The following is a 57,671-nucleotide window of genomic DNA, read 5'->3' as shown; positions in this document are numbered from 1 at the left end:
ACCCACCCTATTAAAGGGTGGTCAGCCGCCTTCGGGCGGCTGTGTGTTGAAACACTCACCTATGAAAACAGGCTGCATCAATGCCTTTCAGCCGCCTTCGGGCGGCTGTGTGTTGAAACAATGTGAATAAAATTGATTTGACAAATGACGATGCTCAGCCGCCTTCGGGCGGCTGTGTGTTGAAACTGTTACCCTGTCCAAGTTGTCCAACTGCCGAATTTCAGCCGCCTTCGGGCGGCTGTGTGTTGAAACTAGGGCAAGTGCGGTGTTTGAAGATATATTTGGGTTCAGCCGCCTTCGGGCGGCTGTGTGTTGAAACTGACCATCTCGTTTTTAAAAATATAAGACCTTATTCAGCCGCCTTCGGGCGGCTGTGTGTTGAAACCCGCTAGATTGGGTGCGCCTTGAGCTACAACTGCTCAGCCGCCTTCGGGCGGCTGTGTGTTGAAACGTGTTGTTAAGCCATTAGCAGCCAACCTATTGTCAGCCGCCTTCGGGCGGCTGTGTGTTGAAACCATCTTGCTTACCTTTCTTGCTTAGGGATTCTCTTCAGCCGCCTTCGGGCGGCTGTGTGTTGAAACATCGCCTGACACCATCATCAGGATAAATTGCCCCGTCAGCCGCCTTCGGGCGGCTGTGTGTTGAAACAAATTGACATAAACGAACTATCTGAAAACCAAGTCAGCCGCCTTCGGGCGGCTGTGTGTTGAAACGCGCAGCAAATGGCAGTACATGATTTCACCGTCTCAGCCGCCTTCGGGCGGCTGTGTGTTGAAACTGTAGCACCATTACGGCGTTCACGTTGCTGGCGTTCAGCCGCCTTCGGGCGGCTGTGTGTTGAAACAGCTTTAGTTAAGCCAACAGTGTTAATGCTTTTGTTCAGCCGCCTTCGGGCGGCTGTGTGTTGAAACTATACAAGATTGAATGTCAGAATAAATCTTAGCATTCAGCCGCCTTCGGGCGGCTGTGTGTTGAAACGCCTACAGTATCAAAACCTTACAAATCGCCGAACTCAGCCGCCTTCGGGCGGCTGTGTGTTGAAACATATCTTGGATAATCGGTTGTAATATTGTTGCCTGTCAGCCGCCTTCGGGCGGCTGTGTGTTGAAACTAGAGCTATGTTTGCTGGTGGATGCTATTATACGAATCAGCCGCCTTCGGGCGGCTGTGTGTTGAAACATTTTTACCCAAAGCTTGACTTATATCCGTCCTTTCAGCCGCCTTCGGGCGGCTGTGTATAGAAACTTAAATGATCTAGCAGCAAAATGAAACCTACTTGGAGTTAGCATCGTTACCCAAGCTTTTTTTGTGGCAGGGTGATCATTTTCTATTCAGTTTATTTTTGATTATTTTTAGTTTTTTCATTTGTGGTATCATTTGAATGATAACTTTCATAATGAAAGGATATGAGAATGAATAACGTAATAGGAACTATAATTTTAGGTGGCCTCGGAATCTTGGTTATTGCATATGTACTAATTTCTGGAGCAATAGCACAGAAAAAAAGAAACATACGTTAACCTTTTGTGAGAACCTGCACTATATGTGTAGGTTTTCCAAACAGTATCGATAATCCTAAAAACAATACCATTTTATTGAATAAGGATTACTTGTTCAGTTATCAGCCGCATTCGGATAGCTGTATATAATAAAAGCAATCCGGCCTACTTCTACTCATCTCACTCCTGTTCTTCCAAAGCCTGTTTTAAATAGCTATGCCGAAACTTAAAGCCTTGTTCCAATAGATTCTTAGGCATCACCTTTTGTCCATCAAGCAATAAAGTCGACATTTCACCCAATATCAGTTTTAGTATAAAGGCCGGTACGCCCATAAATGTGGGTCGATGCAAATAGCTGCCTAATGTTTTGGTAAACTCCTGATTGCTCACCGGATTTGGAGCGGTTAGGTTATATAGACTTACCATGCTGCCGGCTTCGGGTTTGTTTTGCGTCTGCTGCGTTTGTTTGGCCAAATGTTGTTCAATAATAAATCCTGTGGCGTTTACCCAATCCTCTTGGCTAATCCAGCTCATTATTTGTTTACCATTGCCTAGTTTACCGCCGAGCCCGAATTTAAACGGGGTTAGCAACCGGGCAAGCATACCGCCTTTGGGGTGTATCACCACGCCGGTGCGCAAGATAACCACTTCAATGCCTGAAGCGGTGGCAAGTTCGGCTTCTTTTTCCCATGCTTCGCATAAATCATGGGCGAAATCGCCGACAAAACCGCTATTCTCATCTAATGTTTTTTCACCTTGAACACCATACCATCCAATGGCAGAACCGCTCACGAGCAGCTTGGGCGGTGTTTGGGTACGCGCAATAAATGCTAAAACGGCTTGTGTGGGGCGGATTCGGCTGTCGAACAGGGCTTTTTTCCGTGCTGCGCTCCAACGCTTATCGGCAATGCCCGCTCCGGCAAGGTTGATAATCACATCAAAGGTTTCTTCGGTGGTTTTGAAGTCTTCATAAGTCATTAAATCGATATAATCGGGATGAAACTGCCCGCTATCTCGGGTTAACCATGTGATGCGGGTAGCAGAATTTTGATTATTGTCCGACAAGTTTTTTAACCGTCGGCTTAAAGACCGGCCTAAAAACCCCGAACCGCCTGTGATTAAGATATTCATCACCCATTCCTTTTAAAGAGATTAAACTTCTAACCGACTAAATATTTATTTTCAATATTTCAGCAGGCAAATCTTAACAATAAATATTGATTTTGAATATAGCAAACTATTATTTAATAATATTGTTTTCAGACGGCCTGATTTATTTAATGAATATAATGCCCTTTTCTATACAATAAAATCAATAAATCTATATTTGCACCCCGAAAATGCCGACATTATCGTGTATTCGCTAAAGCCAAACAAACGTGCGGATATGCAATCCGCCCCTATATAAGGCCGTCTGAAAATAAAGTTATCATGGATATTCGGATAATTCGCCCTTTATTTCATTATTCAAAATACTCTAAGCATAAAGAAACAGGCAGATGATTTCTTATCTGCCTGTTATTTTATTGACTTCGTCATTCAAGTTTTTAATTTTCCCGGGCTGCTTTCGGTGCGGCAGGTTCAGCCTCGCTCACCAACTCTTTCAACGGCATCGGTGTACCATACCGCACGCGCGGCCACACATAGCTCAAATAAGCCGGCACATCACGAAGTCCGCTGCCGAATCTATACGGCCTTACCGGATTCCAATTATTGCCATCATATTCGGCCATCACAAAACGGAAGGATAAAGAATTGCCCAAACCCATGCGCAAATCGCTAACTACCAACTGATTATCTTCTTGGTTCACACGAATCCAACCGTCGCTAAACCAATTTAAACGTTTAAAAAGCACTTCATCGCGTATAGGCTCTGCCAAATCCAACCCTTGCGGCAGCCGCACATATTCCGGCGGACGATTATCAAACCAACCGCTAACAGCCTCTATATAATTGCCGTCATCTGTTTGCGCCAACACCCTGAAAGTTAGGGTATTAAACGGCATCGGCGTTGCCATAATCCGTTGGACAGTCATTCCCTCGCTTTCCAAAAACGCTTTAACCCGTTGCTCATGATGATATTGCCCATAGCCGCCCCATACCAGATAAGCCGTACTCCAAGCCAGCGCCAATACCAACGCCCGATGCGTACTCGTTTTTATTCCGCGCCACAATACAGCAATAACCGCCAATAAAAGCGGCACGGTATAGACCGGATCGACAATAAAAACGGCCGACCATTGTTGCGGCGTAGGCATAAACGGCCATAATAATTGCGTGCCGTATGCCGTACAGGCATCTAACAAGGGATGAGTTATCAAACTTGCCGTTATCGTATAAAACAAGCGCGACGAACTATACGGCGAATCGGGCCAACGTTTTTTAATTATCCAAGTCATCACGGCGGCAAGCAGTACCAATACCATTAAACTATGGGAAAAACTACGATGATAAGTCATGGAAGAAATCGGATCATCGTAATGGATAAACACATCCAAATCAGGTAGCGTACCAAGCAATGCGCCATAAAAAATCGCCTTACGCCCCTGATACTTGCCCAAGCCAGCCCCCTGCACCGCCGCCCCCAATACGGCCTGAGTTAAAGAGTCCATATTCAATTATTCTCCGGTTGTAACATTCAACTATTTTATAACTTAATCAAGCCATATTGTTATAGATTATCTATAGTTTATAGCTCTAAATGGCTTTATCAAACCCAATGTTTAACATAAAATCAAACAAGTTTATAACATATAAACAAAAAATCCCGAAAGTCATAAAATGATGACTCGCTAATATATAGCGCCCATTAAAATACGTTGAGATTAGCGGCCACAAAAACGCTTTAATAATGAAGATATTATGAATATAGGTATAACCCAAACGGCTGTGTTATACTTTTTTCAGACCCTTAACGCTACTTTAGCGAATTAAAGCTTTCAAGGCTTTGATTGGTGCAAGTTTCACAAGGGGCTTCAGCCGCCTTTGCGCGGCTGCGTGTTGAAACAAAAATTACGGGCGCGTGGGCATTAGCGGGGTCAATCAGCCGCCTTTGCGCGGCTGCGTGTTGAAACGCCCTGACTATATCCTCTTACAATGAAACTAAAGTCAGCCGCCTTTGCGCGGCTGCGTGTTGAAACGCAATTTCAGCAGATGCAGTAGTGCCAATATCGGCTCAGCCGCCTTTGCGCGGCTGCGTGTTGAAACTTCTGCTGCTCTTCCCGTCGCGTCAAATCTTCGTTCAGCCGCCTTTGCGCGGCTGCGTGTTGAAACCGTCCACTCACTTACAGGCTTAAGCGTACCATCATCAGCCGCCTTTGCGCGGCTGCGTGTTGAAACATCATCAAGCCACTCCACACGGTCTACCTTATACTCAGCCGCCTTTGCGCGGCTGCGTGTTGAAACTTTATGTCAATCCAAAAACAAAAGTTTTAAAAATTCAGCCGCCTTTGCGCGGCTGCGTGTTGAAACCAACGCTCAAATGTTTATGGCTCGCTGCACTCTATCAGCCGCCTTTGCGCGGCTGCGTGTTGAAACAACTAGCCCTGCCATTTGCTCGCGCATTGTTCCAATCAGCCGCCTTTGCGCGGCTGCGTGTTGAAACGACTTGTTCGGTGGAGAGTTAGAGGCTGCCGTTGTCAGCCGCCTTTGCGCGGCTGCGTGTTGAAACACTGCCGATTTCAATCACTTCTGCGGCTTGTCCACTCAGCCGCCTTTGCGCGGCTGCGTGTTGAAACCGAAAAGTTGGCCGAAGTGGAAAAAAGAGCTTGCTCAGCCGCCTTTGCGCGGCTGCGTGTTGAAACCGAGTGCATATTGCCTGTCCTGTTTGTGGTAGTGGTCAGCCGCCTTTGCGCGGCTGTGTGTTGAAACTTAAAGAAATTGTCCATAGTCATGTATCTGAATTTTCTTCAGACGGCTATGTAACAAAATCTAATGAATTTACCTTTACAACTACTAGACACAAAAAAGACAGAAACGGAAATTACATAGAAACAACCGATAGCAATTGCTAGACAAAAGAAATAAACAGATTGTACTTTCAACCGCTACCTATGCTATATTCAAAAATATTTAACCGCATCAAACGTATTACAGCGAATTAGCCAATAAGGAAGCAAAAGAATGGATTGGGGTATTATTTTATATAAATGTATTATTTGGCTGTTGTTCGTCGCCGTGTTTTTCGCAGGGCTTTACGCCCTGATTGCTATTCCAATGTTAATAATTACTACAGTTTTAGGTCTATTTTGGAGCATCTTGCGGTTATTACTGCCATTCTTACCAAAGTTCTCAGACATGATGAAAGAAAACTCAACAAGCCGCAGCAAAAAAAGCAGCATTTGGGATTATGGTAAGACGGAAGCTGAAAAACATAGCGAACTAATTGAACATATCCGCATACAACAAATAAACCAAGATAGAAACAGACGGTAACCACACTCTACCTAATTCTTAAAAGCTCATACTCAACTTTCAATAAAACCATCAACGGTTTTATGCTCATGGACATACTTAAGCATCTCATCAATTACTTGTTTGGTGGATACCCGTCCAACCAATATTGCCTCATCAACTTTTCTGTTTTGCTCGGTTCTTTCAAATCCCTCAAGGGCAAAAATGCCATCAGTTTACTGTATGACTAATTGTATTTCTCTTCTTTCATCTTCGGCCATCATCTCTATCTGCTGTTGCCATTCTTCCAGTAGTGTGGCCGTCTGAAAACAATGGAAACTATTCATGCCTATACACCTCTGAATAAGCACCAGCTAAAATAGCTCAAATGATTTTAAGTGAAATTAATTTATCATGAAACCAGTTAAAAAATTTAACCGCATAGAATATGCTATTAATATAAAAAATATATTCTTTGTCTTTGCATTATTTGGGTTTGGGTATGCACAGGCAAACGGCATAGATGGTACATATCAGCGCATCGGCCAGACCCATTTTGAGGCACAACATGGTATGAGTTCGGCTTTGGTTATTACCAACAAAGGTAAAATAGTGCGCCTAAAAAATGCTTGGGGGGATACACCGCTAAAGCTAACCCGTAAAAATGGCAAAAACATTATCCAACAAAATGGTTTTGATCTATACCAATTGGACGTTACAGGTAAAACAGCGACTTTAACCGACATTGATAATATTGATCAGGTATATCGGTTTGAAAGAGAAAGGCGTTAAGTAAGCATGAGAACATTAACCTTGGCTTTAATATTATTGGTTAGCGGATTTAGCGTGGCTGCATCGAACGATAAAACAAATGCTATTGTCCAAAATTTTGCTCATACCAAAGGGCTTCAATATGTTCCGGCATTATCTCGACAGGGAAACGAAACGGTTTTGAATTATCAACCAGCCGGCAAATGTTCAGGCGCGTCTTGTTCGGGGCTATTGGTAACTTATAAGCGTGTTACAGAACAATCCGAATGTATTGATACAGTAGGATTGTTTGGTGATTTGCCTCTATCAGTCAATAATCGGCCTGCCTTATTTACAATGCCTAGCGTATCCGACAACTCAAGCCAGATGCGTGATTATCTAACTGTTTTGGATGGGAATATTTGTTATTCGCTTACTTACGGCAAAAAAGGAAACGGCTTTAATGATATGGTGGCTCTGGCTAAAAAACTTTTAAGGGGTAAATAATCAGAACCTCAAAAGCCATGAGATGCCTCATGCACTCTCAGCCGCCTACGTCAAATGCTGCTTATTCACATGTTTATCACGAATACAACTTTTACATCAGCATCAGAATCATATTTACTCGACTACATTGAATATAACCATTATTTATAATGTATCTAATTCGGGCAGATAAACATCAAAGCGGGTACTTTTGCCGGTGTATTGATAAGCGGGGGATTCGCCGTTGAGAAACTGCCCTAAACGGGGGCGTTTGACCACAATCCGCTTTTTCGCGGTTTTTCTTGCGGCGGCAAGCAGGCCGGCTTCGTTTTGCGGCGTATCAATCAAATCATGAAAATAAGCCATTTCTTTTTTTACGGCGGCAGACTTTTGCCGTTCGGGGTACATGGGGTCGAGATAAACCACATCGGGGCGGCCGTGTTCGGCGGCCAATTGCGGCAGCAGCATACCGGTATCGCCGAAATATAAATGAATGCGCGCGGCAATGGCGGCAATTTCCCCATCTGATTCTGCGGCTCGCCTCAGGCCGTCTGAAAGCAGGCAGGCGACAGCGGGATTTTGCTCAATCACTTTTATTTCCAAACCGAGTGATGCCAATACGAAAGCATCCCGCCCTAGCCCGCCGGTGCCATCCCATACGGTGGGTCGGGTAGTGTGGTTCACGGCTTTGGCGATTAATTCGCCGCCGCCTTTGGTACGCCGGTATTGCGCCGCACCGCCTACGAAATCAACACGCACCCGGCCTTTTTCGCCGACACGGCAAAGGGAAAGGCCGTCTGAATCGGCTTGCAAATAGCTGCCTTGTTCGGGCGGCTCGGTGGATTCGGCCATGCCGAAACGGCGGATAATATCGCGGACGGGTTGTTCGGCGGATTCGGTAAGATAAACTATGGTCATGTTTTCAGACGGCCTCATCAATACGATAAGAATCGTTAAAGGGCAAAAGTGTTTGAATGATAAAAATATTATATGCAATTAGACAGCTATTTAAAAAAGGCCGTCTGAAAGATAAAGTTTCAGACGGCCTTTTCCATTAAACCGACACCTCATACCTAATAGGCTCATATCAGTAGATAGGCCGTCTGAAACCTTACGGCCTACGCCCTATCGGATTAATGAATATCCAAGCGTTCCATGCGATAGCGCATAGAACGGAAACTGATACCGAGCAGTTTGGCGGCCTGCGTGCGGTTATAGCGGGTTTGTTTTAAAGCCTGTTCAATGATTTCGCGCTCGATTTTATCCAGATAATCCTGAATCTGCATTTGCCCGGGCACAAATTCGGGCAACAAGCCGCCGGGACTTAATCCGACCGGCGGAGCTTCGATAATTTCATCGAAAGCATCTTTTTTCTCACGCTCGGCCGTTTGGCTGGGAAACAAACCGGTGTTGATTTGCAGGTCGTCTAACTGGATAACCTGCCCTACCGTAAGGGCGACGGCGCGTTCGAGAATGTTTTCCAATTCGCGGAAATTGCCGGGATAACTGTAATGCAATAAGGCTTCTTGCGCTTTGGGGCTGAGTTTGTAGCTTTCGCTGCTGGTGCGGTGTTTATAAAGCAGATGCACAATCAGCCCGCCCAAATCTTCGCGCATTTCACGCAAAGGCGGCATATTTAAAGACACTACATTCAGGCGGTAGTATAAATCCTGACGGAATGCACCGCTTTCCACCAAAGCTTCCAAATTTTTATGGGTGGCGCAAACAATGCGGACATCCACATAAGTTTCGCGCGCATCACCGATACGGCGCACGGCTTTTTCCTGAATGGCGCGCAATAGTTTTACCTGCATGGATAATGGCAAATCGGCCACTTCGTCGAGAAACAGCGTACCGCCGTCGGCATGTTGGAAAAAGCCCGAACGGTCGGTATCGGCGCCGGTAAAGCTGCCTTTTTTATAACCAAAAAATTCGCTTTCCATCAGGTTTTCGGGAATCGCACCGCAGTTAACAGCGATAAAGGGTTTGTCGGCACGTTCGGAAAGCTCGTGAATAGTCCGTGCTGCCTGCTCTTTACCCGTACCCGATTCGCCTGAAATATAAACCGGCACATTGCTTTGCGCCAAACGGCGGATAAGATGGCGCACTTCTACCATTTGCGGCGAAATGCCCAACAAGCGCGGCATATCGTTCTCGCCGCCGATATCGTCGTGTTCGGGCAATAATCGTGCCGTGAGTTCGCCACTGGAAAAACGGTCTTTCAAAGAACGCAGGCTTTCGGGAATACCGGCCGAACGGTTGAGCGGGGAGCCGCTTTTCGGCGCCTGTGTCGGCTGTTTGACAGGATAAGATATAGAAGCGGCGCGAAACGGCATAGCCGGTTTCGGCGGTGGAGGGGCAGGCTCGGCTTTCGGGGGCGGCGGTGTTTCTGTTTTGGCGGCTGCCGCAGGTTCAGACGGCTCGTTAATCTTTACCGCCGACTTTACCAAAGAACGCAGTTGCGACAGAGTAATCGGCTTTTGCAGATAGTCGAACGCACCGGCACGCAAAGCTTCTACCGCCTGATCGGCATTGCCGAAAGCGGTAATCACGGCAACGGGGGTATCCAGTGCCAATTCGTCGATATATTGCACCACCTCCAAGCCGGAGCCGTCGGGCATGCGCATATCGGTTAACACCAACGAATAATCGTTGTTGTCGAGTTTGTCTTTGGCATCGTCAACACCGACCGCCGTCTCTACCCGCAACCCCATTTTCATCAGGGTCATTTCCATCAAATCGCGGATATCGGCTTCATCATCGACCACCAATACGGGGTCTTGCAAGTTATTACTCATCGCTTTCCCTCGGTAAAATCAATTCGAACCCGTTCATCTCGGGATGATAGTGTAACTGACCTAAATTGGCATGGGCAAGCTCGCGGGCGACATACAGCCCCAATCCTGTGCCTTGTTTATCGGTGGTGAAAAACGGCTCGAATAAATGATTGCGTACTTCGGGCGGCACGCCGGTACCATTATCGGCCACCACTATCGAAATATGGATGCGGCCGCTGGGCTTGATTAATACGGTAATCGCGTGTTGGTCTTTACGGCTGTGGCGCCATGCGTTGTTACACAAATTCCACATAATCTGCTGCAAATGCATGGCATCGACCAATACGCTCAGGTTGTTGCCGTCCATATTCATACGCAGGCAGCCGATGGCATCGGGATTGCTTAAGGTAAATTCCTGTTTGAATGCCAACCAAAATTTCATCAGGTTAACCGGCTGGCGGCTGACGCTGTCGCGGCGGTTAATCAGGGAAACATCTTCCAGCATTTTATCAATGCGCTGAATATTGGCATCGATAATATGGTGCAACTTGGCCTTGCTCGGATCATTTTCATCTTCATCGTTCAACAAATCGCTGGCATGGCGGATGGCCGACATCGGATTGCGGATTTCATGGGCAAGGTTGGCGGTGAGCTGCCCCAATGAAGCCAACTTGGTCGCCAATGCTTCGGCGGCTACTTCACGCAACGAGCGTACAAACAGCATCAACAGCTCGGTTTTTTCCTGAATCAACGGCACGGCACGCACATGCATGGAGTGCTGGAAAATATGGATATCGGTTTCAAAGTTTTTATCGGGATGATAACGCCAACGGGTGACCAGCTCATTAAACACGGTTTCCTGTTTATCCACTTCCAAATTCGGAAAATATGTTTTGGCCTGCCGGTTAAACAGCCATACGCGTTGCGAGGCGTCAATCACAATCACCGCTTCCTGAACACGGTTTAGCACCAATTTGTTCAAGCCGCTAACACGGCGGTAGGCTAGCTGGTGCCGGGTAGTGGATTCGGTAGCCGCTTGCAGATAAGAGGCGGAAAAAGCCGTTAGCGCCGCCACCAAAAAACAGGCGCCGGTTAGCAATGAAGCGGTAATCGTGGCGTGGCTGTCCCATTCAAAAGGATTGAAGCGGATTTGGCCGGCAAAAAACATATTCAACACAATCAGCATGGTTGCATAACCGGCATACAACATGGGATAGCGGCCATGACTCAGCAGGCAGGAAGTGGCAATAAAAGGCAATACCAAAATACCGAAGCCAGACCCTATGCCGCCGGAAATATAAGCCAATATCATAATCATACTGATATCGCTGACCGCGCCGGCATTGGGCAAATCGGACGATTGCAACTGCCATTCCGGTTTAAACAGGCTGAATAAGATTAACACCGAATAAACCGCCACCCAGCTGTAAAACTCCAGCGGGGAAAACATATTCTTTTGCGTTTCGCCATCGGTATAGACACCCGAAAGGTGAAACACCAGCAACGACAATACGATGGCTATCCGGGCGATATTAATCAAGCCCGGAATCCGCTCGTTCAGCGCTTCCCAATCCTGTTTGACAAATAATCTGTTTACATTCATGCCACGTCGTTCTATAGCTTTATTATTGTATATGGTTTATCAATGGCCGGCCTTCCGGTTTCCTTATGCTTACCACCGCATTCATTTAGCATGCGGTAATCTCTTTCAATATAATTGCTTTAGTAAAATTGAATATTCTGTGATTATACCTAATCTGCGCCGTATAGGGCTTTCAGACGGCCTGAAATATCCAATAGTTTGCCTTTTCTACCCCGTTTGTTGCTTATATCCTGCATTCTGAGGCGTTCTTTATGCTCCGCCCCGCGTTTACCGACACTTTCCGCAATAAATTCGGGCGAAGTGCTGACGGTAAGATGCTCGAGGCGGGCGCCGTCTGAAAGGCTGATCATTTGCAGGCCGCGCCCTTTTTCGCGGACTTCCAATTCGCCAATCGAAAACGCCAGCAAACGGTGGTCATCGCTTGCCAACAATACTTTGCAGTCGGGATTAATCAGAGATACCGAATACACCGGCACTGGCGGTAGGGTTTTTTCACCCGCTTTTAAGGTCATCACGTTTTTACCGGCTTTGATACGGCTGTTCATATCGCCCAGTTTGGCAATAAAGCCATAGCCGCCACTGTTGCCCAATAGATAATGCTGATCAGGCAGGCCGGTCATCATCGCGGTGACTTCGGCGCCGTTTTGCAATTCGATGAGCGACGACACCGGAACGCCGTCGCCGCGCCCGCCGGGAATTTCGGCCGCATCCAGCGTATAGGTGCGCCCGTGCGAATCGAGTATCACCACCGGCCACACGGTGCGCCCTTCCAATACCTGCTTCAGGCCGTCGCCCTCTTTAAACGTGGTTTGGCTTAAATCGAGATGATGGCCGGCGCGGCTGCGTATCCAACCTTTTTCGGAAAGAATCAGGGTAACCGGTTCGTCGGCGGTGGTTTGGGTGAGTGTGGCCCGTTCGGCGGCTTCGACCAAAGTACGGCGCTCATCGCCATACTGCTTCATATCGGCCTGCATTTCTTTAATGATGAGTTTTTTCTTTTCATTCTCATCACCCAATAAAACTTTCAGACGGCCTTCTTCTTCTTTTAAATCGTTTAATTCTTTTTCAAGCTTGAAGCCTTCCAATCTGGCCAACTGGCGCAGGCGGATTTCCAAAATATCTTCCGCCTGAATATCGGTTAACCCGAATGCCGCCATCAAATCGCTTTTCGGTTCGTCCGACTCGCGAATCACTTTAATCACTTCGTCGATATGCAAAAAGGCAATCATGCGGCCTTCGAGAATATGGATACGCTTCTCGACTTGGCTTAAACGGTATTGCAGGCGGCGGGTAACGGTTTCGGTGCGGAACGACAACCATTCCTGCAAAATGGTTTTCAGGTTTTTTTGTGCCGGACGGTTATCCGTGCCCATCATCACCAGATTCATCGACACATTACCCTCTAACGAGGTTTGCGCCATTAGGGTGTTGATAAAATTTTCGGTGTCGATACGGCTGGATTTCGGCTCGAACACCAAGCGCACGGGCGATTCGCCGTCGCTTTCATCGCGTACTTTTTCCAGCAGCGACAACATTAACGCTTTGGTGTTTTGCTGGTCTTGCGTGAGGTTTTTTTTGCCTGTTTTCGGTTTGGGGTTGGTTTGGTCTTCGATTTCGGCCAAGATTTTTTGGGCGCTGGTGTTCGGCGGCAATTCGGTCACAATCACCCGCCATTGGCCGCGTGCCAGCTTTTCAACTTCATAACGCGCCCGCACGCGCACACTGCCTTTTCCGGTTTCGTAAATATGCTGTAAATCTTCGGCGGAAGTAATAATCTGACCGCCGCCGGCAAAATCGGGGGCGGGAATATACTGCATCAAATCGGCAGTGGTGAGGCTTGGTTTTTTTAACAAGGCAATAGCGGCCTGCGTAACTTCGCTCAGATTATGAGAAGGAATTTCGGTTGCCAAACCCACGGCAATGCCCGATGCGCCGTTCAGCAGCACCATCGGCAGACGGGCGGGCAGGTGTACCGGCTCTTCAAAAGCACCGTCGTAGTTCGGCACGAAATCCACCGTGCCCATATGGATTTCGGAAAGCAGCAAATCGGCAATCGGTGTGAGCCGCGCTTCGGTATAGCGCATAGCCGCCGCGCCGTCGCCGTCGCGCGAGCCGAAGTTGCCGATACCGTCGATTAAGGGATAGCGCAGGGTAAAATCTTGTGCCATCCGCACCATCGCATCATAAGCGGACGCATCGCCGTGGGGGTGGTATTTACCGAGAATCTCACCCACCACCCGCGCAGACTTAACAGGCTTGGCGCCATGCACCAAGCCCATATCGCGCATAGCATAGAGAATCCGCCGCTGCACCGGCTTCTGGCCGTCTGAAACTTCGGGCAGTGCACGGCCTTTCACCACGCTCATCGCATATTCAAGATAAGCACGCTCGGCATATTGGCCGAGCAGCAGATAATCGTCGCCCACAACGGGCAAGGCAGGTTTTTCATCCATATCGCTGTATAAATACTTTATTTAAATATATTAAAGTCGTGTATTGTAAAACAAATTAACCTTATCCGCTTGCGGTATGGCCCGAACGGTTAGCAATTTTTATTAATCCGCATAAAAACCAAACGAAAATTTGTGTTGCCGCAATATTTTTGAACTATCTGCCCAAAGCAAAATCGAAATCAGATATGTTATGGCGAATAAAGCCCTGTATAAAAACAAACACTCAAACCACATTACCACACACCACCTTAATCACAGATCACGCAGGAAAAACTCATGACACGCATCCCCTATTTCACCCATTGCCTCAACGCCAACCAACAAAACCGGCTGCAAAGCCTGCTAACCGATTATTTCGATGCCGATTCATGGCAGATATTATGGCTGAACGGTTTGAACTTAGGCCGTCTGAACAGACAATGGCGCACACGCATCATACAAGACTGGCCGGGGCCGATAGAAATCAAGCCGCAGGGTATCCACCTGCACACCGCCAACTGGCATGAGATGGGCGAAGCCCTGCAAACCATGGCACAAAACTGGCGGCGGCAAGGCTGTTTGCGCGGCTGGCGTGATGAAAAATTCGATGTTCACAATGCCAACGGCGAACCCTTATTCGAGCTGGAGCGTTCCGCTTTCCGCCCGTTGGGTTTGTTAAGCCATGCCGTCCACATCAACGGGTTAACGCAAGACAACGGCGAATGGGTATTTTGGATAGGCCGCCGCGCAGCCCATAAAGCGGTTGATCCCAATAAACTCGACAATATTGTCGGCGGCGGCATTGCCAGCGGCGAAAGCATTCAAGAAGCGATGTTGCGTGAGGCGGAAGAAGAAGCCGGATTGAGCAGAAACTTACTCGAATCATTGTGCTGCCAAAGTGTACGCCACAGCCGCCGCCCCGTATCACGCGGCCTACACAACGAATTTCTACATATTTTCGATGCCGTACTACCGCCCGACACGCAACCGGAAAACCAAGACGGCGAAGTGGCCGGATTCACCAAGATGACCGTTCCCGAATTAACCGATGCCATGTGCAGCGGCTTATTGATGAACGATGCCATGCTGGTCACGTTAGATGCCTTCGCCCGTTACGGCTTATTAGACAAAAACCACAAACTGTTCCAACGTTTGGCCGAGACTACCGTACCCCCGGTTGCTGCCCGCAAGCCGGCCTATGCGCAAACGGTTGCGATGGGGAAATAATTGGGTTATATAATCCGGCGTGTTTAACCACCCAAACCCGCCATGACCTATACAGGACGCTTCGCCCCCAGCCCGACCGGCCTACTCCATATCGGCTCGCTACTGACCGCACTGGCTTCCTATGCCGATGCCAAAGCACACGGCGGCCGCTGGCTGGTGCGCATGGAAGACCTCGACCCGCCGCGCGAAATGGCCGGCGCGGCAGACGATATTCTGCGCACTCTCGAAGCATTCGGCTTTCGATGGGACGGCGAAGTGGTTTACCAAAGCCGCCGCCACCCGCTTTATCAGGCCGCATTAGGCCGTCTGAAAGAACAAGGGCTGGTATATCCGTGTTATTGCAGCCGCAAAGACTGGCAGGCTCGTGCCCATATCGGCATCGACGGCCCTATATACGACGGCCAATGCGGCCGCCCCGACTACAGGCCGTCTGAAAGCGACCTGCGCAAAACCCCCGCATGGCGGCTGCGCGCACAAGACGAAATCATCGGCTTCGACGACCGCATTGTCGGCCATTACGCCCACAACCCCGCCCGCGATATCGGCGATTTTGTTTTATTGCGGGCAGACGGCTTTTGGGCTTACCAACTGGCCGTTGTGGCAGACGATGCCGATCAGGGCATCACCCATATTGTGCGCGGGCAAGATTTGCTGGTATCGACCCCCCGCCAAATCGGCTTGCAGCGCTACCTCGGCATGCCGACCCCGCATTATACCCACCTGCCCTTACTGCTCAACAAACAGCATCAAAAATGGTCGAAACAAACACTCGCCCCCGCGCTTGACCTCAAACAGCGCGAACAACTATTGCGCCAAGTCATGGCCTATCTCAACCTACCACCCGCACCCGAAACCGACAGGCCGTCTGAATTATTAGACTGGGCAGTGCAACATTGGCAAATAGACAATGTGCCGAAAACAGGCATTTGCACCGAGTAAACCCCAAATATCCATTCAAAAACCCGTAGGGGCGGATTGCATATCCGCCCGCTGCTTACACAACCCCAACCCGTGTACACCCATCCCGATATCACCGAAATCAACGCGGTTTTTTCCCCAAACATAATCGAACCGCCGACACGGGCGGATATATAATCCGCCCCTACATGAACGGCATACCAAACAAGATTTAAATGTAATTTAAAACAATATTTTGTATAAAAACAGCAAAAAATACAGCAGTTCCGAATCCGATACAAAACCGTAGGGGCATTTAACCATTTCAAAACCAAAGGCCGTCTGAAACACTTTTCAGACGGCCTTTTATCATTAAAAATCAACGGTTACTTATGCTGCGCCAGCAACCAATCGCGAATGCTGTCAATCGTATAGGCAATCCGCCATGTATTGCGCTGATTGGCGCGGCTGCTTTCCGTTTTTCCGGACGGCACCACCGTGCCTTTTTGCAAAACGGTATAGTAAACATCGGCCTGCTGGTTGCGCATGGCTTCGGATGCGCGGTCGAATTCTTCCGGCGAAGCCAGACCGCTCCACATATCGCGCACCACTCTGGCGCCTTGTTTTGCCCATGCATCGGTTGCTTTATTCATGCCCGCAAACGCTTTTTCATCGCCTTCGGCCGCCACAATCCACATTTTGCCCTGAACCGGCGGCACAACTTGGGTGCCGTTCCACGGGGCGGCGACAATATACGAAGCGGCGAATAAGTCGGGATAGCCGGCATTCATCATAATGGCCATATCGCCGCCTTCGCCCTGTCCGGTCACATAAATGCGGGTGGGGTCGACGTTATATTGGGCTTGCAGCGACTGAATCAGGCGGATAACGGCATCGGCTTCACTCTTGCCCGCATACGGCTGCGCGGCGGAATAATCGAATTGCGGCGCCAACACCAAAACTTCCTGCTTGGCTTGCGATTCGGGCGATGCCCACACCACCGCACCCAAGCCCTGTTGCAGGGTATTTTGCACATCCGCACCGCTCACGGCGGCATCATGCAGGAACAACACCAGCGGATATTGTTTGTCGACACGGTAATCTTCGGGCACAAACAGATTGTATGCAACCGCCGTACCGGTTTGCGGATCGGTAAATTCCGCCTGTTTGAAGCCGTCCACCACCAAGTTTACCGTTTGCGTACTCTGCCGCTCTATGCTGCTGGGGGCAATAACTTGGCCGGAAACATCGCTGATATCGCCGGTTTGGGTCACTTTCAATTCGGGGCGGCGGCGGATAATATCGCGGCCGTCTACGCCGAATGCTACGGCGTCTTCATCGTTATCGGAAAGCTCGACAACCACATAATTACCGTCTTTGCCCTGTCCGTCTTTCGCAGGCCGGTCGTTGCTATACACTTGGGTAATGGTGCGGCGGTTAACGGCAAAATCTTCCGGGCTTAACGAATCATTGAGTACCGGCGCATCATAATGAAGCACTGCGGCGGTGATTTTTTGGCCGTCGCCCGACACTTCGGTAACGGCAGTGATGCTGTCTACCGGATCGGCTATGGTGTTGTCTACCTGATTCTGCGCGGGAAAAAGTGTTTGGCAGCCGGATAGGGCCACAGCACATCCTAGGGCGGTTAAAGCAGTGGTGATTTTTTTCATATAACAGGCTTTCGAAATTCAGGCAGGTTATCCCTGAAAACAATCGTTGTTCGGCAACCGTTTCTGTTTCGCTATCCCGAAACGGCCTCGTATCCATACGGCCGACTCTTCAGACAGACAACCCGTCTGCCGCTATCGGCCGGTCGGCATTACTATACCCAACGGCCAAAGACTTGTGTCTGCCAACATACGGAACGGCTGATTTATGGTATAAGCGTTGATTTATACCGACAGGCGGCAGCTAGAAAATTGAGAAAATCATATCAGGCCGTCTGAAAAGGCAATAAAAAACCGCCCGCAATCATACGGACGGCGTATTCGATATTTAATAAATTTACACTACAATCGCACCCAGCGAATCGGTTGTTTTAAAGGCAGCGAATATGCCTTCGATAACACCGACAACCGTCGGAATAAAAGTCCAACTAAACAGCAAATACAAAATGCCCATCCACACGCGGCCGGCACAAAATTTATGTATGCCCAAACCGCCGAACAGCAGAGCCATTGCCACATATAAGGCTTTATTACAGGTGTGGGGATACATAGCGGCATAAGAAACAGGAACATTCATTTACGTTTTCCTTTTTATCATCAAATATGAGTTACAAATACGGGCTATAAATGGTAGATAGTTACACCAATTAAAAGACGGGTTTCGTAAAGATACGCAAATATACACTGCTTTTCAAGTATTCAACCCTTTCAGACGGCCTCAAGCTATGAAAACCCATACCCTGCTATGAACAAGCCGTTCTGTTAAAATAACGGCACACATCACACAGAGACACATCATGAATATTCAAAACATCCAAACCGCACTCGAGCAGTTGCCCATACCGCAAAGTACGCGCACACTCGGTGGCGAAAAAGCCATCGTTTTATTAGAAGAACGTTCAGACGGCCTCTATATCAAACTGCAATTCGGCTTCCCCGTTAACCATATCCGCCAAGCCTTAGCCGAACAGATTCAGACGGCCTTAAACCCGCTCACAAACGGCGCCCCCCTGCATATCGATATCGGCCTATCCGTTGCCACCCATAAAGTGCAGCCGGGTGTAAACACCATTAAAGGCGTGAAAAACATTATTGCCATTGCATCAGGCAAAGGCGGCGTAGGCAAATCCACCACCACCGCCAACCTTGCCGTGGCGATGGCCAATATGGGCGCGCGCGTCGGCGTGTTGGATGCAGACCTCTACGGCCCCAGCCAACCGACCATGCTCGGCGTTGCCCAAAGCAAGCCCGAACAGAAAGACAAAAAACTGATTCCAATTGTTGCCGAAGGCGGCATACAGGTGATGTCTATCGGCTTTTTGGTCGATACCGAACAGGCTGTTGTCTGGCGCGGCCCGATGTTGAGCCAGGCCTTACAACAATTATTGTTTCAAAGCCAATGGGATGACGTCGATTATCTCTTTATCGACCTGCCGCCCGGCACCGGCGATATTCAACTGACGCTGTCGCAAAAAGTACCCGTTACCGGCTCGGTCGTGGTGACCACACCGCAAGATATCGCCTTAATCGATGCCCGCAAAGCCGTGGATATGTTTCAAAAAGTGAATATCCCGATTTTCGGCGTTTTGGAAAATATGTCGGTGCATATTTGCAGCCAATGCGGCCATGCCGAAGCCATATTCGGCAGCGACGGCGGTAAAAATCTGGCCGAAAAACTCGGCGTACCCCTACTCGGCCAACTGCCTCTAAGCCTGCCCGTACGCGAAGCGATGGATAGCGGCTCGGCCGTGCAAATGCAGGCCGCGCAACCGGCCGTTGCCGAAATCTATACGCAGGCGGCATGGCAGATTGCCCAAGCCATTGCCGATAAAGGCAGGGATTTCAGCGGCCGCTTCCCCAAAATCGTGGTCGAATAAGCTTGCCATAACGCTATATTGAATCAGGCCGTCTGAAATAATCTTTCAGACGGCCTGATTTTTAAAAAATTTACCCACAATAAACCGTAGGGGCGGATTGCATATCCGCCCGCTGTTTGCACTACCCGACCATGTACCCACACCGACATTGCCGAAACCGATACGGTTTTTTTACCACCAAACATTATCGAACCGCCGACACGGGCGGATATATAATCCGCCCCTACATAAACGATATTCCAAATAAAAGGCATTATGACCATCAGGCCGTCTGAAAGATTATTTCAGACGGCCTGATGTTTAAAATGATTAAAATAGGCTATTTGTCTAATCCGAATAGCTTTTCTGCTATCATATATTCACCTAAACCATAAAAACTTGTAATTTTCCAACACTATAAAATTTTTCAGGTTAAAATCACAAACAATACACAAACCCATCCCCATCATAAGGATACTTCGCTATGAATACCGCCAACCGCAATCTCACCCGCATCCGCCACAATACCAAAATCGTGGCCACCCTCGGCCCGGCCAGTAACAATGTGGCTTTACTGGAAGACATGATACGCGTTGGCGGCTTAAATATTGTCCGCTTTAATTTCAGCCACGGCAGCACCGAATTTCATCAGGAAAACGCCCGCATCGTTCGGGAAGCCTCACAACAAGCCGGACGCGAAGTCGCCATTATGGCCGATTTGCAAGGGCCTAAAATCCGGGTCGGCAAACTGGCAGACGGCGGTATCCAACTGGAAGCGGGTGAAAAACTGCTGTTAGACGCCGCGCTGGAAGGCGAAGGCAACCGCGAACGGGTCGGCCTTGATTACCCCGACCTGCCCCAAGACGTTGCCGTCGGCGACACCTTGCTATTAGATGACGGCCTGCTCACTTTGGTTATCGACAGCATAAACGGCAGCGAAATCCACACCACCGTAAAAAACAGCCATTTCCTCAAAAGCAATAAAGGCATCAACAAACGCGGCGGCGGCCTTTCTGCCGGCGCATTAACCGACAAAGATTTTCAGGATTTAAAAACCGCCATCGGCATCGGTTGCGATTATGTGGCCGTCAGCTTTGTGAAATCGGCCGAAGATTTACACACCGCCCGCGCCTTAATCGAGCAGGAAATGCAGGGCAGCAATGCCGTGCGCCCGGGCTTGGTTGCCAAAATCGAACGGGCGGAAGCGATTGCCAACTTAGATGAAATCATTAAAGCGGCCGACGGCATTATGGTGGCGCGCGGCGACTTGGCGGTCGAAGTCGGCAATGCCGCCGTGCCCGCTCTGCAAAAACGTATGATCCGCCGCGCCCGCGAGCTGCGCCGTTTCAGCATCACCGCCACCCAAATGATGGAAAGCATGATTAACAACCCCGTACCGACCCGCGCCGAAGTCAGCGACGTGGCCAATGCGGTGTTAGACGGTACCGATGCGGTGATGTGTTCGGCGGAAACCGCCATCGGTTCTTATCCTTTTGAAACCGTACGCCAAATGGCGGTTATCTGCGCGGCGGCGGAAGCCGAACAAGATTCGCTCAACGGCGTGGAAGAAGAATACAGCGACGAACCCGTCAGCACCTATCTGGCTATTGCCGACGGTGCGGTTCACGTTGCCCGTGCGGTTAACGCCCAAGCCATTGTCGCCCTCACCGAAAGCGGCTCGACGGCTTTTGAAATCAGCCGCCATAGCATCCAACTACCGATTTACGCCCTCACGCCCAGCATCGCCGCCCAACGCCGCATGGCCATGTATCGCGGTGTGCGCCCGCTCAAAATCACCACCAGCACCGACCACGATACCGCCTTAAACGAAGTGGAAAAAATGCTGTTTAACCGCGGCGTATTGAAAAACGGCGACCAATACATTATCACCAGCGGCTCGCGTATGCGTGAAACCGGTTCGACCAATATGCTGCAAGTGTTTACCGTGAATCGTTAAATCATCCGAATAATCAACAAAATAGGCCGTCTGAAAAAACGTTCAGACGGCCTATTGGTTTAACCGCTGCTTAAACGTTTATTTTTTTAATCTGCCGTGCAGTTCCTGTACGCTGTAAACGCCTAAGGTACTCATGCTTTTTACCCCTTCGCTCATGGCTTCGCCACCGGCCACCGTTGTATATTGCGGCACACGTTGGGTCAGCGAAGTGCGGCGGATGCTATGGCTGTCGGTCATAGATTGGGCATCGCTGCCTACCGTATTCACCACCAAGGCAATCTCATCGTTTTTAATCGCATCGACAATATGCGGGCGGCCTTCCAGCACTTTATTGATTACTTCAACCTCAACACCCTGCCCTTTCAAATAGGCAGCCGTGCCGCGGGTCGCTACCACTTCATAGCCCAAGCTGATAAAGTTTTTCGCGGTTTTCACCACCATCGGCTTATCTTCATCGCGCACGGCAATAAATACTTTACCGGTGGCCGGCATACGCTCGCCCGCGCCCAATTGCGCTTTCAGATAAGCTTCGCCGAAAGTTGCCCCCACACCCATCACTTCGCCGGTAGAGCGCATTTCCGGGCCGAGAATAGTATCCACGCCGGGGAATTTGATAAACGGGAACACGGCTTCTTTTACCGCATAGAAATCCGGCACCACTTCTTTTTCCACGCCCTGTTCTTTCAGGCTGATGCCCGCCATTGCGCGTGCGCCGACTTTCGCCAACGGTACGCTGGTGGCTTTCGATACAAAAGGCACGGTACGCGACGCACGCGGGTTCACCTCTAAGACAAACACCACGCCGTCTTGTACGGCAAATTGTACGTTCATCAGGCCGACCACATTCAGCGCATAAGCCATCGCTTTGGTTTGGCGGCGGATTTCATCTTGAATCTCTTCGCTCAACGAATAAGGCGGCAGCGAACAGCCCGAGTCGCCCGAGTGGATACCGGCCTGCTCGACGTGCTGCATAATGCCGCCGATGACCACGTCTTTGCCGTCTGAAACGCAATCCACATCCACTTCGATGGCATTATTGAGGAAGAAATCCAATAATACCGGGCTGTCTTCCGATACCTGAACGGCTTCGCGCATATAGGTTTTCAGCTGCTCTTGCGAATGCACCACCTGCATGGCGCGGCCGCCCAATACATACGACGGACGCACCACCAGCGGATAGCCGATTTCTTCGGCCAATACCAACGCTTCTTCTTCATTGTGGGCGATACGGTTCGGCGGTTGGCGCAAGCCCAAATCGTTCAATACTTTTTGGAAACGCTCGCGGTCTTCGGCGGCATCAATCGAGTCGGCGGAAGTACCGATAATATTCACGCCGTTGGCCACCAATTCATTGGCCAGTTTCAGCGGCGTTTGGCCGCCGTAATGCACAATCACGCCCCACGGATTTTCAGTGCGTACGATTTCCAGCACATCTTCCAAAGTGAGCGGCTCGAAATACAGGCGGTCGGAAGTATCGAAGTCGGTAGAAACCGTTTCGGGATTACAGTTCACCATAATGGTTTCAAAGCCCGATTCGCGCAACGATAAGGCCGCATGCACGCAGCAATAATCAAACTCGATACCTTGGCCGATACGGTTGGGGCCGCCGCCGAGAATCATCACTTTTTTGTTTTCAGACGGCCGCGACTCGCATTCTTCTTCATAAGTCGAATACAGATAAGCGGTATCGGATTGGAACTCGGCCGCGCAGGTATCGACGCGTTTGTAAACCGGATGCAGGTTTAGGCCGTAGCGGTGTTCGCGCACTTCTTTTTCGGTAATATTCAGCAATTGCGCCAAACGTTTGTCGGAAAAGCCTTTGCGTTTCAAGCGGCGCAAGGTGGCGTAATCCAAATCGTTCAGACGGCCTGCCGCAACTTTTTGCTCTTCCTGAATCACATCTTCAATTTGCGCCAAGAACCACGGATCAATCGTACAGATTTCATGAATTTCTTCTTTGCTGAAACCGGTACGGAACGCATCGGCCACATACAAAATACGCTCGGGGCCGGGATTGGCCAATTCGCGGCGGATAACCGCTTTGTCTTCGGTACGCGGATTAAAGCCGCTCAAGCCCGTTTCCAAACCGCGCAGGGCTTTTTGCATGGATTCCTGAATGGTGCGGCCCATCGCCATCACTTCGCCCACCGATTTCATTTGTGTGGTCAGGCGGTCGTCGGCAGCCGGAAATTTTTCAAAGGCAAAGCGCGGGATTTTGGTAACCACATAGTCGATAGACGGCTCGAACGAAGCAGGCGTACGGCCGCCGGTAATATCGTTGCGCAACTCATCCAGCGTAAAGCCGACCGCCAGTTTCGCCGCTACTTTGGCAATCGGGAAACCGGTGGCTTTCGATGCCAGCGCGGAAGAACGGCTCACGCGCGGGTTCATCTCAATCACAATCATTTCGCCGTTTTCCGGATTAATGGCAAACTGCACGTTCGAGCCGCCGGTATCCACGCCGATTTCGCGCAACACCGCCAAGCTGGCATTACGCATGATTTGGTATTCTTTATCGGTGAGCGTTTGCGCGGGCGCTACGGTAATCGAGTCGCCGGTATGCACGCCCATCGGGTCGAAGTTTTCAATCGAACAGATAATAATGCAGTTGTCGTTTTTATCGCGCACCACTTCCATTTCGTACTCTTTCCAGCCGAGTACCGATTGCTCGATCAGCAATTCATGCGTGGGCGACGCATCAAAACCGCGTTCGCAAATCGCTAAAAATTCGTCTTTATTGTAGGCAATACCGCCGCCCGAACCGCCCATAGTAAACGACGGACGGATCAGCGTTGGGAAACCCACCTGATCTTGCGCGGCCAAAGCTTCGTTCATGGTGTGGCAAACAAACGATTTCGGGCAGTGCAGGCCGATTTTTTCCATGGCTTCTTTAAAGCGGCCGCGGTCTTCGGCTTTATCAATCGCGTCTTCGGTAGCGCCGATTAATTCGACATTGTATTTTGCCAACACGCCGTTGCGCGCCAAATCCAAAGCGCAATTCAGCGCCGTTTGGCCGCCCATAGTCGGCAGCACCGCATCGGGGCGCTCTTTGGCAATAATCTTTTCCACCGTCTGCCACATAATCGGCTCGATATAGGTAATATCGGCCATTTCGGGGTCGGTCATAATCGTGGCAGGGTTGGAATTGACCAGAATGACTTTATAGCCCTCTTCGCGCAAAGCCTTACACGCCTGCGCGCCGGAATAGTCAAATTCGCAGGCCTGGCCGATAACAATCGGGCCGGCGCCGATAATAAGGATGGATTTTAGGTCGGTACGTTTAGGCATGGTGGGTCTTTCTTATGTTATTTCAATTGAAAATAAATATACTGTTTGTTCTGACTTTTATCTTTATTCTTATCAAATCCAAAGTACTTTCTGTGCCACTCTAAATAAGTGCGCATCTGATTATTCAGCTCTAGTTGGTTCGTTTTAATCTTGAAATGTTCGGTTAGTAAATTTTCAATCTCATCACTCTGACAAATTAACAAACCGTCATTATCAAAACTAATATCTCCCACATCAAATAACTTATCTAAGTGAACTGCTAATAGAATACCATTATTAATATCCAGTTTTTCTCTAACCTTTGATTTTGCCCAAGGCTTAATATGGCTGGCTATTAAAAAAGACGGGATATTAATTCCAGTTAAAGGGCAAGCCTTGTATTTATTGAGTAACGCTGTACGAAACTTACCTTGCTCTAATCTAACTTTAACTTCACACAAAACATCTGTTTCTTGCTCTAGTAGTCGTTCTTCCGACAACTTTGAACTAACTATATCTTTAGGAATTTCTCTAAGTGCCCATATTCCTTTCCGAGAAGCCATACCATATACCGAGCGAAATAAATCAGGCTTTGTCCCATCAAAATCACTAGAATCTGATGAATATGCTTCTAAAACATCACCAACAAATGCATTGTAAGAGCCTTTTTTCTTATAATTTTTAGCAATTTCAAAAACCTCAGGGTACTCTTCTGCTGGTAATTCTTTTAATGCTTTTTCAATATACTGTAGTTTAGCAACGCCATTAAACTTATGAAGAACTGATATCAATGGCTCAATCATTTGCTCTTTTTGTTGAACTTCTTCATCTTTTTTGGCCATTTTTATAATCTTTCTTAATTTTAAACCAAGAATATAACTTATTCCCTTATCGGAATAGACGCATTTATTATCTCGTGTAGAGTATGTAGCAACGCTACACGCTCTACACGCTTTTCAGAAGACCTACCTAATCCAGCTTTATTTTTCTTTTGTATTCTCAAACTCTTGTTCTGTCGGCGGGAAAATACTATACCAATCAAATTGGTAAACCTGCTCTCGCACCCTATTCAAATCCGCCTCAACAGGAATACTTAAGCCTGGTAAACCTGTTTCTTTATTCACCACAATAGCCGTTAAAGGGGGAAGCTCATTTTGATTACAATACACGGCAATATATTCTAAAATGCCACCCAATACTCCTGCCGCATAATGCTCATACATTTTGACAGATAAATCTGTATAAGTCATAGTTTGGCGGTTCATCGCGGCACTTAATAAAATAAGCCATACTTGAATAGCACGGGTTATATGTGTTGATTCTTCTTTAAAATATCTAACCATCTTTCCTCCTAGTATTAAATCTGAATAAAATTATTAAAAACCAATCTGCTTCAAATACACCAAACCCGCGTGCGCCTAAGACGCAAACCTTACACGCTTTTCAGACGGTCTAAAATATAATCCGTATCGGTTTTAACGCTGATTATCCCTATCAATATTTCAAGCAAATTCGTGAGATTATACGATATTTCCAGCCCTTATGCGGGATTCGCTACAATGATTTAAGCGATTTTTGAATCGGTTTCTATTACGGCCAGGCAGTTTGTCGGTTTGCTTCGGCGGTTGGAAAATGGTTTTAAACCAAGCCGGTTTTTTAATATAACAAAGCGGGCGGATTATTCATCCGCCCGCCTTTTTTCGGTAACAATCATTTAAATACGCATAAAAATATTGGTCGCCGGCCGCCACGCCCTTTATGCCCTATCGATTAAAAATTATATACAATATTTTCTTTATCCAATGGAATCGGGTGCGGGTTTTTCTTCACCCATAATACGGCATAATTAGAAAGTGTTTCTACTTCTTCAAAGCATGTGCCTTTGCCCCCATTGCGGCCGATAAATTTAATTAATTTCGATAGCTCTTCCCACTCTTCGTCTGAAAAAGTATTCTCACTATGCAAATATTTTGTCAAGATTCTCAATAATTTGTCATATCCGCTATACCAATTCATGCCGCCGTTGCGATAAATTTCGCCTGCTATCCGGCCGGAAACCCGTATCACTTCGCCTTGAAGTGTGGGGGCAAATCCTTCTTGGGGAACAAGCAATGTCCACAACTCTTCAAATGCTTTGCCGAGATCTGATTGGCTAATGTGAATCTCGGATACGCCGTCGTGAACGGTATCGGTTTTAGCAGTCATATACTACACTCCTTAATGATTATTCGGTTTTGAAATATACCGGTACGCTATACAGCATGGCAATATTAATATTGCATATTTGATAAGGATAAAAGATATTTTAACCGAATACAAATTCTCGGTTTATTTTTCAGACGGCCTCAAGGATTATATAAACATAAATATAAAAAGGCCGTCTGAAAAATTCAGACAGCCTTGTTTTATCGCAGCTAACGATAAACGATAGAAACAAATGGTTTTAGTCGGCTTGGCGGCGCAAGATGGCCGGAATTTCAAAGTCGTCTAAAACAGATTGGTTAGAGAAATCGGAAGCGGTTAGGTTCATGCTGCGGGTGCTGCGGCCTGAACGGATTAAACCATCGATATTCGGGAACGCATCGTCGGTACCGGTGGCCTGTTGGGTTTTCACCATGCGCAGGTTGCTGCCTGAAGCAGCACCGTTGTTTTCTTTCAAACCGGTCGCGATAATGGTCACGCGGATAGCGTCTTCTTCCATGTTTTCATCTTCGGCAGTACCGTATTTACGTTCTGCATCGGGATGGGCATATTGATCCACCACTTGCATGATTTCACGGTATTCGGACATTTTCAGACAGCCGGGAGCGGTAGTGATGTTTACCAATACGCCGCGTGCGCCGTCTAACGTTACATCGTCCAACAGCGGGCTGGAAATGGCTTGCTCGGTAGCCAGGCGGGCGCGGTCGATACCTTGCGCAAAGCCGGAACCCATCATGGCCATACCCATAATGCTCATCACGTTTTTCACGTCGGCAAAGTCTAAGTTAATGAAGCCGGGGCGGGTAACCACTTCGGAAATACCGGCTACGGCATCGCGCAACACATTATCAGCGGCGCGGAATGCTTCGCGAACGGTAACGTCTTCACCCAAAGCGGTCATTAATTTGTCGTTCGGAATCACAATCAAAGAATCAACCTGGCTTTTGAGGTGATCCAAACCTTCTTGGGCAATGCTCACGCGTTTACCTTCATGGCCGAAAGGACGGGTAACCACGGCAACGGTTAAAATGCCCAATTCTTTGGCAATCTCGGCTACAACAGGTGCGGCACCGGTACCGGTACCGCCACCCATACCGGTGGTAATAAAGAGCATATTGGCACCGCGGATAGAGTCGGCGATGGCTTCGCGGTCTTCTTGGGCGGCAGCACGGCCGATTTCAGGGTTGGCACCCGCACCCAAACCGCGGGTTAGATTGGTACCCAATTGGATACGTTTGGTGGCATTGCTTTTGCCCAAAGATTGGGCATCTGTATTGGCGCTGATGAATTCAACACCTTGAACGGTGTTTAAAATCATATTGTTGATGGCATTACAACCACCGCCGCCGATACCGATAACTTTAATAACCGCAGGGCTCGCGGCGGATTCTACTACGTCGTAAACCAATTCCATTTATTATACTCCTTTGCGCCCTGCGTCAGGACGGGTAAAAAAAGATTGCAAGTGCTATATATTATATAAGAAGCATGATGCGCATGGCAAAAGGCTTCTTATATTTTTATGATAATTTTACGTTTGCCTTAAAAATTATTTTTAAACCAATCGCGGAATCTCACCCACAAACTATCTTTGGATTCGCGAATGGCAACCGCGCCGCTTACCGGTGTGCCGTAAACTTCGCCTCTGGCCGCCTGAAGCAAACCGATGGCGGTGGCATAACGCGGATTACGGATACGCTCGGATACGCCGCCCATTTCATGCGGCACGCCGATGCGGGCGGGCAGGTTGAATACGTCTTCGGCCAAATCGACAATGCCGGTTAGCAATGATGCCCCGCCGGTTAATACGATGCCCGAAGTCAGCACTTCTTCGGGGAAACCGCTGCGGCGCAATTCGTTTAGGGTCAGCTCCAAAATTTCTTCGACACGCGGACCGATAACGCTGGCCAATACGCGGCGGGAAATCTGGCGCGGCTGGCGGTCGCCGACGCTCGGCACTTCGATCATTTCGTCTAATCCGTCCATGGTGGCAATGGCGACACCATGATGGATTTTGATGTATTCGGCGGCATTGTGCGGCGTACGCAGTGCTTGCGCCAAGTCTTTGGTAATCAAATCGCCGGCCACGGGAATCACGGCAGTATGGCGGATGGCGCCGTTAGTATAAACGGCAATATCGGTAGTGCCGCCGCCGATATCGATTACGCACACACCTAAATCTTTTTCATCTTCGGTTAACACGGCCTGCCCGCTGGCCAACGGTTGCAACATGATTTGATCCATGTGCAGCCCGCAACGGTTAACGCATTTTTGAATGTTTTGCAGGGCGGTAATGGCGCCGGTGATAATGTGGACACGGGTATCCAAACGCACGCCGCTCATGCCGATGGGTTCTTTCACGCCGGGTTGGTTGTCGATAATATACTCTTGTACTACGGTGTGTAGAATATTGTGGTCGGGCGGAATGTTTACGGCTTTAGCGGTTTCAATCGCACGGTCGATATCGGCCTGCGTTACTTCGCCGTCTTTGATTTTTACCACGCCTTGCGAATTAAGGCTGCGGATATGGTTGCCCGCAATACCGGTGGTGACGCTGTCTACTTTGCAATCGGCCATCAGCTCGGCTTCATTCATGGCCTGCTTGATGGCTTGGGCGGTGGCATCGATATTGGTTACCATACCGGCTTTCAAGCCGCGCGACGGTGCCTGTCCCAAACCGATAATGTGGATTTCGTTGTCTTCCTGAACTTCGCCAATCAACGCAATCACTTTAGAAGTGCCGATATCCAATGCACTGATATATTTGCCTTTTACCATAATATCCCATTCATTTTTTATGTTTACTGTCGGTTTGGTGTTTCAGCCGCCGAATCTTGCTCTTCAAGCGGCTCGTCTTCTTCTTGCGGTTTTTCGCGGTAGCGCACGGCAAAGCCGTCTTTATAGCGCATATCCACATATTCCAGATATTTTTCCTGCTCTTTCAAAATACTCGGCCACATATCGGCAAAACGCTGCATGCGGTTGATTTCGTTTTCACGCCCCAAGCGCACGACAATGCCGTTATCCAATTCTGCCGACCATGCCGAACGCGCCGTATATTCGAGTTTGACGATATGCAAATCCAGCGGCCTGATAATGCCGGTAAAGCGATTATAGTGGTTTACCATGTCTCTGGCTGTTCCGGGCTGCCCTTCAAACTCAGGAAAGGTTTCATCGGTGGCGGCTTTAAATAAGTTGCCTTCGCTATCCACCAGTGCGGAATCTTTCCAACGGGCAACCGGTATTCTTTCCACCAAGCGGATTTCCACGGTATCGGGCAGACGGCGGCGGATGGTGACTTTGCCAATCCACGGCAATTTCGCAAATGCTTCTTGCGCGCCGTTTAAATCGGCTTTCAAGATATTGCCGCGTATATATTTTTGCGCCACGGTTTGCAATTGCTTGTTGCCGGTACGCTGTATCTCGCCTTCGATACGGACTTGTTTCACCGGAAAATAAGGTGAATTGTAAACCCAAACACCTAATGCTCCCAGTAATATCACAATCACCAGAAGCATCAGCCAACGGGTTATGCGCTTGAGCGCGCCTGCATTATCCCACATGAGCGGTTTTCAGAATTTCAACACATAAATCGGCGAAGCTCAAGCCGGTTTCGGCGGCAGACTTCGGTACTAAACTATGACTTGTCATACCGGGCAGGGTATTGATTTCAAGTAAATATAATTTGCCGTCGGTATCTTTTAAGAAGTCCACGCGCGATACGCCGGCCGCACCGACGGCTTCGGCACCGCGCACGGCCAACAGCCGCATTTGCTGCTCATCGGCTTCGTTAAGGTCGGACGGGCATTGGTAAACGGTATCGTTGCGGTTGTATTTGGCTTCGTAGTCATAAAACTCGGTGGTCGGGATAATCCGTATGCTGGGATAACCCGCCCCGTTAATCACCGGGCAGGAATATTCGCCGCCGCCGATAAAGCGCTCGGCAATAATCTCACCGTGAAAATGCTTCAGTTCTTCATAAACGGCTTTCAGACGGCCTGCTTCTTTTACTTTCACCACACCGACACTGCTGCCCTCAGCCGCCGGTTTCACAAACATAGGCAAACCAAGCCGGCGCTCGACTTCATCAAAATCACTGTCTTCCCGCAGCACGGCAAATTCGGGAACGGGCAAACCCACTGCCTGCCAAATCAGTTTGCAGCGGTATTTATCCATGCCGACGGCAGAAGCCATCACGCCGCTGCCGGTATAGGGAATGCCCAATAATTCTAAGGCGCCCTGTATCGTTCCGTCTTCACCGTATGTGCCGTGCAGGATATTAAAGGCCGTCTGAAAACCTTGGGCCTTTAATTGTTCCAGCGGGGTTTCTTTCGGGTCGAACGGGTGGGCGTCTATACCTTTGCTTTTCAGTGCGGCAACAATGGCGGCACCGCTATTAAGCGACACTTCGCGCTCACTGGAAAACCCGCCCATTAAAACGGCAACTTTGCCAAATGCTTGCATATTTATTCGCTTCTTTCTTTTTTCAGACGGCCTGCGCCGCCAATACCGCCGGCACTTTATTGATACTGCCTGCGCCCATCGTTAACACCACATCGCCGTCTTTTAATACATTCAACAGGGTTTGCGGCAACTCGCCGACTTCTTCGCAATAAATCGGTTCCAGCTTGCCCAATACGCGCACGGCTCTGGCCAAGGCACGGGAATCGGCTGCCACAATCGGCTCTTCACCTGCCGCATATACTTCGGTTAACACCAATACATCAACGGCACTGAGCACGCCGACAAAGTCTTCAAATAAATCACGGGTGCGGGTATAGCGGTGCGGCTGAAAAGCCAATACCAAGCGTTTATCGGGATAGGCACCACGCGCAGCAGCCAAGGTTGCCGCCATTTCTACGGGGTGATGGCCGTAATCATCAATCAATACGGCACGGCCGCCTTCAGGCAGGCTGATTTCACCATAGCTTTGGAAACGCCGTCCGACACCGGCAAAACCGAGCAGCCCCTGTTGAATCGCTTCCACCGAAGCGCCGACTTCCAACGCCACCCCGATTGCCGCCAACGCATTCAACACATTATGATGGCCCGGCATATTCAATACAACTTCAAAAGGCTCTATATCGTGTTGTTTCACATGCACGGTAAAGCGCATCTTCGTGCCGTCGGCATGGATATCGCTGGCATAAATATCGGCTTCTTCATCTAATCCGTAAGTCGCAAACGGTTTGCTGATATGCGGAATAATGGCGCGCACATGCTCGCTGTCGATACACAAAAACGCTTTGCCGTAAAAAGGCATACGGTGGATAAAGCTAACAAACGCCTGATGCAGTTTTTCGACGCTATGATCATAAGTATCCATATGATCGGTGTCGATATTGGTGATTACCGACATAATCGGCGTTAAGTGCAGAAACGATGCATCGGATTCGTCGGCTTCCGCCACAATGTATTCGCCCCGCCCCAAACGGGCATTGGTTCCCGCCGCCGTTAATTTACCGCCGATCACAAAGGTCGGATCCATACCCGCTGCCGCCAAAATAGATGCCGTTAGACTCGTGGTGGTGGTTTTACCGTGCGTACCGGCAATGGCAATGCCGTCACGAAAACGCATTAATTCCGCCAACATCAATGCGCGGGGAATCACGGGGATTTTCCGCTCATGTGCGGCAACCACTTCCGGATTATCGGCTTTTACGGCAGTGGATGTTACTACCACATCGGCATCGGCAACATGTTCGGCGGTATGACCGGGATAAACACGCACCCCCAAACTGCTCAAATGCTCGGTTACCGAACTTTGCGCCTGATCCGAGCCGGACACATGAAAACCCAAATTATGCAAAACTTCGGCAATCCCGCACATACCGGAACCGCCGATGCCGACAAAATGAATATTGCTGACTCTGTTTTTCATCATACTTTTGGATTTCCTGAATTTTTTGCCGTTTCAGACGGCCTATCCGCAACGGCGACACTTAAAAGGCATTATTTTAAAGAGCTACGGCTAGATAGGCTATGCTTTTAATGTAAAAAGGTGTTTACGCTGAGTTTCAGACGGCCTGATTAGAATAAAATAAAATATTTTCATCTCAATGCCGCCTTTTATTTCACCAATAACCGCAACCCTTACGATTACATTGTTGTGGCGATTGCCGCTAAGGCCACATCGTCGGCACTTTGCGGCATGGCCAATGTGCGGGCGTTTTCCGCCCATTCCAAACAGCGTTCGCGATCCAGCGCCCACAACACTTCCGATAGTTTCTCAGCCGTTAGTTGCGATTGCGGCAGCAGCAACCCTGCATCGGCCTGCACCATAAAGCGGGCGTTAGCGGTTTGATGGTCGTCTACCGCATGCGGATACGGCACCAGCAATGCGCCGACACCGGCGGCGGTCAATTCGGCAATGGTCAGCGCACCGGCACGACAAATCACCACATCGGCATCGCGGTAGGCGGCAACCATATCATCGATAAATTCCACACATTCGGCATCGACATTCAATACTTCGTAATCGGTTTTTAACGTACCAAGCTTACCGCGCCCGGCCTGATGATATATTCGGGGGCGTTCGTTTTCGGTGAGCAACGCCAATGCGCGCGGAACGGTTTGGTTCAATACATCCGCGCCAAGACTGCCGCCCATCACCAATACTTTCAGACGGCCTTTGCGCCCTGCAAACCGCTCGGCCGGAGCGGGCAGATTGGCAATATCGGCACGCACGGGGTTGCCGACCAAACCGTCGGGATTATCAAATGTTTTCGGAAAGGCATACATCACACGCCGTGCCCAGCGGGAAAGCTGTTTATTAGACAATCCGGCCACCGCATTTTGTTCGTGAATCACAATCGGAACGCCCGCCAATTTCGCCGCCACCCCGCCGGGAAAGGTCACGAAACCGCCGAAACCAATCACACAATCTACGCGGTGTTTACGGATAATTTTCAAGGCTGCCTGTATGGTCTTGAATAGGGTAAACGGCAGCATCAATTTACGCTTCCAACCATTACCGCGCACACCTTTAATGGCCAGCGTTTCCAAGCGGATATCATGCTGCGGCACAATGCGCTCTTCCATAGAATCTTTACTGCCCAGCCAAATCACATGGTGCCCGCGTGCACGCAACGATTCTGCCACGGCCAACGCAGGGAAAATATGCCCGCCCGTGCCGCCTGCCATCAACATAAAAGTCTTACCGACCATATTTATTTATCCTTCAACTTTATAACCGCGCATTTTCAAACGGTTTTCATAATCGACCCTTAGCAACAACGCCATACACACCAACATCACTATCACGGCGGAACCACCGTATGACATCAACGGCAGCGTCAGCCCTTTGGTGGGCAGCAGGCCGATATTCACACCAATATTAAAGAAACTCTGAATACCTAGCCAAATACCGATACCTTTGGCCACATAAGCACCGAAATACAATTCCAAATCCCGCGCCTGTTTGCCGATGGAAAAAGCCCGCCACACCAGCCACGCATAGCAGAGAATCAGCATCAAAATGCCGACAAAGCCGAATTCCTCGCCAATCACGGCCAAAATAAAGTCGGTATGCGCCTCGGGCAAATAAAAACGTTTTTCCAAGCTGGCACCCAAGCCGACGCCGAACCATTCGCCACGGGCAATCGCCATCAGCGAATGGGTAAGCTGATAACCTTTGCCCAATGGGTCTTCCCACGGGTTTAGAAAGGCGGCCACCCGCGCGATACGGTATGGCGCCACGGCAATCAACGCCACCATACTGCCCAAGCCGATGCCGACCATCATCATAAACCAGCGCCACGGCAGCCCGGCCAGAAACAGCAGCCCCATGGCCACGGCAGTCACCACCACAAAAGAGCCGAAGTCGGGTTCCAACATAATCAGACCCAGCCCGACACCCACCGGCACGGCGGAAAACCAAGCTTTTTTAAACTGCTTCAAAATCTCGGCCCTACGCGTGAAAAAGCTCGACAAATACAAAATAATTGCAAGCTTGAAAATTTCGGTCGGTTGCAGGTTAATCGGCCCGATGTGTATCCAACGTTTGGCACCGTTGATTTCGCGCCCTATACCCAATACCGCCGCTAACAATACCAAACTGAACAGCAAAATATACGGGGTCGCCTTCTTCCAAGTCGCTATCTTGACTTTGGTGACCACCCAGCCGAACACCCCGCCCGCAGCTAAAAACATCGCCTGGCGGCTAAGGTAAAACCACTTATCACCGCCATCGTTCGCCGCATAAGGAATGGAAGCGGAATAAATCATTAATAGGCTGAACGACACCATCAACACCACCATCCACAATAGCGAATAGTCGATTTTATGGCCGCTGCGAAGTATTTTGCGGTCTAATATTTTGGATTCTGTAATCATATTGCTTTTTTTAAAATGTGTGATTTCAAATGGTTCAGACGGCCTGATAAACATCCGAACGTCATGTTTTAACCTTATAACTGCTGAAAAGCATCAATAAATACCTGCGCCCGATGAGCATAACCCTGAAACATATCAAAGCTGGCACAAGCGGGGCTGAGTAAAACGATATCGCCCGATTGCGCCAGTTGATAGGCCGTCTGAACGGCTTCGGGCAGCGTTGCGCAATCTATGATTTCCGGCACGCAATCGGCCAAATCACGGCGGATTTTCGGCGCATCTTCGCCAATCAGCAACACGGCACGGGCTTTGTTTTGCAATACGGTACGCAACGGCGTGAAATCCTGTCCTTTGCCCTGCCCGCCCGCAATCAATACGATAGGCGACTGCAAACCGGCAATAGCGGCGGCGGTCGCACCGACATTAGTGCCTTTGCTGTCGTCGATAAAGATAATGCCGTTTTTCTCACCGACTTTTTCCACACGGTGCGGCAGCCCTTTAAAGGTTTGAACATATTGCAGTAATTCGGTTCGCGGCAAACCGATCGCTTCACACAAAGCCAAAGCCGCCAATACATTCGCGCTATTATGCAAACCTTGCAGCGGAATATCGGCCATCGCCGCCAAATCCTGCCCGCCGGCTTTCAGACGGCCTGCTTGCGTATCCGCCCAATAATCCGTTTGTTGCTCAAGCGAAAACCATTTCACCGTGCGCCCGGTGCGTTTCATGGCACGGCAGAACACATCATCGGCATTCAATACCTGCACGCCGTCCCCACGAAAAATTTTGGATTTAGTATGCGCGTAGTCCAATAAATCGTCGTAGCGGTCGAGATGGTCTTCGGAAATATTCAAAACGGTAGCCGCATCGGCATTTAAATGTTCGGTATTTTCAAGCTGAAAACTGGAAAGCTCCAATACCCATACGTCTGCCGGCTTGCCATCACGCTGCATATAGGCTTCCAAAACGGGGGTGCCGATATTGCCGGCAATGATGGTATCCAACCCGCATTGTCGGCATAAATAACCGACCAAACTGGTAACCGTGGTTTTGCCGTTGCTGCCGGTAATCGCGATGATTTTGTCGCTGTTGCCTTGCAATGTTTGCGCCAGAATTTCAATATCGCCCAACACTACGCCGCCGTTTTGTTTGAATTCGGCAATATCGGGCATACGCTCGCTGATACCGGGGCTGATGGCCAAAATATCGAAGCCGTGCGCCAAAACATCTTTCAGACGGCCTGTATAACAAATGAGATTATCAAAACGTTGCTTCAACGAAGCTTCGCGTTCTGTTTTCAAGTCGGCATCATAAGCGGCCACTTGCGCGCCTTGCTGCCGCAAAAAAGCAATCATGGAAACGCCCGTAGCGCCTAACCCTGCCACCAAAATTCGTTTATTTTGCCAGTTCATATTGATGTATCTTTTTTCCGTTTACACACACGAAACTCAAACATTGGCAGGACAAACCTGCTGATCGGCAAACAGCGCCTCTATTTTTTCCACGGTAACCGCGCCGTCATAGTCGGCCGGAAAACCTTCCGTTGCCTTCACCGGCTTACCCACCACCAAACGCGCCAATACCGGCTGATAGGGCTGCTGCTTTTTATCCATCCATGCCGTGCTGGCCGCTACCAACGGCTGCATCACATTTTCGGCACCACTCGCCCACCATGCGAACGACTGCCCGCAAGGCTCGAAAACCGATACTTCATGCCCGTAGGTATATAAACCGAGTACGCTTTTCGGATACGTTGCCGTATCCGACTCGGCAGACGATGCCGAATTCATATTTTGCGTACAACCGAACAGCCATACGCAACAACATACCGCCAATATATTTTTTAAATCCATCACAAGCTCCTTAGCTTAACCGGGTTGATTATTTGGCCATACCGTTGGCGGATGGATCCGACACTCTGGTGCATTGCATTTTTTCACCGCCCACCAAAACCATTTCGTCACCATTGAAGCTGAGAATACGGGCTTGGGCAACGGCAGGTTTTTTTCTCTTCACTTCCTGCTGCATACTGCCGAACCACCGCTTATCCAAATCTCTGATATTTTTATTTTTCAGCGATGCCCGCCGATGCCCCCGTTTCACTTCAAACGGGTTTTCTTCGCGTATCAACGTTTGTTGTTCGAGACGCCAGCGGCCTTGCGATTGGATTCGGTAATCCAAGGTATCGCCCTCAACAAAAAAATGCCAATGCATTTGGGTTTGCGACTTGCCGTCGGCTTGCAAATTCAGCCGCGTATTCATTTCCGCCAAATGCTCACCCGAACGCTCCTGAAACACACATTGCCACGTTCCGGCCAATGTTTCGGCCGAAAGCCCTGATGCTGCCCAAGCAGATACCGGCGACACCGCCGCACATACTGCCAAAATCCAACCGCTCTTCCTCATGGTCATACTCCTTCAAAATTTTTCAAGCTGCCAAAAGGAAAACGACCGAACGGCTATCCCACCCGAGCCACCGCTTCCCATGCGGAAACTTACTTATTGGTTATTGGTTTTCAGACGGCCTTAACGTACTTTCAAGGTACTCAAGCCCACCAATACCAACACAATGGTAATAATCCAAAAACGCACCACAACCTGCGTTTCTTTCCAGCCTTTTTGCTCATAATGATGGTGAATCGGCGCCATCAAAAAAATCCGTTTTTTCGTGCGTTTATACCAACTCACCTGCAACATCACCGACAAAGCCTCCACCACAAACAGGCCGCCCATAATCACCAATACAAACTCTTGGCGGACAATCACGGCGACCGTGCCCAAGGCCGCGCCCAAGGCCAACGCGCCCACGTCGCCCATAAACACCTGCGCCGGATAGGCGTTAAACCACAAAAAGCCCAAACACGCGCCACACATCGCCGTACAAAAAATCACTACTTCGTTGGCACCGGTCACAAACGGCAATTGCAGATAAGCCGAGAATTCGGCATGGCCGGTTGCATAGGCAAACACCGCCAAGCCACCCGCCACCAACACCACGGGGAATGCCGCCAAGCCGTCCAAACCGTCGGTCAGGTTCACGGCGTTAGAAGTGCCGACAATAGTCAGATAAGCCAATCCGACAAAACCGACCACGCCCAACGGCAGCGCAACCTGCTTAAAAAACGGCACAATCAGAATATTATTGGCCGAATTGCGTGCAGCATAAAAAAGCAGCAGACCGGCCATCAAAGCCACTGCCGACTGCCACACCATTTTAAATTTTGCCGATACCCCGTTCGGGTCTTTATAAACCACTTTGCGCCAGTCGTCGTAAAAGCCTAGCGCTCCTGTTGCCAACAACACCAAAATCAAAATCCAAATATACGGGTTGGCCAGATTGCCCCATAGCAAGGTAGATACCGTAATGGCGGTTAGAATCAACGAACCGCCCATGGTCGGCGTACCGGTTTTGACCAAATGAGTTTGCGGCCCGTCGTGGCGGACAGCCTGCCCCACTTTCAATGCAGTCAGCTTGCGGATGGTCCACGGCCCCAACAACAGCGAAAACGCCAATGCGGTCAATGCCGCCATCACGGCGCGGAAAGTGGTGTATTGAAAAACGTTCAACGCGGTAAACCATTCGCTGAAGCGGGCTAACCATAAAAGCATGAGGTTAATTCCTTTTTTGTTTATGTTTTATCTTGGTATTTCAGGCCGTCTGAAAGAATATTCCAGACAAACGTTTTATTATCGCATTGTTGCGTATAGACATGAAAGGCTGAACAGATTAACTGCATGATTCCGGTTTTAACGGATAATCCCGACCTTATTTTTCACGCTCAAATCATCTGATGACATAACCGCCGCCTTATTTTCAGACGGCCTTATCTTCCACAAGTGCAGAAACAACTTCTTCCATCTTCATAAAGCGCGACCCTTTCACCAATACATGCGCATTTTGCGGCAGGTCGTGCACCAATACCTGAATCAGCGGATCCTTATCGGCAAACCATAAGCCGTCGGCACCAAACGTTTCGGCGGCCGATACGCTTTCATCGCCGACAAAATAAGCCGCTTCAATACCCTTTTCACGGGCATACGCCCCTACTTCGGCATGCATGGCGGCGGTTTCGTCTTCACCGAGTTCGCCCATATCGCCCATCACAAATATGCGTGGCGCAGGCAGCCCGGCCAAAACATCAAGCGCGGCTTTCATACTGTCGGGATTGGCGTTATAGGTATCGTCCAACACGGTTGCGCCTTTAATGCCTTTTTTAATTTGCAAACGGCCTTTGATATTGGCAAAGTCCGACAGGCCGTCTGAAATCTCAGATAAAGTTAATCCGGCCGCCTGCGCCAAAGCCGCTGCCGCAACGGCATTATGAATATTGTGTTTGCCGGGTACGGGCAGTTGTACGGCGGCACGCTCGTTGCCGGACACCAGCACAAAAGCACACGATAAAGGATTCAACTCAATTTCTTCGGCATGAATATCGCCCTGCCCTACGCCAAACGTATGCTGTTTGAACGCATGGGCAGCCGTCTGAAACACGGTGACATTCTCATCTTCACTAGGAATCAGTGCCAAACCGTTCGGGCGCAGCCCTTGATAAATCTCGCTTTTGGCTTTGGCAATATCGCCGACACCGTCGAATCCGCAACCGACATGCGCGCGCAAGGCATTATTCACCAATGCCGCATCGGGCTTGGCAATCTGCGTTAATAACGCCAGCTCGCCGAAATGGTTCATACCCATTTCAATCACCGCATAACGGTGTTGCGGTGTGAGCTTCAGCAAAGTCAGCGGCAGGCCGATATGGTTATTCAGATTGCCTGCCGTCGCCAATACAGCATCCGCACCGAAACGGCGGCGCAATACGGCGGCCAACATTTCTTTCACCGTGGTTTTACCCGAAGAGCCGGTAATCCCGAACACAAACGGCTGCACATTCTCACGCCATGCCGCCGCTAAAGTTTGCAGAGCCGCCAGAGTGTCATCCACCTTCAACGCACCTGCCAGCCCTGCACAATCGTCACGCGACACTATGGCCGCCACCGCCCCTTTTGCCAACACATCGGCAACAAAATCATGCGCATCAAAACGCTCGCCCGCCAAAGCAAAAAAAACATCGCCGTCTTGAATATCGCGGCTGTCGGTCACAATGCGCCCGACCGGCCGGTTTTCAGACGGCATCGGTAGGTTTAGGGTTTGGCAGATAAAGTTTAAATCTAAAGGTTTCATATTGTTGTTTGGTTTCTCTATTTTTTCAGACGGCCTATTTGTTCGGATTAATCAGCGGATAAGGGTTGATTGCGCCTTTGGGCAGATAAACGCCGTAATGCAGGTGAGAAGGCGTATTTTTGGCATTGCCGCTGTTGCCGACATAACCGATCACCGTACCGGCTTTCACCCGTTGGTATCGTTTGATATTGGCGAATTTACTTAAATGGGCGTAATAGTGCCAAGCACCCGGCCCTTGAATACCGACCACCTTGCCGCCCAAACGATTGTTTCCGATACGGGTCACAATGCCGTCGGTCGTACTGCGTACCGGCGTGCCTTTTTTGGCAAAAATATCCACGCCCTCATGCCTGCGGCCATGACTGCGCGCCGCACCCCATGTATCGGTAAAACGATGACCTTTCACGGGGTTAATCAAACTGCCGGCCGTCGGCGCCGGCTGCGCCCGCAATGCCGCCAATTCACTACCTGGGCGTGAGTAGTTTTGGGTTTGACAACCTGCCACAACAGCCAATACAGCGCCTATACACAAAGTCTGTTTCAAGGTTTTACTTATCATGTGTATTTGCCTCCTATTGTCTGTTTGAATCTATTGCGTCCTAAACACCGCCATTATTCGATGATGGAAGAATAGACCGTCTGAATCGTATTTCCTTATGGATAAAGACTTTTTCAGACGGCCTCTATATCCATAAAACGACACACACTTTAAACTAAAGTGTATCCGCCCTGCCCGCCTAGCGTTTCGCCAACGCCGCTTCGGCCACTTCAAAATCAGAAAAATGGTGCTTCTGCCCCTGTATATCCTGATAGGTTTCATGGCCCTTTCCGGCAATCAAAATAATATCGTTCACGGCGGCATTTTTAACGGCATATTCAATCGCCAAGCGGCGGTCGACTTCAGTATATTCCGGAAAGCATACGGCTGGCAGGATGTCGTTGATAATGGCCTGCGGCTCTTCCATGCGCGGGTTATCGCTGGTGACCACCACTTTATCCGCACCGGCTACCGCCGCCGCACCCATTAGCGGGCGCTTGCCTTTGTCTCGGTTGCCGCCGCAGCCGAATACGCACCATAAGCTGGCGCCTTCGGGTTTGATTTCCTGCAAAGTAGACAGCGCTTTTTCAAGAGCGTCGGGCGTGTGGGCGTAGTCCACCACAACCAAGGGATGGTTATCGCCCATAATGCAATCCATACGGCCGGTAGCCGGGCGGATGCGGGCAAGGGTATCCAATACTTTTTCCAAAGGGTGCCCGTCTACACACAAAACGCCAACGCACGATGCCAGATTTTGGGCGTTAAAACGACCAAGCAGGCGGCTTTTTACTTCGCCGCTGCCCCACGGGGTGTCAAACTCAACGGTCATGCCGTCCGAAGCGGCTTGGAAACGGGTGATACGGATATCGGCCTGTTCGGAAAATCCATATCCGTAAACGGTTAATTCCGGCCTGTCGGCTTTCAGACGGCCTGCCAATTCGACGCCGAAATCGTCGTCCATATTAATCACGGCATGTTTTAGCGGGTATTGGTAAAACAGGCGGCTCTTGCTGGCACCATAGGTTTCCATGCTGCCGTGATAATCGAGATGGTCGCGGGTGAGGTTGGTAAATACAGCCGTCTGAAAAACAACGCCGTTCACACGGGCTTGGTCGAGGCCGTGGCTGGATACTTCCATAGCCACGGCTTTCGCACCCTGTTGCTTGAAGCGGTAGAGTAATGTTTGTACCGATACGGGGTCGGGTGTAGTGTGGGTTGTTTCTTCCAACGCACCCCAAAAGCCGTTGCCGACCGTGCCGATAATGGCGCATTTTTCATTCAAAATATCGGCTGCCTGCGCCAACCACTGGCTGATGGAAGTTTTGCCGTTGGTGCCGGTAACGCCCCATATTTTCAGGCCGTCTGCAACATTGCCGTACACTTTGGCGGCCACGATGCCGGCCCGTTTTTTTAAATTTTTAATCCCTTGGTTGGGAATATGCCATTCCGGATTCCATGCAAATGTGCCGTCGTCGTCCCAAAAAACAAAAGCCGCACCATTATCGATGGCGGCAGGAATATAGGCGCGTCCGTCGGTATACTCGCCCTGGCAGGCAATAAACACATCGCCCGGCCGGATTTTACGGCTGTCCGAATGCAACAAACGCCCTGCTGCGTTTTCACACAGCAAGGGCGGCAAGTCGGTTTCAGCCGATACATCTGATTCGCTGAACATATTTAAGATACTCTTTAGTTTTTAAAGGCCGTCTGAACCGGTACGTTCTTCAAAGGTTTGGTTGGGGAAACACCGAGGATATTCAGGCTGCCGCCCATAATGTTTTTAAATACGGGGCCGGCAACCGTACCGCCGTAGTAGCCGTTGGCAGTCGGTTCGTCTACGGTAACCGCCACAATCACACGCGGTTTGTCGGCAGGGGCGAAACCGATAAAGGTGGCAACGTGTTTGTCGCTGGCATAACGGCCGTTCACCAATTTCCGTGCCGTACCGGTTTTACCGCCGACATCGAATCCGTCTACCGCGCCCATCGTGCCGGTACCGCCTTTTTCGGTAACGGCAACCATAATTTCACGCACTGCGCGGGCGGTTTCGGGTTTCATTACCCGCTGCCCTTTGGGGGCGGCCACTTGTTTTTCAAAGCTCACCGGCAATATTTCACCGTCGTTGGTTAATGCCGTGTAGGCACGCGCCAATTGCAACAGACTCAACTGCAAACCGTAACCGAACGACATGGTCGCCTGTTCGATGGGTTTCCAATTCTGCCACTTGCGCAATAAGCCCGGTGTTTCGCCGGGAAAGCCGGAATGCATACGTTGACCGACACCCAAGCTTTGATAAAAATCATACATCTCTTTAGGCTTGAACATGGCCGATAATTTACTGGTGCCGACGTTGGAAGATTTCTGCATAATACCACGCACATCTAACGACGGATAAACATGGGTATCGCGCACAGTTGCTCTACCGATTTTATAGGGATGGGTATCAAAACGGGTATGGACATTGACTTTGCCCGAATCCAGCGCTTTGGCAATCGCAAAAGGCTTCATGGCCGAACCCGGTTCGATCATATCGGTTACGGCACGGTTGCGGCGCTGCTGGCTATCGGCTTTGCCCGGTTCGTTCGGATCATAAGCCGGGCTGTTTACCAAGGCCAGAATCTCACCGGTTTGGGCATCCAAAACAACAGCACTACCTGCTTTGGCTCGATGGTAATCAACGGCTTTATTCAATTCGTCGTAAGCCAGCGTTTGAATACGCTGATCTAAAGACATCACGATATCGTGCCCGTTTTTCGGATCACGGTTACGCGGCGAATCCAAGCTGTCGACGATATTGCCTTTGTTGTCGCGCAATACGACTTTGGCACCGTTTTCACCATTCAAATCATCCTCAAGCGCCAGCTCCAAACCTTCTTGGCCTTTGCTGTCGATATTGGTAAACCCGATCACATGCGCAAACAAGTTGCCCATCGGATAATGCCGTTTCGATTCTTGTTGGAATGCCAAGCCTTTAATACCCAAAGCGGCCACTTTATCGGCGGTTTCTTTGCTTAACTGGCGTTTCAGATAGATAAAATCTTTTTCTTTGCGTGCCAAACGTTTCTCAATGGTTTCGACGGATACGCCGATAAGCGCGGAAAGCTGTTCCAATTGCTCGCCGGTAGGCTGAATATCCATGCCGGAAGGCACGGCATACAATGATTCGGTAGGCGCACTCAAGGCCAACGTGGCACCGTTGCGGTCGGTAATCGTGCCGCGTGATGCAGGCAGGGTAATCGTGCGTACAAAGCGCTGATCGCCTTGATTTTTCAAAAATTCATGCTGCGTGGTTTGCAGGTAAACACCTCTGCATACCAATGCGGTAAATGCCAAGGCCAAACCGCCCAACACCAATGCAATCCGCCCGTTGGTCGAAACGGGTTTTTTAGCCTTGGGCTGTTTGGGTAACATTCGGGGCTTATATTCGTTTTTAATCAACATAGCAACTTCTCGTTTTTATTTTATATTTATCCGGCGTTTACGAAAGGTAGAACCCATCGTGCCATTCCATTTCATTATGTTATTGTGTTTCAATCATGCGCGTATCCGAGGCGCCCGGCGGATGTAATTGCTGCCGCTCCGCCGCCTGTCTAATCAGTTTGTGATTCGACAACTTAGCCTGCTCGAGCTTCAAACGTGCATAATCGTGCTCAAGTTGGATTTCCTGCTTTTCAGCCTTATCCAGTGAAATATAGTATTGGCGCGACTGGTCTTGCACGGTCACAACCGCCAAACCCGACAACAATGCCAACACCAACAAAAGAACATTCAATTTATTCATATTTTTTCAGACGGCCCGTCAGACTGCATTTATGCTTTCAGACGGCCTGTTATGCTTCAACTTCAAAACGGCCTTGGGTACGTTCGGCCACCCGCAACACTGCCGAACGGGCACGCGGATTGGCAGCGGTTTCTTCGGCACTCGGCTTCACGGCTTTGCCTATCTGCTTTAAAGGCGGCTGCGGTAAATCGGCTTCTTTCACCACCGCCCAACGGGGCAATGGCGGATGCTGCGAATGCTGCTTGATAAACTGTTTAACAATGCGGTCTTCCAAAGAATGGAAAGCAATCACCGCCAATCTGCCACCCGCTTTCAGACGGCCTGTTACCTGCGGCAATACAGCCTTTACTTCTTCAAGCTCACGGTTGATGAAAATCCGAACGGCTTGAAACGTCCGGGTTGCGGGGTCTTGTCCGCGCTCACGAGTACGGACGTTTTGCGCCACGAGCTGCGCCAGCTTGCGGGTTGTATCGATGGGTGCCGTTTCGCGTTGCGAAACAATGGCGCGCGCAATCTGGCGACTAAACCGCTCTTCACCATAATTTTTTATTACCTCGTGTAATTGCTGTTCGTCTGCCGTGGCAATCCATTCCGCCGCCGACACCCCGCGGGTCGTATCCATACGCATATCCAACGGCGCATCAAAACGGAAACTAAACCCCCGCTCCGCCTCGTCTATCTGCGGCGAGGAAATACCCAAATCAAACAATGCACCGTCGATTTCACCGATACCCAGTTCGTTTAAGGCCGTCTGAAAAGATGCAAAGCCGTTGTGCACAACCTGCACACGCTTGTCTTGTGCCGCCAATTCATTGGCTACCGCAATGGCCTGCGGATCTTTATCAAACACCACCAAACGGCCTTGATCACCCAACTTCGACAAAATCAAACGGGAGTGCCCTCCCCTGCCGAACGTACCGTCTACATAAATGCCGTCGGCACGGATATTTAATGCATCTACAGCCTCATGCAGCAATACGGTGATATGTTTCAAAGGTTCGGCCGTACTCACAATTGCAAATCCGTCTGGCTCAACTGGAACGACAATTCTTCTTCATCAATATCCAACGCTTGATTCATCTCGGCTTCCCAATGTTCGCGACCCCATAATTCCAAACGGTTGGCGCGGCCCACCAGCGTTACTTCCTTATCGAAATCAACACGGCGGCGCAGGTTAGCAGGTAGCAAAACACGCCCTGCCGTATCCAGTTCCAAAGTATCCGCATTGTGCAACAGCAAATTTTGATAGCGCTGCAACGTAGGATTCCCCGCAACTTTCAATGCTAACAATTGGTTAGCCACCCTACCCCACTCCGATTCGGGATAAATCAACAAACGATGGCGCGAATCCAATGTTGCCACAACGGCCGGCGTATAATTGCGCAGCAGCAGCTCGCGGAACTTGGCAGGAATCGCCAACCGCCCTTTGCTGTCTATGCTCAATTCATGAACGCCGCCAAACACTTTATCGCACTCCGTTATCAAATTCGGGCAATAGCGACACTTTGACACACATTGCCCCACATGCCTACACTATAAGAAATTTCATAGCGTCGGTCAAATCACCCTTTTCTAAAAAATAAGCGTCCCGACAACCACTTAACCACTAAAAAACCAGGCATACACCCTACTTTGGCATATGCCTTAATGCATAAAACACTATATATAGTATTTTTATAAAAAACGAACCACTATATCTGGTAAAAATAATACCTAAAGTAGCATTTTTTAATCCGCGTTATAATATGCCTACGCACATATAACATTTACATTATCTAACAATCATGACAGCCCAACTCCCTACCCCCTCCGCAACAGCATTAGCCTCTTCCGAAGCCTTGCAAAATCTGATTCGCGAAGCCATCCGCCACAATGACAACTTCATTCCGTTTTCCCGTTTTATGGAACTGGCACTGTATGCCCCCCGATACGGCTACTACACCGGCGGCGCCCACAAAATCGGCGCTGCCGGCGACTTCATTACCGCCCCCACGCTCACCCCCTTATTCGCGCAAACCCTTGCCCGCCAAATCACACCGCTGCTATCGCAAACCGACGGCAATGTATATGAATTCGGCGCAGGCACGGGCGAACTGGCCGCAGGCTTGCTGCAAAGCCTTTCAGACGGCCTTAACCACTATTACATCATTGAAGTATCAACAGAATTAGCCGAACGGCAATATCAACATATTTTAGAAAGAGCCCCCGATGTTGCCGACAAAGTGATCCATCTCACCAAACTGCCCGAACACTTCGACGGCATGATTATCGGCAACGAAGTATTAGATGCGATGCCCTGCGAAATCATCCGACATGAACAACACCAATTCCTACAAACCGGCGTTTCCTTAGAAGGCGAATCCTTTATTCAAAGCACCCGCCCGCTCACAGACCACGCGCTATTGCAAGCCGCCGCCGAATACTTCCCGCCCGACGAACCCTACACCAGCGAGCTGCATCCCGCCCAACATGCCTTTATCCGCACATTGGCCGAAAAACTGCTTCGCGGCGGCATGATTTTTATCGACTACGGTTTTGATGCCGCCCAGTATTACCATCCGCAACGCACAATGGGCACTTTTATCGGACACTACCGCCACCACACCGTACACGACCCGTTTTTCCATATCGGACTGACCGACCTTACCGCCCATGTCAATTTCACCGATATCGCCCAAGCAGGTACCGATACCGGATTGGATTTAATCGGCTATACCACGCAGGCACATTTTTTATTAAATTTAGGCATTACCGGCCTGTTGGCGCAAACCGCCGACCCCGAATCTGCCGATTACATCCGCGAAGCCGCAGCCATACACAAGCTGCTCGGCCAACATGAAATGGGCGAACTGTTTAAAGTGATTGCATTCGGCCGCGATATCGATATCGACTGGCAAGGCTTTATATCAGGCGATATCTGCCATAAACTTTAAACCGACCATAGACCGCCTGAATAAAAAACCGCAATGAGTTTCAGACGGCCTCGAACACCGAGAAAATACCTAGAAAAATTTTTCTATAAAAATCAAATAAAAACAAACATCAGCCTATAAATTGGTTGCCCCGCTTCAAAAAAACCGTATAATCACGTTTTCACGAAACGGCGAATTAGCTCAGTCGGTTAGAGCAGAGGAATCATAATCCTTGTGTCCGGGGTTCGAGTCCCTGATTCGCCACCAAATTTCGGGGGTATAGCTCAGTTGGTAGAGCGCTTGCATGGCATGCAAGAGGTCAGCGGTTCGATCCCGCTTACCTCCACCAGATATAAAAATCCCGGTTTATACCGGGTATTTTTATATCTGCCGCCAAGCAAATAAATAGCTTCAAAAAGGCCATCTGAAAACTTGAACTGCCCCCAAATCTTTTGGACAAACATAAAAGCCTTTTCAGACGGCCTTATTACGGGCTTTTAATCAAAATTATCGGTTATCAGGCAATTTAACGACTACTGTATTGGCTAAATAATCTTGTAATGTTCTGCGATCTTTCGAGAGGTTGAACAGCATAATGAAGCATACCAGCCATACAATCATTGAAAGTAAGCTGGAAATACCTTCTGTTAATTCATCATCACCCCCTATGGCTAATACCAATATCTTACTGATTAGAGTACAACCAAGGGAAAGAATAAAATTGAAGCCAATCTCGCGTATTAATACCGTACCACCAAATCCAGGGTTGGTACCATCTGTTTTCAATACACGGATTTTCATCACTTTTTTGCCTAAAGATTGCCCGCTTTTACTCATCATGATGACTTGGATAATAGCATAGGCAAGTAGGATGACTAGTCCAACAACCGCCATTTGATTGAATGAGCTTTGATCATATACAGTCACTTTTGTGCTACCTAAAAAATCTTCCAAAGAATAGCCTATAGTGATGATGAGTGGCAGAGAGGCAATAAATGTGAAGAGAATGTTTAAACAATAAGCAGCGATACGGCTACCTGCTGATGCTGGTTCGACAACAACCTCTGTTTCAAACGATTGTGATATTGCATTATTTGTATAGATTTCATTCATTTTTAATATAAACCTTTTAAATATAAGATATTATTTATTATGATATAATTAGCTTTTTATGAAACAGCCTGTTATTTAAACTAAGAATAATTAAGGTTATATTTTACCTTATAAAGGAATAGTTTAGTTGTTTTGAATATTGAATATATTGGCAGCTGCTTCTGTTGTAGTACCGGGTAAGAATATTTATTTAGTTAAATCAATATAACAAGGCCGTCTGAAAATTTTCAGACGGCCTTGTTATATTGTGGTTTTTAAATTGAATATGATTATTTACCCGGTAGTTTAACCACTACTGTTTTCGCGAAATAATCTTGTAGCGTTCTGCGGTTTTTCGAGCGGTTGAACAGCATAATAAAACAGATTAGCCAAACAGTCAGTGACACCAAGGTTGAAATATCGCCGGCTGTCGGGCCTGTCCCCAACATTCTGCCTATTAATGAAGCAGCGGCAGTTAGGACAATATTGAAAACAATTTCACGCATCAGCACCGCGCCACGGAATCCGGGGTTGCTACCATCCGTTGTTAATAAACGGATTTTCATGATTTTTTTACCGAAAGACTGACCGTCGCGGCTCATGATTCGGATTTGCAATAGTGCATAAACCAACAGAATCAATAAACCGATAAGCCATGTCCAGCTAAAAGCTTCTCCTATATTGGACAGATCTGCCCTATGAGCCGGTAAATTATTAACGGAAGAGGATATCATCACCATAAGCGGAATATAGGCAATGAGGGTAAAAACAGCATTTAAAAGATAAGCGGCTATACGGCTGCCGGGGGTGGCAGGATCGACCACAATTTCTGCTTCAAGCGGTGGTAATGTCGCATTATTCGTATGGATTTCGTTCATTTTGACATACTCCTTTTACATATAGACCATATAAATACCGATATCAGTGGTTTTTACTTAGCAAACATCAAAAAAAACTTTACTTTTATTTATGCCGGCGTTAAAACACTACTTTTGTGATTGTTATCATTTTGTCAATATATTTTCCTTTAAGGAGCACACAATGAAAGTAGGATTCATCGGCTGGCGCGGTATGGTCGGTTCGGTATTGATGCAACGTATGCAGGAAGAAAACGATTTTGCTCATATAACAGAGGCTGTATTTTTTACGACATCAAATATTGGCGGAAGTGCCCCTGATTTTGGTCAGAAAACAAAAATATTAAAAGATGCCAACGATATCGGTCAGTTGGCAGAGATGGATGTGATTGTGACCTGCCAGGGCGGCGACTACACCAAAGCTATCTTTAAACCGTTGCGGGATAGCGGTTGGCAGGGTTATTGGATTGATGCGGCATCTTCTTTGCGTATGGACGATGAAGCAGTGATTGTGTTGGATCCGGTTAACCGTAATGTGATTGATGTCGCATTGGAAAAAGGAGTTAAAAATTATATCGGCGGTAACTGTACCGTATCGCTGATGCTCATGGCTCTGGGTGGTTTGTTCCAAAACGGATTAGTTGAGTGGGCAACCAGTATGACTTATCAGGCCGCATCCGGCGCAGGTGCCAAAAATATGCGCGAATTGCTGGAAGGCATGGGCGCTATCCACAATCAAGTAGAAAAAGAATTGGCGGATCCTGCCGGTGCTATTTTGGATATCGACCGTAAAGTATCCGATTTCTTGCGTAGCAGTAGTTATCCGAAAGCCAACTTCGGTGTGCCTTTAGCGGGCAGTTTGATTCCTTGGATTGATGCCGATTTAGGTAACGGCCAATCCAAAGAGGAATGGAAAGGCGGCGTGGAAACCAATAAGATTTTAGGCGGCGATAATCCTGTTGTGATTGACGGCTTATGTGTTCGTGTAGGCTCTATGCGTTGCCATAGCCAAGCGCTTACCCTAAAACTGAAAAAAGATTTGCCGGTAGAGGAAATCGAAGCATTATTGGCCGGTGCCAACGACTGGGTAAAAGTGATTCCGAATCAGAAAGAAGTCAGTATTAACGATTTAACCCCTGCCGCGGTTACCGGAACCTTAAGCGTGCCGGTGGGCCGTATCCGTAAATTAGGTATGGGTGGCGAATATATCAGCGCATTCACCGTAGGCGACCAGCTTTTATGGGGTGCTGCCGAACCGCTGCGCCGTATGTTGCGGATTATTTTAGGTAATTTAGACTAATCTAAATATTGATATAAAAATAGGCCGTCTGAAATTTTTCAGACGGCTTATTGTATATATTAAGCCAGATATTTTATATCAAGGCTTTTTGACGTATTGCGCCGATTGGGGTTGTACCACAACCAAACTTGAGCGTTCCGGTGTCAGCAATTTTGCAGCGGCCTGTACTTCGGCAATGGTTACTTGTTGTAGGCGGCGGCGTAGTTCTGCTTCGTCGCTATATTTGAAACCGCGTGTTTCCAATTTACCCATGAGGGAGGCTTGGGCATTGATGGAGTCGTTGGCATAAATTTCCGAAGCGGCACTCAATTTACGGATTCGGTCTAATTCTTCCTGCGTAATACCGTTTTGGGCGATATCGTCAATTTCATTACGGATAAGGCGGACGAGGGTATCGACGTCCGTACCCGCGCCCGGCATGCCGACAATAGTAAACAAAGGCATTTCCCGGCTGAATAAGTCATAATTGGTGCCGACGTTTAAAGCCACTTGTTTGCCGCGCACCAGATTTTTATCAAGTCGGCTGGATGAGTTACCGCTGAGAATATCGGATAAAACGTCTAAGGCATAAGGCATTTTATCGCTAACATTTTTTAGTTTGGGAACACGGTAAGACAGAGCAAAGACCGGCTGGCGGGTGACGGCGGAAAAAGTTTGTGCGCGAACAGGCTTGGTTGCCATCTTCTCATTGTTAAACCGATTGCGTGCCGGTAAGGTTTTGGAAGGAATATTGCCGAATAGCTTGGTGACCGTATTGAGTGTTTGCTTGGCATTGACATCGCCGACAATTACCAGAGTGGCGTTATTGGGAGCATACCACTGTTGGTACCATTGGCGCAGATCATTGGCTTTTAAGATATTGAGGTCGTCCATATAGCCGATAACGGGTGCACGCATAGCGGGGGCTTGGTAGCCGTTGAGAAAAATATGTTCCCATAGTTTGCCATAGGGGCTGTCTTCAGTGCGCATGCGGCGTTCTTCGCGGATAACGTTCATTTCGTTATCGAAATCTTTATCGCTGAAGTTTAAGTTTTTCATGCGGTCGGCTTCCATCGCCAATACTTCGGACAGGTTGTTTGCCGCTATATTTTCAAAGAATACCGTTTCGCTGCGTGTAGTATAGGCATTGTTTCTTCCGCCCAGTGCCGATACGCGGCGGCTGAATTCACCCGACGGCACGCTCGGCGTGCCCTTAAACATCATATGTTCCAACGCATGACTCAAGCCGGTTTTGCCTTCTTTTTCGTCTATACTACCGACCCGATACCAAATTTGTGATACGGCAACGGGAGCTCGGTTGTCTTCTTTAACGATAACTTTTAATCCGTTGGGCAGTGTTTTGGATAATGTTTGCGCCCATGCGGGTGAAGTAGAGAGCAAAAACAATAAAATCATTCGGCGTAACATAAAGCGTTCCCTTTAAAAACATTAAAGTGATAATAGCTTTTGCCGCTTGATTAAACAAGGCCGTCTGAATATTTTTCAGACGGCCTTTTGATATATTGATAAAAAACAGTAAATATTTAATGTTGGTTATTGATATCCTGCCGGTTTTGTAATACCAAAGAGCCCAGCATGGTATAAAGCGGTACAATATCGGTGGATTTGGGAAATTCGAACGTATAGCTGATTAATTGTTCGTTATAGGCTTTCCGATACACGCTTTGCAGGCAGGTGACGGTTAATTCGCTGTCATCCAAGCCCATGCCCGCCGTTTCCATTTCCACATCGACAATATTCATCAGATAAATGGATTTAAAGCTTTGCTTTTTGCCTGTTGCCCCTTGTTTGTCAATAAATAAAATACGTTGGTCGGTAAAAACAATTAAATCGCGAATCAGTTTGTAGCCGATAGAGATTTTTTCGCCTTCAAAGAGATAACGGCCAAACTGTTGTTCCAATTCTTCTAAGGAAATTTCGCTCATATTGCCGAGCATACCCTGAACCAATTTACCTAAGCCAAAAGCCATTTTTTATCCTTATGATTGATTTTGAATAAATGATTTTATCATCAAAAATTAAGATGAAAGAAACGGCTTAGGGGTGGGTGAAGTATCAAAGCGGGTTGTGTTGCGATTTACCATACGGTTTACGGATTGGCATTCTCTGAAAATACGTTACAATTAGCCTATAAAAACCACTTTATTTAATAAGGGAACGCCATGTTCAGTTTTTTTAAACGTAAGAAAAAACAAGAAACCGTTGAAACTGCTTCCGAGCCGGTGCAAACCCCGACAACGGAAACCGTCGCCGAACCTGAAACCCCTTCGGTTGAGATCAATGTAAACGTTTCGGATGTGGAGCCGTTAACCGAAGCACAACAGCAGGCGGTAGACGAACATATTGAAGATAATATCGTTAGCCAATTGGTTTCCGATGTTATGACCGATCATGAAGATGTATCGGAACAAACTGATGAAACGGTAATCCTCACGCCGACAGCAGTCGAAGAAAGCTATACGGCACCAATTGAAGAAACTGCGGCATTAAATAGTAGTGATGTGGCCGAAACCTTAAAATCAGGCGACAGTATCGCTACGGTAACCGATCCGGTGGCTCCCGCCGTGCCTGCGGTATCGGAACCACCGCAGGAGGAAGAAAAACTCAGTTGGGCGGCTCGTTTGAAAAAAGGTTTGTCCAAATCGCGTAACCAGATGGCCAAATCGCTGGCAGGTGTGTTTGGCGGCGGCAAAATTGACGAAGACTTATACGAAGAGCTCGAAACCGTGCTGATTACCAGTGATATGGGTATCGAAGCCACCGAATATTTGATGAAAGATGTACGCAAACGGGTGAGCCTGAGAGGTTTGAAAGACGGCAACGAGCTGCGCGGCGCATTAAAAGATGCCATTTACGATTTAATCAAACCCTTGCAGGAACCTTTGCATATTCCTGAGAGTAATCAGCCTTTTGTAATTATGCTGGCCGGCATCAACGGTGCGGGCAAAACCACTTCTATCGGCAAATTGGCCAAATATTTTCAATCGCAGGGCAAATCCGTTTTACTGGCGGCGGGCGATACCTTTAGAGCGGCCGCCCGCGAGCAGTTGCAAGAGTGGGGCGCGCGTAACGGCGTGACCGTGATTTCGCAAACCACCGGCGATTCCGCCGCCGTCTGCTTCGATGCGGTAGAGGCCGCCAAAGCCCGCCATATCGATATTGTTCTGGCCGATACGGCAGGCCGTTTGCCGACGCAACTTCACTTAATGGAAGAAATTAAAAAAGTGAAGCGTGTTTTGCAAAAATCTATCCCCGATGCCCCGCATGAGATTATGGTGGTATTGGATGCCAATATCGGCCAAAACGCAGTGAATCAGGTCGTGGCTTTTGATGATGCTTTGGGCGTAACCGGTTTGATTGTGACCAAGCTGGACGGTACGGCAAAAGGCGGTATCCTTGCGGCACTGGCTTCTAACCGGCCGATTCCTGTCCGCTATATCGGGGTGGGTGAAAGTATCGACGACTTGCGCCCGTTTGATGCCCGTGCTTTTGTGGATGCTTTGTTTGAGTGATAAGAATAAAATCAGTAAATAAAATGGCCGTCTGAAAAAGATGAACTGCAGCCCAAAAGTTGGACACCCTCCAACCCATTAAGGTGCAGTTCATCTTTTTCAGACGGCCTTGTTATATTGCTTTGATCAAAAGGTTTTTTCCAACGTAATAAACCATTGCTTGTTTTGCCGTGAGTAAAAAGCAGGAATATTACTTTTTACTTTTAAATACTGAAAATTCAGCTTAGGCGTAATACCATATAAATGTATGCTGCGGTGCCATATCGCAAAATTAGCCTGATACTCTTTATCGCGCCGAACAGTACCAAAAAATTGATTAGGCGCATCAAAATTACGATGTGCATAACGAAGGTTCACTCGGGTGCTTAAACCATTTGACCACTCTTTCAAGACACCGGTGCGCAATCCTTTACGTTTTGATGACTCTTGGCTTTCCGCCGCTCGTTCCCGGCCATAATCCGCACCACCGTAGATCATTAATCCGGCTTGAGGCAGCCAAGCAGCCGTTACGGAAAGGTTATTCAAGTGCCCGTCATAACGTTCTGAAAGATAACTTTGGGCATAACGTCTTTGAAGATGGGTAAACGCTCCAACCACCTGCCAGTTATCATTCAACCAACGCCCATGTTGTGTATTAACACCAAAATTCCGGCTATATGCTTCGCCCCCTAAGCGGTGATAACCAACAAAAGGGGTCACCGATGTCCATTGCTGAATATTTTGATTTTTATATCCGGCGCCTAAATGAATGCTTTGCTCGCTATAATCATTGTTATCCCAATACTGCACACCATCAAATACAACTTCTGTGGTTAAATAATGGTTCCCTTTAATATTCCAATCGCGCTCTGCAGAAAAGTCGTATTTCAAGCCATTGGCTTTTTTAGGTAGGGAATCTTCATTACGCTCCAACCGCCCTAATGAAGTATCAATATAACGTATTGAAGAAGCATTATTCACGTTATCATTACGCTCATATTGCACACCTGCATTAACAACCCAACCTTGTTGTTTTTGGATACGCAGCAGATAAATATCAGCCATCATGCGGGCTTCTTCGGTAATATCATCCGCCTTAACCCTCTCAAACTGATCTTTAGAAGCCTGATATTGCTTGTTTTCATACAACATTCCTGCCAAATCCAAGCGTACATAGCTTAAGCTGGGATCCTCCGCAATAATCCGCCTGTATGCAGCAATAGCCTCGCGGTGTTTTTTCTGAGAACGTAACAATGCACCATTAGCATAATCGTAAAGTATTTCATCATATTGAGGCAGGCTACGGTAAAGCGGGAGTAAATCAGCCAAGAGCGCCCAATTCTGACTATGTAATGCCCGCTCGATTAATTTAGCTGTCAATTCCGGATTTTGGCGCAGATCATGTTCGCCAATTTCTACCGTATCGGCTTTTTGAGATGGTGTGCTTACCGGATCGGCTACTTCTATTTTCTGAATTTCAGGTTTGGCTATAGCCTTATCCGCATTCTCGAAACGTGGGATATCCGATGAGGGTAAAACACCCTGTGCCGTGGGTGTGGCAGCCATAACAAATGCTGTCGCACCAGACATTATGACGAAAAAATATTTTTGCATAGGTTATTGTCCGAAAGGCCGTCTGAAATATTTCAGACGGCCTTTAATATTAATAAAAATAATTTATTTCAAATAAAACTTTGCTATTGTATGGCTAGAAAATAAACACATTATATGAAATAAAAATTTCATCTAGATTTTTTTAAATACTTCTGCGATATTATTTTTCTAAAAAACCACTCAATGCAAAAGTATTTTACTCAAGATAATCACTTACTATTTATTCACGATATAATAACAAAAATTTCAAATTTTAACAAAATTTATGAATTTAAATTGCTATTCGATTATCAATCCAACAACAATAAAACAAACCTATATTAAAATAATAAACTTAAAATAATTCGACTATTCATAACTATGCATAAATACTTTAAACTGGCTACTTTCTTTATTCTGAAATTAATTGAATGAAACGCTTATTCTCATCTTTACCCGTTTGGATTATATTAATTGATCTAATCTACGGTTTCGTATTGAATATTCTTCAAAATTTTTATCCTAATCAAAATAATATATTCGAAGAAGGGCTAACCGTCTCACCCGATATTGCCTTTACCGGACTGCAAGCCATTACGAATGCCGGCATGATTTTAATTATTGGATTTGGGCTGTATACCTTAATCCAACTTAATAAAAGTATCCTACAAAAAAATATTTTACCCATCGGCATATTCCGTACATTAGGACTAATTGCCGTACTGGCTTTCAGTATTCCTTCTTTATGGCAATGGTTTTGGGCAATTCTCCATTTCATTGGTGGGACACACACCATAACCTTCGGTTCTGCCCGTTATTTAATCGTTGCACTCTGCCAGTCTCTAACCGCTATCTTATGTTTATGGCGTTTATTTGGATGGTATCGTTTAAGTACTATTAAAAGTTCTTCACATCAATAACCCCTTCAACAAACACTAAATTAAACAGCCGGTCTCATTAATGAGTCCGGCTGTTTGTATTCTCTCTGAGCCTTACGGCGCAACTACCTTACTATTTCAAAGCGGGTTTGGCCTTACGTTTGCTAGGTTTGTCAGAAGTCACCGCCTCCTCCCGCACCTTCGCTAAAATACCGTCACCTATCCCCTTCACATTCTTCAACTCCGATACCGCCTTAAACGCACCGTTCTCATCACGGTACGCCACTATCGCCGCCGCCTTCGACGGACCAATCCCCGGCAGCTCCGCCAACTCCTCGGCACCCGCCGTATTGATATTCACCGCCGCTCCCGCCATCGCCATTGACGCCGCCGCTAACATCCCCAATAAATAACGCTTCATCTCTACTCCTTTTCCATAATGTAGTAAATGCTGTCTTCTTCTCAAATAACAACCCCATCATAAAGCAGTACATCAGCATAAACAATTATTGTCACTACCTTTACCATATCTGTTGTTATGACGTCACAATAAAACATCATGGCTGCTGTCTTCCAGTATCCATCCCCATATCTTTGAATAAAGTAAAACCCCTGATAGTTTCCTATCAGGGGTTCGGTATAAGTGTCTGGCAGTGTCCTACTTTCACATGGGTATCCACACTATCATCGGCGCTGAGTCG

48 protein-coding genes, 2 tRNA genes and 2 CRISPR repeat arrays (1 of these 52 running past the window's edge) are annotated in these 57,671 nt (G+C 48.4%); of the genes, 13 read left to right on the top strand and 37 right to left on the bottom strand.

Features of this window, described 5'->3' with window-relative positions; genetic code table 11:
* Window positions 1–1,245: direct repeats of the CRISPR family, unit length 32 nt; unit sequence TCAGCCGCCTTCGGGCGGCTGTGTGTTGAAAC (it extends 4,046 nt beyond the left edge of the window).
* A gap of 434 nt (window positions 1,246–1,679) precedes the next feature.
* Together NXS09_RS06920 and NXS09_RS06915 are read right to left on the bottom strand one after the other, a co-directional pair.
* On the bottom strand, window positions 1,680–2,630 hold the full coding sequence (locus NXS09_RS06920) for a TIGR01777 family oxidoreductase (protein WP_259291822.1): 951 nt from the start codon (window positions 2,628–2,630) through the stop codon (window positions 1,680–1,682).
* A gap of 416 nt (window positions 2,631–3,046) precedes the next feature.
* On the bottom strand, window positions 3,047–4,111 hold the full coding sequence (locus NXS09_RS06915) for a metal-dependent hydrolase (RefSeq protein ID WP_259291821.1): 1,065 nt from the start codon (window positions 4,109–4,111) through the stop codon (window positions 3,047–3,049).
* A gap of 363 nt (window positions 4,112–4,474) precedes the next feature.
* Window positions 4,475–5,369: a CRISPR direct-repeat array (repeat unit 32 nt; unit sequence TCAGCCGCCTTTGCGCGGCTGCGTGTTGAAAC).
* Between the two features lie 252 nt (window positions 5,370–5,621).
* Between NXS09_RS06915 and NXS09_RS06910 the strand changes: the two genes are divergently transcribed.
* The 3 genes from NXS09_RS06910 (at window position 5,622) to NXS09_RS06900 (ending at window position 7,148) form a co-directional block, all read left to right on the top strand.
* Window positions 5,622–5,933, top strand: a complete 312-nt coding sequence (locus tag NXS09_RS06910) for a hypothetical protein (protein ID WP_259291820.1) — start codon at window positions 5,622–5,624, stop codon at window positions 5,931–5,933.
* Between the two features lie 372 nt (window positions 5,934–6,305).
* Window positions 6,306–6,683: a hypothetical protein gene (locus NXS09_RS06905; protein ID WP_259291819.1), complete on the top strand. Its 378-nt coding sequence runs from the start codon at window positions 6,306–6,308 to the stop codon at window positions 6,681–6,683.
* 6 nt (window positions 6,684–6,689) lie between these two features.
* Window positions 6,690–7,148 carry a hypothetical protein gene (locus tag NXS09_RS06900; protein WP_259291818.1) on the top strand — a complete coding sequence of 153 codons (459 nt, stop codon included), beginning with the start codon at window positions 6,690–6,692 and terminating at the stop codon, window positions 7,146–7,148.
* A 144-nt stretch (window positions 7,149–7,292) separates the two neighbouring features.
* Here NXS09_RS06900 and NXS09_RS06895 read toward each other — a convergent pair whose 3' ends face one another.
* From NXS09_RS06895 to parC, 4 genes are all read right to left on the bottom strand, one after another.
* Complete coding sequence (locus tag NXS09_RS06895; protein ID WP_259291817.1) at window positions 7,293–8,045, bottom strand: class I SAM-dependent methyltransferase; 753 nt, start codon at window positions 8,043–8,045, stop codon at window positions 7,293–7,295.
* A 215-nt stretch (window positions 8,046–8,260) separates the two neighbouring features.
* Window positions 8,261–9,925, bottom strand: a complete 1,665-nt coding sequence (locus tag NXS09_RS06890; protein ID WP_259291816.1) for a sigma-54-dependent transcriptional regulator — start codon at window positions 9,923–9,925, stop codon at window positions 8,261–8,263.
* Window positions 9,918–11,507: a two-component system sensor histidine kinase NtrB gene (locus tag NXS09_RS06885; protein WP_259291815.1), complete on the bottom strand. Its 1,590-nt coding sequence runs from the start codon at window positions 11,505–11,507 to the stop codon at window positions 9,918–9,920. The genes NXS09_RS06890 and NXS09_RS06885 overlap by 8 nt, the downstream gene beginning before the upstream one ends.
* A 149-nt stretch (window positions 11,508–11,656) precedes the next feature.
* Window positions 11,657–13,960 (bottom strand): DNA topoisomerase IV subunit A, encoded by a 2,304-nt coding sequence (gene parC / locus NXS09_RS06880; protein ID WP_259291814.1) that lies wholly within the window; start codon window positions 13,958–13,960, stop codon window positions 11,657–11,659.
* 276 nt (window positions 13,961–14,236) lie between these two features.
* Here parC and NXS09_RS06875 point away from each other — a divergent pair, with 276 nt between their 5' ends.
* Both NXS09_RS06875 and gluQRS read left to right on the top strand, forming a co-directional pair.
* Window positions 14,237–15,166: an NUDIX hydrolase gene (locus NXS09_RS06875; protein WP_259291813.1), complete on the top strand. Its 930-nt coding sequence runs from the start codon at window positions 14,237–14,239 to the stop codon at window positions 15,164–15,166.
* Window positions 15,167–15,208: 42 nt separating this feature from the next.
* Window positions 15,209–16,105, top strand: a complete 897-nt coding sequence (gene gluQRS, locus NXS09_RS06870; RefSeq protein WP_259291812.1) for a tRNA glutamyl-Q(34) synthetase GluQRS — start codon at window positions 15,209–15,211, stop codon at window positions 16,103–16,105.
* Window positions 16,106–16,449: 344 nt separating this feature from the next.
* Here the strand turns inward: gluQRS and NXS09_RS06865 are convergent, their stop codons facing one another.
* Both NXS09_RS06865 and NXS09_RS06860 read right to left on the bottom strand, forming a co-directional pair.
* Window positions 16,450–17,733, bottom strand: coding sequence for a PHB depolymerase family esterase (locus NXS09_RS06865; protein ID WP_259291811.1), 1,284 nt, complete (start codon window positions 17,731–17,733; stop codon window positions 16,450–16,452).
* A gap of 334 nt (window positions 17,734–18,067) precedes the next feature.
* The gene (locus tag NXS09_RS06860) at window positions 18,068–18,307 is read right to left on the bottom strand and encodes a TM2 domain-containing protein (protein ID WP_259291810.1); all 240 of its coding nucleotides are present in this window, start codon (window positions 18,305–18,307) and stop codon (window positions 18,068–18,070) included.
* A 220-nt stretch (window positions 18,308–18,527) separates the two neighbouring features.
* Between NXS09_RS06860 and apbC the strand changes: the two genes are divergently transcribed.
* Window positions 18,528–19,607, top strand: a complete 1,080-nt coding sequence (gene apbC / locus NXS09_RS06855) for an iron-sulfur cluster carrier protein ApbC (protein ID WP_259291809.1) — start codon at window positions 18,528–18,530, stop codon at window positions 19,605–19,607.
* A gap of 23 nt (window positions 19,608–19,630) precedes the next feature.
* Here the strand turns inward: apbC and NXS09_RS06850 are convergent, their stop codons facing one another.
* On the bottom strand, window positions 19,631–19,861 hold the full coding sequence (locus NXS09_RS06850; protein WP_259291808.1) for a hypothetical protein: 231 nt from the start codon (window positions 19,859–19,861) through the stop codon (window positions 19,631–19,633).
* A 209-nt stretch (window positions 19,862–20,070) separates the two neighbouring features.
* On the opposite strand from NXS09_RS06850, the gene pyk reads away from it, so the two are divergent.
* Window positions 20,071–21,543: a pyruvate kinase gene (gene pyk, locus NXS09_RS06845; RefSeq protein WP_259291807.1), complete on the top strand. Its 1,473-nt coding sequence runs from the start codon at window positions 20,071–20,073 to the stop codon at window positions 21,541–21,543.
* 78 nt (window positions 21,544–21,621) lie between these two features.
* Here pyk and carB read toward each other — a convergent pair whose 3' ends face one another.
* The 22 genes from carB to mraZ all read right to left on the bottom strand — a co-directional run bounded on the left by carB (window position 21,622) and on the right by mraZ (window position 46,311).
* Complete coding sequence (carB, locus tag NXS09_RS06840) at window positions 21,622–24,831, bottom strand: carbamoyl-phosphate synthase large subunit (protein ID WP_259291806.1); 3,210 nt, start codon at window positions 24,829–24,831, stop codon at window positions 21,622–21,624.
* Window positions 24,832–24,848: 17 nt separating this feature from the next.
* The gene (locus tag NXS09_RS06835; protein ID WP_259291805.1) at window positions 24,849–25,652 is read right to left on the bottom strand and encodes an HNH endonuclease; all 804 of its coding nucleotides are present in this window, start codon (window positions 25,650–25,652) and stop codon (window positions 24,849–24,851) included.
* Between the two features lie 138 nt (window positions 25,653–25,790).
* Entirely contained in the window at window positions 25,791–26,153 is a 363-nt protein-coding gene (locus tag NXS09_RS06830) for a hypothetical protein (protein WP_259291804.1), read from the bottom strand.
* 427 nt (window positions 26,154–26,580) lie between these two features.
* Entirely contained in the window at window positions 26,581–27,015 is a 435-nt protein-coding gene (locus NXS09_RS06825; RefSeq protein ID WP_259291803.1) for a hypothetical protein, read from the bottom strand.
* Between the two features lie 238 nt (window positions 27,016–27,253).
* Window positions 27,254–28,426 carry a cell division protein FtsZ gene (ftsZ, locus tag NXS09_RS06820; RefSeq protein ID WP_259291802.1) on the bottom strand — a complete coding sequence of 391 codons (1,173 nt, stop codon included), beginning with the start codon at window positions 28,424–28,426 and terminating at the stop codon, window positions 27,254–27,256.
* A gap of 128 nt (window positions 28,427–28,554) precedes the next feature.
* Window positions 28,555–29,790 carry a cell division protein FtsA gene (gene ftsA, locus NXS09_RS06815; protein WP_289623080.1) on the bottom strand — a complete coding sequence of 412 codons (1,236 nt, stop codon included), beginning with the start codon at window positions 29,788–29,790 and terminating at the stop codon, window positions 28,555–28,557.
* A 23-nt stretch (window positions 29,791–29,813) separates the two neighbouring features.
* Window positions 29,814–30,575 (bottom strand): cell division protein FtsQ/DivIB, encoded by a 762-nt coding sequence (locus tag NXS09_RS06810; protein ID WP_259291801.1) that lies wholly within the window; start codon window positions 30,573–30,575, stop codon window positions 29,814–29,816.
* On the bottom strand, window positions 30,565–31,476 hold the full coding sequence (locus tag NXS09_RS06805; RefSeq protein ID WP_259291800.1) for a D-alanine--D-alanine ligase: 912 nt from the start codon (window positions 31,474–31,476) through the stop codon (window positions 30,565–30,567). The genes NXS09_RS06810 and NXS09_RS06805 overlap by 11 nt, the downstream gene beginning before the upstream one ends.
* A gap of 22 nt (window positions 31,477–31,498) precedes the next feature.
* Window positions 31,499–32,896, bottom strand: a complete 1,398-nt coding sequence (murC, locus tag NXS09_RS06800) for a UDP-N-acetylmuramate--L-alanine ligase (protein ID WP_259291799.1) — start codon at window positions 32,894–32,896, stop codon at window positions 31,499–31,501.
* Between the two features lie 215 nt (window positions 32,897–33,111).
* The gene (murG, locus tag NXS09_RS06795) at window positions 33,112–34,179 is read right to left on the bottom strand and encodes an undecaprenyldiphospho-muramoylpentapeptide beta-N-acetylglucosaminyltransferase (protein WP_259291798.1); all 1,068 of its coding nucleotides are present in this window, start codon (window positions 34,177–34,179) and stop codon (window positions 33,112–33,114) included.
* Window positions 34,180–34,185: 6 nt separating this feature from the next.
* The gene (gene ftsW, locus NXS09_RS06790; protein ID WP_259291797.1) at window positions 34,186–35,346 is read right to left on the bottom strand and encodes a putative lipid II flippase FtsW; all 1,161 of its coding nucleotides are present in this window, start codon (window positions 35,344–35,346) and stop codon (window positions 34,186–34,188) included.
* A 74-nt stretch (window positions 35,347–35,420) separates the two neighbouring features.
* Window positions 35,421–36,758 carry a UDP-N-acetylmuramoyl-L-alanine--D-glutamate ligase gene (murD, locus tag NXS09_RS06785; protein WP_259291796.1) on the bottom strand — a complete coding sequence of 446 codons (1,338 nt, stop codon included), beginning with the start codon at window positions 36,756–36,758 and terminating at the stop codon, window positions 35,421–35,423.
* Between the two features lie 36 nt (window positions 36,759–36,794).
* Window positions 36,795–37,199 (bottom strand): hypothetical protein, encoded by a 405-nt coding sequence (locus NXS09_RS06780; RefSeq protein ID WP_259291795.1) that lies wholly within the window; start codon window positions 37,197–37,199, stop codon window positions 36,795–36,797.
* Window positions 37,200–37,227: 28 nt separating this feature from the next.
* Entirely contained in the window at window positions 37,228–37,758 is a 531-nt protein-coding gene (locus NXS09_RS06775; protein WP_259291794.1) for a hypothetical protein, read from the bottom strand.
* A 114-nt stretch (window positions 37,759–37,872) separates the two neighbouring features.
* Window positions 37,873–38,955, bottom strand: a complete 1,083-nt coding sequence (gene mraY, locus NXS09_RS06770; RefSeq protein WP_259291793.1) for a phospho-N-acetylmuramoyl-pentapeptide-transferase — start codon at window positions 38,953–38,955, stop codon at window positions 37,873–37,875.
* Between the two features lie 205 nt (window positions 38,956–39,160).
* Window positions 39,161–40,528 carry a UDP-N-acetylmuramoyl-tripeptide--D-alanyl-D-alanine ligase gene (locus NXS09_RS06765; RefSeq protein WP_259291792.1) on the bottom strand — a complete coding sequence of 456 codons (1,368 nt, stop codon included), beginning with the start codon at window positions 40,526–40,528 and terminating at the stop codon, window positions 39,161–39,163.
* Window positions 40,529–40,562: 34 nt separating this feature from the next.
* Window positions 40,563–41,084 (bottom strand): M23 family metallopeptidase, encoded by a 522-nt coding sequence (locus NXS09_RS06760; protein WP_434803014.1) that lies wholly within the window; start codon window positions 41,082–41,084, stop codon window positions 40,563–40,565.
* 181 nt (window positions 41,085–41,265) lie between these two features.
* Window positions 41,266–42,741, bottom strand: a complete 1,476-nt coding sequence (locus NXS09_RS06755) for a UDP-N-acetylmuramoyl-L-alanyl-D-glutamate--2,6-diaminopimelate ligase (RefSeq protein WP_259291790.1) — start codon at window positions 42,739–42,741, stop codon at window positions 41,266–41,268.
* A gap of 14 nt (window positions 42,742–42,755) precedes the next feature.
* Window positions 42,756–44,507: a peptidoglycan D,D-transpeptidase PBP2 gene (gene penA, locus NXS09_RS06750; RefSeq protein ID WP_259291789.1), complete on the bottom strand. Its 1,752-nt coding sequence runs from the start codon at window positions 44,505–44,507 to the stop codon at window positions 42,756–42,758.
* A 79-nt stretch (window positions 44,508–44,586) separates the two neighbouring features.
* A complete protein-coding gene (gene ftsL, locus NXS09_RS06745; protein WP_151049273.1) occupies window positions 44,587–44,847 on the bottom strand; it encodes a cell division protein FtsL in 261 nt (86 codons plus the stop codon).
* Between the two features lie 49 nt (window positions 44,848–44,896).
* Window positions 44,897–45,859 carry a 16S rRNA (cytosine(1402)-N(4))-methyltransferase RsmH gene (gene rsmH, locus NXS09_RS06740; RefSeq protein ID WP_259291788.1) on the bottom strand — a complete coding sequence of 321 codons (963 nt, stop codon included), beginning with the start codon at window positions 45,857–45,859 and terminating at the stop codon, window positions 44,897–44,899.
* A complete protein-coding gene (mraZ, locus tag NXS09_RS06735) occupies window positions 45,856–46,311 on the bottom strand; it encodes a division/cell wall cluster transcriptional repressor MraZ (RefSeq protein WP_151052924.1) in 456 nt (151 codons plus the stop codon). Before mraZ ends, rsmH begins: the two co-directional genes overlap by 4 nt.
* Window positions 46,312–46,631: 320 nt before the next feature.
* Between mraZ and NXS09_RS06730 the strand changes: the two genes are divergently transcribed.
* The 3 genes from NXS09_RS06730 to NXS09_RS06720 all read left to right on the top strand — a co-directional run bounded on the left by NXS09_RS06730 (window position 46,632) and on the right by NXS09_RS06720 (window position 48,108).
* Entirely contained in the window at window positions 46,632–47,780 is a 1,149-nt protein-coding gene (locus NXS09_RS06730) for a class I SAM-dependent methyltransferase (RefSeq protein WP_259291787.1), read from the top strand.
* Between the two features lie 169 nt (window positions 47,781–47,949).
* Window positions 47,950–48,026: transfer RNA gene (locus NXS09_RS06725), tRNA-Met, on the top strand.
* Window positions 48,027–48,032: 6 nt separating this feature from the next.
* Window positions 48,033–48,108, top strand: a tRNA-Ala gene (locus tag NXS09_RS06720).
* A gap of 158 nt (window positions 48,109–48,266) precedes the next feature.
* Here NXS09_RS06720 and NXS09_RS06715 read toward each other — a convergent pair.
* Both NXS09_RS06715 and NXS09_RS06710 read right to left on the bottom strand, forming a co-directional pair.
* The gene (locus NXS09_RS06715; RefSeq protein WP_259291786.1) at window positions 48,267–48,872 is read right to left on the bottom strand and encodes an RDD family protein; all 606 of its coding nucleotides are present in this window, start codon (window positions 48,870–48,872) and stop codon (window positions 48,267–48,269) included.
* Between the two features lie 269 nt (window positions 48,873–49,141).
* Window positions 49,142–49,729, bottom strand: a complete 588-nt coding sequence (locus tag NXS09_RS06710; RefSeq protein WP_259291785.1) for an RDD family protein — start codon at window positions 49,727–49,729, stop codon at window positions 49,142–49,144.
* A gap of 163 nt (window positions 49,730–49,892) precedes the next feature.
* On the opposite strand from NXS09_RS06710, the gene asd reads away from it, so the two are divergent.
* The gene (asd, locus tag NXS09_RS06705; protein WP_259291784.1) at window positions 49,893–51,008 is read left to right on the top strand and encodes an aspartate-semialdehyde dehydrogenase; all 1,116 of its coding nucleotides are present in this window, start codon (window positions 49,893–49,895) and stop codon (window positions 51,006–51,008) included.
* Between the two features lie 78 nt (window positions 51,009–51,086).
* Here the strand turns inward: asd and NXS09_RS06700 are convergent, their stop codons facing one another.
* On the bottom strand, window positions 51,087–52,415 hold the full coding sequence (locus tag NXS09_RS06700; RefSeq protein WP_259291783.1) for a M16 family metallopeptidase: 1,329 nt from the start codon (window positions 52,413–52,415) through the stop codon (window positions 51,087–51,089).
* 116 nt (window positions 52,416–52,531) lie between these two features.
* Window positions 52,532–52,978 carry a PH domain-containing protein gene (locus tag NXS09_RS06695; protein ID WP_259291782.1) on the bottom strand — a complete coding sequence of 149 codons (447 nt, stop codon included), beginning with the start codon at window positions 52,976–52,978 and terminating at the stop codon, window positions 52,532–52,534.
* Between the two features lie 192 nt (window positions 52,979–53,170).
* Here NXS09_RS06695 and ftsY point away from each other — a divergent pair, with 192 nt between their 5' ends.
* Window positions 53,171–54,520 carry a signal recognition particle-docking protein FtsY gene (gene ftsY / locus NXS09_RS06690; protein WP_259291781.1) on the top strand — a complete coding sequence of 450 codons (1,350 nt, stop codon included), beginning with the start codon at window positions 53,171–53,173 and terminating at the stop codon, window positions 54,518–54,520.
* A gap of 126 nt (window positions 54,521–54,646) precedes the next feature.
* Here the strand turns inward: ftsY and NXS09_RS06685 are convergent, their stop codons facing one another.
* Window positions 54,647–56,065 carry a surface lipoprotein assembly modifier gene (locus NXS09_RS06685; protein ID WP_259291780.1) on the bottom strand — a complete coding sequence of 473 codons (1,419 nt, stop codon included), beginning with the start codon at window positions 56,063–56,065 and terminating at the stop codon, window positions 54,647–54,649.
* A gap of 458 nt (window positions 56,066–56,523) precedes the next feature.
* Here NXS09_RS06685 and NXS09_RS06680 point away from each other — a divergent pair, with 458 nt between their 5' ends.
* Window positions 56,524–57,012, top strand: a complete 489-nt coding sequence (locus NXS09_RS06680) for a hypothetical protein (RefSeq protein ID WP_259291779.1) — start codon at window positions 56,524–56,526, stop codon at window positions 57,010–57,012.
* A 91-nt stretch (window positions 57,013–57,103) separates the two neighbouring features.
* On the opposite strand, the gene NXS09_RS06675 is transcribed toward NXS09_RS06680, so the two are convergent.
* Window positions 57,104–57,391, bottom strand: a complete 288-nt coding sequence (locus NXS09_RS06675) for a ComEA family DNA-binding protein (protein WP_259291778.1) — start codon at window positions 57,389–57,391, stop codon at window positions 57,104–57,106.
* Window positions 57,392–57,671: the final 280 nt, after the last annotated feature.

The sequence above is a fragment of the Neisseria montereyensis genome, from assembly GCF_024834045.1.
GTDB classification, from domain to species: domain Bacteria; phylum Pseudomonadota; class Gammaproteobacteria; order Burkholderiales; family Neisseriaceae; genus Neisseria; species Neisseria montereyensis.
Note: the sequence above shows the minus strand (reverse complement) of the source record. Positions and strands in the feature narration are given on the sequence as shown.

Excerpts from the sequence above, each read along its gene's own strand:
- NXS09_RS06805 (WP_259291800.1), bottom strand. The coding sequence starts at position 31,476 with ATGCAAGCATTTGGCAAAGTTGCCGTTTTAATGGGCGGGTTTTCCAGT.
- NXS09_RS06765 (WP_259291792.1), bottom strand. The coding sequence starts at position 40,528 with ATGAAACCTTTAGATTTAAACTTTATCTGCCAAACCCTAAACCTACCG.
- ftsZ (WP_259291802.1), bottom strand. The coding sequence starts at position 28,426 with ATGGAATTGGTTTACGACGTAGTAGAATCCGCCGCGAGCCCTGCGGTT.
- NXS09_RS06905 (WP_259291819.1), top strand. The coding sequence starts at position 6,306 with ATGAAACCAGTTAAAAAATTTAACCGCATAGAATATGCTATTAATATA.
- NXS09_RS06810 (WP_259291801.1), bottom strand. The coding sequence starts at position 30,575 with ATGTGGGATAATGCAGGCGCGCTCAAGCGCATAACCCGTTGGCTGATG.
- murC (WP_259291799.1), bottom strand. The coding sequence starts at position 32,896 with ATGATGAAAAACAGAGTCAGCAATATTCATTTTGTCGGCATCGGCGGT.
- NXS09_RS06875 (WP_259291813.1), top strand. The coding sequence starts at position 14,237 with ATGACACGCATCCCCTATTTCACCCATTGCCTCAACGCCAACCAACAA.
- NXS09_RS06835 (WP_259291805.1), bottom strand. The coding sequence starts at position 25,652 with ATGGCCAAAAAAGATGAAGAAGTTCAACAAAAAGAGCAAATGATTGAG.
- NXS09_RS06910 (WP_259291820.1), top strand. The coding sequence starts at position 5,622 with ATGGATTGGGGTATTATTTTATATAAATGTATTATTTGGCTGTTGTTC.
- gluQRS (WP_259291812.1), top strand. The coding sequence starts at position 15,209 with ATGACCTATACAGGACGCTTCGCCCCCAGCCCGACCGGCCTACTCCAT.
- NXS09_RS06685 (WP_259291780.1), bottom strand. The coding sequence starts at position 56,065 with ATGGCTGCCACACCCACGGCACAGGGTGTTTTACCCTCATCGGATATC.
- parC (WP_259291814.1), bottom strand. The coding sequence starts at position 13,960 with ATGGATGAAAAACCTGCCTTGCCCGTTGTGGGCGACGATTATCTGCTG.
- NXS09_RS06730 (WP_259291787.1), top strand. The coding sequence starts at position 46,632 with ATGACAGCCCAACTCCCTACCCCCTCCGCAACAGCATTAGCCTCTTCC.
- NXS09_RS06780 (WP_259291795.1), bottom strand. The coding sequence starts at position 37,199 with ATGGATTTAAAAAATATATTGGCGGTATGTTGTTGCGTATGGCTGTTC.
- NXS09_RS06680 (WP_259291779.1), top strand. The coding sequence starts at position 56,524 with ATGAAACGCTTATTCTCATCTTTACCCGTTTGGATTATATTAATTGAT.
- NXS09_RS06915 (WP_259291821.1), bottom strand. The coding sequence starts at position 4,111 with ATGGACTCTTTAACTCAGGCCGTATTGGGGGCGGCGGTGCAGGGGGCT.
- NXS09_RS06710 (WP_259291785.1), bottom strand. The coding sequence starts at position 49,729 with ATGAACGAAATCCATACGAATAATGCGACATTACCACCGCTTGAAGCA.
- NXS09_RS06675 (WP_259291778.1), bottom strand. The coding sequence starts at position 57,391 with ATGAAGCGTTATTTATTGGGGATGTTAGCGGCGGCGTCAATGGCGATG.
- NXS09_RS06775 (WP_259291794.1), bottom strand. The coding sequence starts at position 37,758 with ATGACCATGAGGAAGAGCGGTTGGATTTTGGCAGTATGTGCGGCGGTG.
- ftsY (WP_259291781.1), top strand. The coding sequence starts at position 53,171 with ATGTTCAGTTTTTTTAAACGTAAGAAAAAACAAGAAACCGTTGAAACT.
- mraY (WP_259291793.1), bottom strand. The coding sequence starts at position 38,955 with ATGCTTTTATGGTTAGCCCGCTTCAGCGAATGGTTTACCGCGTTGAAC.
- ftsW (WP_259291797.1), bottom strand. The coding sequence starts at position 35,346 with ATGATTACAGAATCCAAAATATTAGACCGCAAAATACTTCGCAGCGGC.
- NXS09_RS06850 (WP_259291808.1), bottom strand. The coding sequence starts at position 19,861 with ATGCCTTTTATTTGGAATATCGTTTATGTAGGGGCGGATTATATATCC.
- murG (WP_259291798.1), bottom strand. The coding sequence starts at position 34,179 with ATGGTCGGTAAGACTTTTATGTTGATGGCAGGCGGCACGGGCGGGCAT.
- NXS09_RS06830 (WP_259291804.1), bottom strand. The coding sequence starts at position 26,153 with ATGGTTAGATATTTTAAAGAAGAATCAACACATATAACCCGTGCTATT.
- NXS09_RS06695 (WP_259291782.1), bottom strand. The coding sequence starts at position 52,978 with ATGGCTTTTGGCTTAGGTAAATTGGTTCAGGGTATGCTCGGCAATATG.
- pyk (WP_259291807.1), top strand. The coding sequence starts at position 20,071 with ATGAATACCGCCAACCGCAATCTCACCCGCATCCGCCACAATACCAAA.
- murD (WP_259291796.1), bottom strand. The coding sequence starts at position 36,758 with ATGAACTGGCAAAATAAACGAATTTTGGTGGCAGGGTTAGGCGCTACG.
- NXS09_RS06700 (WP_259291783.1), bottom strand. The coding sequence starts at position 52,415 with ATGTTACGCCGAATGATTTTATTGTTTTTGCTCTCTACTTCACCCGCA.
- apbC (WP_259291809.1), top strand. The coding sequence starts at position 18,528 with ATGAATATTCAAAACATCCAAACCGCACTCGAGCAGTTGCCCATACCG.
- asd (WP_259291784.1), top strand. The coding sequence starts at position 49,893 with ATGAAAGTAGGATTCATCGGCTGGCGCGGTATGGTCGGTTCGGTATTG.
- NXS09_RS06900 (WP_259291818.1), top strand. The coding sequence starts at position 6,690 with ATGAGAACATTAACCTTGGCTTTAATATTATTGGTTAGCGGATTTAGC.
- NXS09_RS06825 (WP_259291803.1), bottom strand. The coding sequence starts at position 27,015 with ATGACTGCTAAAACCGATACCGTTCACGACGGCGTATCCGAGATTCAC.
- NXS09_RS06895 (WP_259291817.1), bottom strand. The coding sequence starts at position 8,045 with ATGACCATAGTTTATCTTACCGAATCCGCCGAACAACCCGTCCGCGAT.
- NXS09_RS06885 (WP_259291815.1), bottom strand. The coding sequence starts at position 11,507 with ATGAATGTAAACAGATTATTTGTCAAACAGGATTGGGAAGCGCTGAAC.
- NXS09_RS06860 (WP_259291810.1), bottom strand. The coding sequence starts at position 18,307 with ATGAATGTTCCTGTTTCTTATGCCGCTATGTATCCCCACACCTGTAAT.
- NXS09_RS06920 (WP_259291822.1), bottom strand. The coding sequence starts at position 2,630 with ATGAATATCTTAATCACAGGCGGTTCGGGGTTTTTAGGCCGGTCTTTA.
- NXS09_RS06890 (WP_259291816.1), bottom strand. The coding sequence starts at position 9,925 with ATGAGTAATAACTTGCAAGACCCCGTATTGGTGGTCGATGATGAAGCC.
- NXS09_RS06755 (WP_259291790.1), bottom strand. The coding sequence starts at position 42,741 with ATGTTCAGCGAATCAGATGTATCGGCTGAAACCGACTTGCCGCCCTTG.
- ftsL (WP_151049273.1), bottom strand. The coding sequence starts at position 44,847 with ATGAATAAATTGAATGTTCTTTTGTTGGTGTTGGCATTGTTGTCGGGT.
- NXS09_RS06865 (WP_259291811.1), bottom strand. The coding sequence starts at position 17,733 with ATGAAAAAAATCACCACTGCTTTAACCGCCCTAGGATGTGCTGTGGCC.
- carB (WP_259291806.1), bottom strand. The coding sequence starts at position 24,831 with ATGCCTAAACGTACCGACCTAAAATCCATCCTTATTATCGGCGCCGGC.
- ftsA (WP_289623080.1), bottom strand. The coding sequence starts at position 29,790 with ATGGTAAAAGGCAAATATATCAGTGCATTGGATATCGGCACTTCTAAA.
- NXS09_RS06715 (WP_259291786.1), bottom strand. The coding sequence starts at position 48,872 with ATGAATGAAATCTATACAAATAATGCAATATCACAATCGTTTGAAACA.
- penA (WP_259291789.1), bottom strand. The coding sequence starts at position 44,507 with ATGTTGATTAAAAACGAATATAAGCCCCGAATGTTACCCAAACAGCCC.